Source organism: Tateyamaria pelophila (genome assembly GCF_019966495.1).
In the GTDB taxonomy this organism is placed as follows: Bacteria; Pseudomonadota; Alphaproteobacteria; order Rhodobacterales; family Rhodobacteraceae; genus Tateyamaria; species Tateyamaria pelophila.
This window is the reverse complement of the sequence record NZ_JAIMIA010000039.1, coordinates 1-40,661: the sequence shown is the minus strand read 5'-3', so window position 1 is coordinate 40,661 and position 40,661 is coordinate 1. Positions and strand designations below refer to the sequence as shown.

30 protein-coding genes, 2 tRNA genes and 1 other annotated feature are annotated in these 40,661 nt (G+C 58.2%); of the genes, 18 read left to right on the top strand and 14 right to left on the bottom strand.

Annotated features, from left to right (window positions below):
* Positions 1-672: 672 nt before the first annotated feature.
* The gene (locus tag LC354_RS13570) at positions 673-1,785 is read left to right on the top strand and encodes a tyrosine-type recombinase/integrase (RefSeq protein WP_223424674.1); all 1,113 of its coding nucleotides are present in this window, start codon (positions 673-675) and stop codon (positions 1,783-1,785) included.
* A gap of 62 nt (positions 1,786-1,847) precedes the next feature.
* Here LC354_RS13570 and LC354_RS13565 read toward each other — a convergent pair.
* Positions 1,848-1,921 (bottom strand) — tRNA-Cys (locus tag LC354_RS13565).
* Between the two features lie 154 nt (positions 1,922-2,075).
* Between LC354_RS13565 and LC354_RS13560 the strand changes: the two genes are divergently transcribed.
* The 3 genes from LC354_RS13560 (at position 2,076) to LC354_RS13550 (ending at position 5,168) form a co-directional block, all read left to right on the top strand.
* On the top strand, positions 2,076-2,729 hold the full coding sequence (locus tag LC354_RS13560) for a protein-L-isoaspartate O-methyltransferase family protein (RefSeq protein ID WP_223424672.1): 654 nt from the start codon (positions 2,076-2,078) through the stop codon (positions 2,727-2,729).
* 45 nt (positions 2,730-2,774) lie between these two features.
* Complete coding sequence (locus tag LC354_RS13555; protein WP_223424670.1) at positions 2,775-4,205, top strand: TolC family outer membrane protein; 1,431 nt, start codon at positions 2,775-2,777, stop codon at positions 4,203-4,205.
* A 75-nt stretch (positions 4,206-4,280) separates the two neighbouring features.
* Complete coding sequence (locus LC354_RS13550) at positions 4,281-5,168, top strand: hypothetical protein (RefSeq protein ID WP_223424669.1); 888 nt, start codon at positions 4,281-4,283, stop codon at positions 5,166-5,168.
* A 99-nt stretch (positions 5,169-5,267) separates the two neighbouring features.
* Here the strand turns inward: LC354_RS13550 and LC354_RS13545 are convergent, their stop codons facing one another.
* Complete coding sequence (locus LC354_RS13545; RefSeq protein ID WP_058261650.1) at positions 5,268-5,588, bottom strand: DUF6280 family protein; 321 nt, start codon at positions 5,586-5,588, stop codon at positions 5,268-5,270.
* Between the two features lie 219 nt (positions 5,589-5,807).
* Here LC354_RS13545 and efp point away from each other — a divergent pair, with 219 nt between their 5' ends.
* The 3 genes from efp (at position 5,808) to LC354_RS13530 (ending at position 9,304) form a co-directional block, all read left to right on the top strand.
* On the top strand, positions 5,808-6,371 hold the full coding sequence (gene efp / locus LC354_RS13540) for an elongation factor P (protein ID WP_223424667.1): 564 nt from the start codon (positions 5,808-5,810) through the stop codon (positions 6,369-6,371).
* A gap of 462 nt (positions 6,372-6,833) precedes the next feature.
* Entirely contained in the window at positions 6,834-8,456 is a 1,623-nt protein-coding gene (locus LC354_RS13535; protein WP_223424665.1) for an amidohydrolase, read from the top strand.
* On the top strand, positions 8,453-9,304 hold the full coding sequence (locus tag LC354_RS13530) for a CobW family GTP-binding protein (RefSeq protein ID WP_223424663.1): 852 nt from the start codon (positions 8,453-8,455) through the stop codon (positions 9,302-9,304). The genes LC354_RS13535 and LC354_RS13530 overlap by 4 nt, the downstream gene beginning before the upstream one ends.
* Before the next feature lie 94 nt (positions 9,305-9,398).
* Here LC354_RS13530 and ygfZ read toward each other — a convergent pair whose 3' ends face one another.
* Complete coding sequence (gene ygfZ, locus LC354_RS13525; RefSeq protein ID WP_223424662.1) at positions 9,399-10,145, bottom strand: CAF17-like 4Fe-4S cluster assembly/insertion protein YgfZ; 747 nt, start codon at positions 10,143-10,145, stop codon at positions 9,399-9,401.
* Positions 10,146-10,212: 67 nt separating this feature from the next.
* On the opposite strand from ygfZ, the gene LC354_RS13520 reads away from it, so the two are divergent.
* Positions 10,213-10,881 (top strand): TIGR04283 family arsenosugar biosynthesis glycosyltransferase, encoded by a 669-nt coding sequence (locus LC354_RS13520; RefSeq protein ID WP_223424660.1) that lies wholly within the window; start codon positions 10,213-10,215, stop codon positions 10,879-10,881.
* 68 nt (positions 10,882-10,949) lie between these two features.
* Here the strand turns inward: LC354_RS13520 and LC354_RS13515 are convergent, their stop codons facing one another.
* Complete coding sequence (locus LC354_RS13515; protein ID WP_223424658.1) at positions 10,950-12,746, bottom strand: ABC transporter ATP-binding protein; 1,797 nt, start codon at positions 12,744-12,746, stop codon at positions 10,950-10,952.
* A gap of 156 nt (positions 12,747-12,902) precedes the next feature.
* Here LC354_RS13515 and LC354_RS13510 point away from each other — a divergent pair, with 156 nt between their 5' ends.
* A complete protein-coding gene (locus LC354_RS13510; protein WP_223424656.1) occupies positions 12,903-14,111 on the top strand; it encodes a pyridoxal-phosphate-dependent aminotransferase family protein in 1,209 nt (402 codons plus the stop codon).
* 75 nt (positions 14,112-14,186) lie between these two features.
* Here the strand turns inward: LC354_RS13510 and LC354_RS13505 are convergent, their stop codons facing one another.
* Both LC354_RS13505 and LC354_RS13500 read right to left on the bottom strand, forming a co-directional pair.
* A complete protein-coding gene (locus tag LC354_RS13505; protein ID WP_223424655.1) occupies positions 14,187-14,405 on the bottom strand; it encodes a hypothetical protein in 219 nt (72 codons plus the stop codon).
* Positions 14,406-14,460: 55 nt separating this feature from the next.
* Positions 14,461-15,564: a pyridoxal phosphate-dependent aminotransferase gene (locus tag LC354_RS13500; protein WP_223424653.1), complete on the bottom strand. Its 1,104-nt coding sequence runs from the start codon at positions 15,562-15,564 to the stop codon at positions 14,461-14,463.
* Between the two features lie 148 nt (positions 15,565-15,712).
* On the opposite strand from LC354_RS13500, the gene LC354_RS13495 reads away from it, so the two are divergent.
* Positions 15,713-16,510 carry a crotonase/enoyl-CoA hydratase family protein gene (locus tag LC354_RS13495; RefSeq protein WP_223424651.1) on the top strand — a complete coding sequence of 266 codons (798 nt, stop codon included), beginning with the start codon at positions 15,713-15,715 and terminating at the stop codon, positions 16,508-16,510.
* Between the two features lie 563 nt (positions 16,511-17,073).
* On the opposite strand, the gene LC354_RS13490 is transcribed toward LC354_RS13495, so the two are convergent.
* Positions 17,074-20,193 (bottom strand): valine--tRNA ligase, encoded by a 3,120-nt coding sequence (locus tag LC354_RS13490; protein ID WP_223424649.1) that lies wholly within the window; start codon positions 20,191-20,193, stop codon positions 17,074-17,076.
* 366 nt (positions 20,194-20,559) lie between these two features.
* Here LC354_RS13490 and LC354_RS13485 point away from each other — a divergent pair, with 366 nt between their 5' ends.
* Complete coding sequence (locus LC354_RS13485; RefSeq protein WP_223424647.1) at positions 20,560-22,857, top strand: xanthine dehydrogenase family protein molybdopterin-binding subunit; 2,298 nt, start codon at positions 20,560-20,562, stop codon at positions 22,855-22,857.
* Entirely contained in the window at positions 22,835-23,920 is a 1,086-nt protein-coding gene (locus LC354_RS13480; RefSeq protein WP_223424646.1) for a DUF2235 domain-containing protein, read from the top strand. The genes LC354_RS13485 and LC354_RS13480 overlap by 23 nt, the downstream gene beginning before the upstream one ends.
* A gap of 29 nt (positions 23,921-23,949) precedes the next feature.
* Here LC354_RS13480 and LC354_RS13475 read toward each other — a convergent pair whose 3' ends face one another.
* On the bottom strand, positions 23,950-24,432 hold the full coding sequence (locus tag LC354_RS13475; protein ID WP_223424644.1) for a PaaI family thioesterase: 483 nt from the start codon (positions 24,430-24,432) through the stop codon (positions 23,950-23,952).
* Positions 24,433-24,500: 68 nt separating this feature from the next.
* A complete protein-coding gene (locus LC354_RS13470; protein WP_223424642.1) occupies positions 24,501-25,358 on the bottom strand; it encodes a methylenetetrahydrofolate reductase in 858 nt (285 codons plus the stop codon).
* Positions 25,359-25,444: 86 nt separating this feature from the next.
* Here LC354_RS13470 and LC354_RS13465 point away from each other — a divergent pair, with 86 nt between their 5' ends.
* Positions 25,445-26,350, top strand: a complete 906-nt coding sequence (locus LC354_RS13465; RefSeq protein WP_223424640.1) for a LysR family transcriptional regulator — start codon at positions 25,445-25,447, stop codon at positions 26,348-26,350.
* An 87-nt stretch (positions 26,351-26,437) separates the two neighbouring features.
* On the opposite strand, the gene LC354_RS13460 is transcribed toward LC354_RS13465, so the two are convergent.
* Positions 26,438-27,475 carry an NADP-dependent oxidoreductase gene (locus tag LC354_RS13460; protein ID WP_223424638.1) on the bottom strand — a complete coding sequence of 346 codons (1,038 nt, stop codon included), beginning with the start codon at positions 27,473-27,475 and terminating at the stop codon, positions 26,438-26,440.
* 296 nt (positions 27,476-27,771) lie between these two features.
* Between LC354_RS13460 and LC354_RS13455 the strand changes: the two genes are divergently transcribed.
* Entirely contained in the window at positions 27,772-28,557 is a 786-nt protein-coding gene (locus LC354_RS13455) for an inositol monophosphatase family protein (RefSeq protein ID WP_223424637.1), read from the top strand.
* A 68-nt stretch (positions 28,558-28,625) separates the two neighbouring features.
* Here the strand turns inward: LC354_RS13455 and LC354_RS13450 are convergent, their stop codons facing one another.
* The 3 genes from LC354_RS13450 to putA form a co-directional block, all read right to left on the bottom strand.
* On the bottom strand, positions 28,626-28,988 hold the full coding sequence (locus LC354_RS13450; RefSeq protein ID WP_223424635.1) for a GFA family protein: 363 nt from the start codon (positions 28,986-28,988) through the stop codon (positions 28,626-28,628).
* Positions 28,985-29,719: a rhomboid family intramembrane serine protease gene (locus LC354_RS13445; RefSeq protein WP_223424633.1), complete on the bottom strand. Its 735-nt coding sequence runs from the start codon at positions 29,717-29,719 to the stop codon at positions 28,985-28,987. Before LC354_RS13445 ends, LC354_RS13450 begins: the two co-directional genes overlap by 4 nt.
* A gap of 247 nt (positions 29,720-29,966) precedes the next feature.
* A complete protein-coding gene (gene putA / locus LC354_RS13440; protein WP_223424632.1) occupies positions 29,967-33,377 on the bottom strand; it encodes a bifunctional proline dehydrogenase/L-glutamate gamma-semialdehyde dehydrogenase PutA in 3,411 nt (1,136 codons plus the stop codon).
* 94 nt (positions 33,378-33,471) lie between these two features.
* On the opposite strand from putA, the gene LC354_RS13435 reads away from it, so the two are divergent.
* The 3 genes from LC354_RS13435 to LC354_RS13425 all read left to right on the top strand — a co-directional run bounded on the left by LC354_RS13435 (position 33,472) and on the right by LC354_RS13425 (position 34,843).
* Complete coding sequence (locus tag LC354_RS13435; RefSeq protein WP_223424630.1) at positions 33,472-33,960, top strand: Lrp/AsnC family transcriptional regulator; 489 nt, start codon at positions 33,472-33,474, stop codon at positions 33,958-33,960.
* A gap of 52 nt (positions 33,961-34,012) precedes the next feature.
* Complete coding sequence (locus LC354_RS13430; protein WP_223424629.1) at positions 34,013-34,567, top strand: tetratricopeptide repeat protein; 555 nt, start codon at positions 34,013-34,015, stop codon at positions 34,565-34,567.
* A gap of 190 nt (positions 34,568-34,757) precedes the next feature.
* Positions 34,758-34,843: transfer RNA gene (locus LC354_RS13425), tRNA-Leu, on the top strand.
* A 444-nt stretch (positions 34,844-35,287) separates the two neighbouring features.
* Here LC354_RS13425 and LC354_RS13420 read toward each other — a convergent pair.
* Positions 35,288-38,341, bottom strand: coding sequence for a family 16 glycosylhydrolase (locus tag LC354_RS13420; protein WP_317849320.1), 3,054 nt, complete (start codon positions 38,339-38,341; stop codon positions 35,288-35,290).
* 625 nt (positions 38,342-38,966) lie between these two features.
* Positions 38,967-39,083 (bottom strand) — a sequence feature (AL1L pseudoknot).
* 480 nt (positions 39,084-39,563) lie between these two features.
* On the opposite strand from LC354_RS13420, the gene radC reads away from it, so the two are divergent.
* Positions 39,564-40,502, top strand: a complete 939-nt coding sequence (radC, locus tag LC354_RS13415) for a RadC family protein (RefSeq protein ID WP_223424627.1) — start codon at positions 39,564-39,566, stop codon at positions 40,500-40,502.
* The last annotated feature ends 159 nt before the right edge of the window (positions 40,503-40,661 follow it).

Here is a 40,661-nt window from a genome sequence, read left to right as displayed (position 1 = left end):
GAGGTAAAAGATACTTGATCCGCAGGCCTGATCAGGCGATCTTCGCGTCAGATGGCAGGCCACTTGGGGAATGTCGGCTGATTGACGCTGGATTCTCATCTTGTTTGTCGCGCTGCAGACGTCCGAGCAAAAGATAGCGACGTACGATATTCTAAGAATTTCAAGCGGAATAGGTTTGGAATGAGTATGTGCCAAACCAGTAAGAGGTGTTCCACACAGTTTTCTTCGTCAGATTTCATTCGAGTTATTACCTGGTGCGGAGCCTCCGGAAACCGAAAATTCAAGACTTTGACAACACTCTTTCTAAGAGAATGGAGGCTCTGGCCGTTCGATTGGGTGGTTTCTCAAGCACCCCCATTTCAGCACAGTATTCAAGAAGTTGAAAAAGTGCGGAAGTCTGGGGAATGGGCGGAGCATCAAGAGCCGTGATGACTGTGTCCTTTTTGGAATCTCAGATGATTCAGCTCATTCACAAAACGGAATTGGCCAAGATGCTTGGTTACTCGGGGCCAAATTCTTCGTTTCACAAATGGTGCGCAGAAATGAGAGTTCAACCGGTTCCTGGAAGGCCTTGTTACTATGATCCGTATCTAGTCCGACACCGCTTGAACCAAATACAAGGCCTCGGCTTAGAGGTAGATAATGAAAGAAAAAAAAATACAGGGCTGAGCCTTGTCGAACAAAGAAGGGCGAGGAAAGCTAGTGCATAAACTACCAAAAGGTGTCCACAGAGTGCGCCGTAAAACTAAATCAGGAACCAAGTTTCATTTTTATGCTTGGCGCGGAGGCCCCAAATTTTGGGAGGCTCCCGAGCACAGCCCGTCGTGCCACGAGTTTCTTATCGCATTTGCTGGCGCCTGTGAGCAGCCGAAAAAAAAGCCCATGGAATACTTGACGCCGAAGCTGGTGGACGACTTTCTTTCAAGCTTAGCTGTGTCAACCAAGTCTCCTAGAACTCAGGCGGATTACAGAAAATGGTGCCTTAGGTTTTCTGAGGGGTTCAAGAGTGATCCTGTTGCAATGTTCGAAGAGGCTGACGCCAGAGGCGAGGTTATCGAGTGGTGTGATAAATGGGAGCACTCACCCAAGCAGCACTACGACGCTTCAAATACGGCTACACGACTTTTGAATTGGGCTGTCACTAAGAGTAAGTTAAAGATTCACTACTGTCACAAACTGCCAAAGTACTATGCGCCGAATAGGGCAGAAATTGTTTGGACACTTGAAGATATTGACCTCTTTTGTTCAAATTCACCAGAATATGCGCAACGCATCTTAGTAGCAGCTTGTGAAACAGGGTTGAGACCTGGGGACTTGTCGAAACTCACTTGGGCGCATGTCAAGCAAACCCCGCAAGGAAGGCGTATTCAAGTTAGAACAAGTAAGCGAAAAAGGCTTGCGACCATTCCCGTGTCGCGGAAACTTGAGGAGTTGTTGGAAAAGACGCCTCGTGACCGAATGCTGATTTTGGTCGGTGACAACGGACAGGCCCTAAGTTCTGAAAGTGCGTCGAAAGCGGTTAGCCGTTGGCGCAGCAGAATTTTGCCATTGACCCCTGAAGTCAAAGGTTACGATTTGCGCCTATATGATGCTCGAGGCACGGCCGCGACAAGGCTTCTGGAGGCCGGGCTGGGACTCAACGACATCGCTTCTCATATGGCTTGGAGTATTCGATATGCGGCGCAGGTTATTGAGCATTACGCAGTCGTCTCGCCAGATGAAACTGATCGCGTTCGAAATGCCCTCGAAGCGGCTCTAAAGACCAAAATGGCAACAAAATTGTAAACGGGGCTGTAAACGGTCCATATTGATGGAGGCAAGAAATGGCGCAAGTCACTGAAAACACTTGGAGGCGAGTAGGGGAATCGAACCCCTGTTCACGGATTTGCAATCCGCTGCGTCACCACTCCGCCAACTCGCCGCCTTGGTGCATTGAAGGCGATAGACCATTCGGTTAACCCGTGCAAGGGTCTCGCTTTGAAACGGTCGTTATTTCGCGATTATCCCACGTTGCCCAAGCGCGCGCGATATGGCACACCTGCAATCAGGATAATGAACGAATGAGTTTAGCTGCAATGACAGATTTTCCCGCACGCCGCACTATGATGGTCGATACTCAGGTCCGTCCGTCGGATGTCACAAAGTTTCCGATCATCGAAGCGATGTTATCGGTGCGTCGCGAAGAGTTTGTGCCCGCCGCGCAGCGAGAGGCGGCCTATATGGGCGAAAATCTTGCTTTGGGCGGGGGGCGGGTCATGCTGGAACCCCGTACATTTGCCAAGATGCTAGATGCCATCGACATCGCGCCGAACGATCTGGTTCTCGATATCGGATCGGGACTGGGCTATTCCTCTGCCGTTATTGCCCACATGGCCGAAGCTGTTGTCGCACTTGAGGAAGACGAGGACATGGCGCGCGAGGCGCCGGAAGTGTTGATGACGGCGGGCGCCGACAACGTGATCACTCACTGTGGCCCTCTTGCCACGGGCGCGAAAGAACATGGTCCGTATGACGTTATCATGATTCAGGGCGGCGTTGGTCGTGTACCGAAGGACATAATTGACCAAATCAAGGACGGTGGTCGCATTATTTGTCTGTTTATGGACGGTGCTTTAGGGGAAGTGCGTGTCGGATACAAAACAGGCGATCGGATCTCTTGGCGCCGCGCATTCAATGCAGGAGCGCCCGTTTTGAGAGGTTTCGAAAAACGCGATGCCTTCCTACTGTAGGATAACCGGCTGCCGTGCGACAAAAAAGATAGAGGGCAAAAGGAAATGAAACTTAAAACTGAATGGCGAGCCATCGGGCGGATTGCCATGGTTGCAAGTGTATTGACGGTAGGACTGCAATCGCCGCAGGCAAAAGCGGATACCTTGGCGGATGCATTGGTTGGCGCTTACACGCAAAGCGGACTCCTGGAGCAAAACCGTGCTTTGCTCCGCGCTGCGGACGAAGATGTAGCCATCGCGGGCTCGTTGTTGAGGCCGATTATTTCTTGGTCCGGTAACTTCACCCGTCAGTTTGGTAACGTCCGGTCCTCCGCCGAAGGGGCCCGTACACAAGATATCGGCGAAACAACATCTGGGCTCAGTTTAAGCGCCGCATGGCAGTTGTATGATTTCGGTGCGGATCAGTTCCGCGTTGATGCTTCCAAGGAATTGGTGCTTTCGACCCGTGCGTCGCTTTTGCAGGTTGAGCAAAGCGTTTTCCTGCGCGCGGTCTTCGCCTATTTCGAAGTGTTCCGGCAGCAAGAATTTGTTGAATTGCGGATCAACAACCTGCGTTTGCTACAAGAGGAACTGCAGGCTGCACGAGATCGGTTTGAAGTCGGCGAAGTGACGCGTACAGACGTGGCGCAAGCCGAAGCTGCTCTTGAAGACGCGCGCAGTTTCCTTGCCGTCGCGCGGCGCGACCTGACTCGGGCGCAGGCGGAGTACACGAATGTCGTAGGGCGTGCGCCGGGCGTGCTGACATCCGTTCCGACTTTGCCGGTTGTCGATACCGATATCGAGAGCGCACAGGCCATCGCGGTGCGCAATCACCCGGATGTAATTCAGGCGAGACATGACGTTGCGGCAACAGAGTTGGTTGCATTGGCGGCGGGGCGTGACATGTATCCGACAGTTTCACTGTCAGGAGTTCTGCGGACCGAGGAAACATGGAACAGTGACGGTAAAGCGGATACCGGTTCCGTTTCTCTGAACTTTGGCGGTCCGATTTATCGCGGTGGCGAGTTGAGCGCCCGGCAACGGCGCGCATATGCGTCCCGGGATGCGGCGCGCGGTAGCCAATATACTGTGCTTCAAGACGTGCAGCAGGATGTGGTTGACGCGATTTCGGGCGTAATTGCCGCGCGCGCCGTGCTTGTGTCTTCGCGTGAGGCGGTTCGGGCCGCTGAAGTGGCGTTCCTGGGCGTGCGCGAAGAGGCCAACCTTGGTGCTCGGACAACGCTGGATGTTCTGGACGCGGAACAGACCTTGCTGGATGCGCGGACAACATTGATCTCGGCACAGGCAGGTCAGTTTACGGCGACCTATGAGGTCCTCGAATCCTTGGGGTACTTGACAGCGCAGAGGTTGCGCTTACCGGTGCAAATTTATGATCCGGCTGCATACTATAATCTGGTCAAGAACGGCCCGACGATACTATCTCCCCAAGGCAGACAGCTTGACCGTGTGTTGAGGTCAATTCAGGTTCCAGATTAATTAGGCTTTTTCGCATCCTGTTGTGCGACTCTCTTTCAGCATGTAATCTGAACGCTGAGGCGAGAGTGAAATGAAATGTCTGATCCAATGACCAACTCCGAGGTGGAGGACATACTTTCGTCCATCCGCCGTCTGGTTTCCGATGAAAAACGATCCGATCCAACTGTGCCGACGCAAGAACAATCGGCACCGGATCGGCTTGTTTTGACACCTTCGCTAAGGGTTGCAGATGACAGAATACCCAAGCCTGATCCGTTGATCGAGAGCACGGGGCAGGGCGATAGTACGCAGACAATCGTAGCAGAGGAGAGTCGGGCAGACAGTGCCGATGTCGACGATGAGCCTTGTACCGATAAACACATCGCAGCCCCGTTCCTTTTGGATGGTCAGCTTGGCCGATCCGAGGACGCTTCGGGCGAGAGTATCGACGATACTGCGTCAACCTCCGACGCTGATCTTGAGGTAGATGCAGTTGATTTCAAGGATTTGGAGACGCGCGTTGATGCCGAACAAGTTGCTGACGACGCGGCGGATGCACCTGAAACTCTCGGTGCAAAGATCGCGGCACTTGAAACACTGATCGCGGGCCGCGCCGAGGAATGGGAGCCTGATCAGGCCGGAACAGATGCATATGCGGGCACTGAACCGCCTGCGATGGATTGGGACGAGGCAGACATCCAAAACGACGCTGATGCCGAAGATGTCGCCGCGCTCGCCCATGACAGGGATATAGCCGATGCGATGCCCAAGGAAACCGAGGAGTTGGACGCAAAGCCCGACGCTGAACTGTCCGCATTTTCGACGGACGGTCGTGTTCTGGACGAAGATGCGCTTAGAGAGCTGGTCAGCGAGATTGTCCGTCAAGAGCTGCAAGGTGTCTTGGGCGAACGCATTACCCGCAATGTGCGCAAATTGGTGCGACGCGAGTTGCACCGGGCTTTGGCTGCGGAAGACCTTGAGTAGACGCGGAACTTGCGCCGCGTCCCTTATCCATATCTATCTCGCAAAAATGAAACGCGCCCGGAACGGGGCGCGTTTCATTCAGTTTTGTCTCAATAATATTTAGGCTGCTTCGGCTTGCTGGGCTGCGTTGCGACGCTCAGATTCCTCGCGGCTAAGCGCAACAGATGTCCGAACACCTTTGCCCACGAATTCCATAAGGCCATTCACGACCCGTTCATTGGGGTCGATGCCTGCGCAGCTCAACACTTCACGGCCATCCCGCGACCGCGCCCAGCGGGCAATCTGCTCGGGACCATTGCCATATTTCTTGTCGTCCGCAATTGCGTCGTCAAGCGCAGCCAATACTACGGCTGCAAAAAGTTTACGTGCACGATTGCCTTGTTCGTTATTAAAGGCCGTGCCGTCAACGAAGTCTTTCATTCGTCGTCCTTCCTTTTATTCTTGCTCTTGTCTTTTCGGCGTGGCGTTCCTTATGACTGATCCACATCGATTCGTGTACCCTGTATTTGCATGCCTGCATTGCGCCTAGCGCATGTCTTACATCTCTTCGGCACAGCATATCGTTGTCTTGCGGGGCGCCTATGGAGAAGATATAGGATGCCTCAACTTTTCATCAACCTTTTGCCATGGTTTTGACAAATGCCCAAAATTAACGGAAACGAGATCCGCCCGGGAAATATACTCGAGCATAACGACGCGCTCTGGGCTGCTGTGAAGGTTGACCATGTCAAGCCGGGCAAGGGGGGCGCTTTTGCGCAGGTTGAGCTGCGCAATTTGCGCAACGGTTCCAAGTTGAACGAGCGCTTTCGCAGTGCTGATAAAGTCGAACGTGTCCGTCTTGAACAGAAGGACCAGCAATTCTTGTACGAGAATGACGGTATGCTGGTCTTTATGGACGCCGACACCTACGAACAGATTGAATTGCCAGCAGAAATTCTGGGCGACCGTCGCCCGTTCCTCCAGGATGGGATGACCATTCAAGTTGAGTTTTACGATGCCGAGGCCTTGAGTGCCGCGCTGCCGCAAAAGGTTGTTTGCAAGATTGTCGAGACCGAGCCTGTGGTCAAGGGACAGACCGCTGCCAACTCGTTCAAGCCGGCAGTTCTCGACAACGGCATCAAGGTTATGGTGCCACCCTTTGTCGGGCAGGACGAAGACATCGTGGTAAACACCGAAACCATGGAATATGCCGAACGCGCGTGATCTGTGCTGAAATGTCCGGGGTTCCCGTCAGCAAAGTACCGAGATGAATTGATTTGACCCAGGGTTTTGTGGTTCCGTTTCCGTCCGATCTGATGGATACGCCTCGAAAAATGCTGGCCAAGGTGACGTAACGTTCTTTCGGGGTTCTGACGGCAAGTTTGGGTTTCGACGTGTTTATTAAATGGATTCGTCTGGTCGGGATCAGAAAAGACACCCTCCGTAAGGCCGTTTTTGTCGTCCGGTAGGATCTGAAGTCTCACAGGCGCTACGCGTCATCCAGACTCCCTGGCCTCCAAGCCAATGTATGGCGGGCAACGCGTCTGCCGTGCGGGCTTGCCCATCGTGTGCCGCATGTCACTTTGGACTCCCCGTTTGCAGCTTTTGGTGCGAGCCTAGGTGAATTGCGGCATCAGACTGTGTCATGAAATTGCCGAACGTTCAAATTTGCTAGGGAGCGCCGCTATGTCGGACATTACCGTTTTTGCCGCTGACAAATTCATCACGATGGATCCGAATATGCCCGAAGCAACGCATGTTGCCGTGCGCGACGGGCGTGTGTTGGCGATTGGGGATGCGCAATGCGCTGATGCCTGGGGACCGGTGCAGCACGATGATCGGCTCAAGGGGGCCACGGTACTGCCCGGCCTGATCGAGGGGCATGCGCATATGATGGCGGGTGCGATCTGGCGGTATGCCTATGTCGGCTACCACGACCGCATTGATCCTGAGGGCAAGCTGTGGCCGGGTTTGCCGGATGCCGACGCTGTTGTTACGGGGTTGAAAGACTACGCGAAAGGGCTGGAGTCGGACGCGCCGATCGTGGGCTGGGGCTTCGATCCGATTTTCCTGACATCGGAGCGTTTGAGCCGCGACCATCTGGATCAGATCAGCCCTGACCGTCCCATCGCCATCATTTTTTCCAATTTTCATCTGATGTGCGTGAATTCTCGCGCTTTGGAGATGGCGGGCTACGACGCGGGCACAAATGTCGAAGGAGTGATCATGGGCCAGAATGGTCGGCCCACGGGTGAGTTGCAGGAGATGGCCGCGATGTTCCCGATCATGCGCCGCCTCGGCATCGATTTTAGGGGCCTCAGTCAGACACCGGAAGCCATTCGCGCCTATGCCAAGGTTGCCCAGAGGGCAGGCGTCACCACCATCACCGATCTTTTCTCGTCCATGGAGGATGAGGATGTCGATGTGATGCTTGAGGTGACAAGCGGGGATTTCCCACTGCGGATCGTGCCTGTGCTGGGTGCCATGGGGGACCCTGCAACCATCGCGGACAAAGCAGAGCGACTGGCAAAACGTTCGACCGACAAGTTGCGGATGGGAGCGGTGAAATTGATGACGGACGGGTCCATCCAGGGGTGGACCGCGCGTGTGCGTTGGCCCGGTTATATCGGTGGTCAGCCAAACGGGATGTGGAATACGGCCCCCGAGGCGATCTATGCGCTATGTGCCGAAATGCAGGCGCGTGGCATTCAAATGCATATTCACGTGAACGGCGACGAGGCGGCGGAAGTCTCGCTGGATGCAATCGAAGCTGCGCTATCTGCGCATCCGGGCCAGGGCCATCGTCATGTACTGCAACACTGCCAGATGATGGACCGTGATCTTTATGAACGGGCGGCGGAACTGGGATGCTGCACCAATATTTTTTCCAATCATATCTGGTATTTTGGTGATCAACATGTCGCTCTGACATTGGGGGAAGATCGCGCGCACCGCATGGATGCGGCCCGGTCCGCTTTGGATGCGGGCGTTCCTATTGCCTTGCACTCCGATGCTCCGGTCACGCCCCTGGGTCCGCTTTTCACTGCATGGTGCGCCGTGAACCGTCGCACCATGTCGGGTCGCGTTCTGGGGGCTGTGCAATGCCTGACCGTGCCTGAGGCCCTCTATGCCATCACCATGGGCGCGGCCTTTACGTTAAAATTGGACAGTGAAATCGGATCGATCTCCGTGGGCAAGCGCGCGGACTTCGCTGTTTTGGGGGATGACCCGACGGGGGTCGATCCGATGGCATTAAAAGACATTTCCGTCTTGGGCACCGTTTCAGGCGGAACGGTCCACCTGTTGTGAGCCTGCCTCTGACAGTCATCGGGGGCTATTTGGGCGCTGGCAAGACGACCCTTATCAATCGGTTGTTGGCAGAAGATCATGGTTTGCAACTGTTAATTATGGTCAATGATTTTGGGGCCATAAATGTGGATGCATCCCTGATCGAGGCGGCGGGTGATGATATGATCGCGCTGTCCAATGGCTGTGTGTGCTGCACAATGGGGGCAGATCTGTTTCTGGCGATCGGAGATGTGCTCGACCGCGATCTGCGTCCGGATCATCTGGTGATCGAAGCCTCGGGCATCGCAGATCCGGCCGCCATCGCCCGGGTTGCAATCGCTGAGCCGGATCTCGTTTATGGCGGTGTCGTGACCGTGGTGGATGCGTTGGAATATGATCGTTTGAGCAATGACCCGCAGATTGGCGCGCAAGTGCGCGGTCAGGTGGATGTCGCAGATGTTGTCGTGGTGTCAAAGACAGATGGCGGCGCTTGGCCGGAGGCATTAGGCGTTGCGGCTGTGCCGCTCGCTGAGATTGATGTCGTCGGCCCATTGGTGTGCGGGATGACCCCTGCACAGGTACCGGAAGGTCTCGCAACACATCCATCCTATGTCAGATGGCATGGGACCATGCGTGGTGCGGTGGAGCGCTCAGATCTGATTGCGCGACTTGAGGCTCGCCCTGTCGGCCTGTTTCGCATGAAGGGGTTTGTATCAGCGCCGCAGGGCCGCGTGTGGGAAGTGCATTGTGTGGGACGTCAGGTGACGGTCAAGGAGGGCAGTGGCCCGCTCGGACTGGTCGGCATCGGGCTATCGGGTCGGGTCAAGCGCTCTCAATTAGACAACTGGTGGCGAGGTTTCGATCTCTGACGCAGAGATCGGCTGGAAAATGCATCATTTTCCAATCCAACCTCACGGCGAAGTGCTGCCGAAATCCGGATCGGATTTCGGGCCGGAAACTGTGTCAGTTTCCGTTTCCGGACCAGATCACCGTCGCGTCGCCTGCCTGCATTGGCCGATCCGCGCGATCAAAGCGCAGATAGGCGATCGCATGATCCCCTGCGCGGCTCAGCAACCGACCTGCGGGTTTCCCATCCGATAGAATTTCAGTTCCAGGCGCGGCGTCTCCGGCAACTGACACCTGTGTCAGCCCTTTGCGCAATGTCGTTTTATGCTTCATCCGGGCCGTCACTTCCTGGCCGACATAACAGCCCTTGCGAAAGTCCACACCGTTGATCGCCTCAAAGCGCGTTTCAAGAATAAACGTGTCCGGGGTCAGTTCACTTCCCGTCTCTGGAATTAGGTGTTCCACGCGCAGCGCGGTCCAATCCACCGTATCATCGCCCTGTGGATGGTCCCGATACGCCCGCCATCCCAATGCCGTATGGCGGGGATCCGCAAAACCATCCTCCGGCGTGTCGCCAAGACCCCGGTGCATGTGCAGTCCCGTATCCGCAATCGTGACGTCGGCGCGCAGCTTGTACATGCCAAGGCGGGTGCGCAGCATGTCCGCTTGGCCCGGATCGGCATCCAGCAACACGGTATCTTCGTCTGCGGCCAGAAAGAAGTCTGCCAAATATTTGCCCTGGGGCGTAAGTAAGGCAGTATAGACGAGCCCTTGATCCAGCTTTTTCACGTCATTTGTGACCAAGCCTTGCAAAAACCCGATGGTATCTGCCCCAGAGAGGCGAAAGATGTGGCGATCTGACATGGGCCCGTTCCTTTTCTGGTGCTCCCTTGTCATATAGCAGCCCCAAGCCAATGCAAAAGGGCCCGTCATGGCTGCACCGATATCCGTCATCATTCCAACGCTGAACGCGCAGGCCGATATCTCGGCCTGTTTGGCAGCGCTCGTCGAAGGGTTGGATGCAGGTTTGATAACGGAATTGATCATCAGCGATGGTGGATCAACGGACGACACCATGGTTCTGGCTGAAGCGTGGGGCGGGGAGATTGTCACTGGCCCGCCATCGCGCGGCGGGCAACTGTCGCGCGGATGCGCGGCCGCACGCGGGACGTGGTTTCTCATCTTGCACGCAGATACCGTGCTCGCACCGGGTTGGTCAGGCGCAGTTGCGGCACATCTCTCACAGAACACCGCAGGCTACTTCAAGCTTCGTTTCGACCAGGGTGGCCGCTTTGTTGCGGGCTGGGCGAACTTGCGGGCCCGGCTCTTTGGTTTGCCTTACGGCGATCAGGGGCTGTTGATCCCGCGCGAACTCTATCACAGTGTCGGAGGTTACCCTGTTCAGCCTTTGATGGAGGACGTTGCGCTCGCGCGCGCGCTGAGTGGCCGGTTGGTGCCGCTGGACGTCGTCGCTGTGACCAGTGCAGCCAAATATCGCCAGCAAGGCTGGGTGCGACGCGGTGCCCGCAATCTCTGGACCTTGCTGCGCTATTTTATGGGCACAAGCCCGGAGGTTCTGGCGAAGGCATATCGACGATAGGGGACCATTCTGCTTTCAACTGACACCTGACCATCTAAGCCTGAATGGTTGTTCCGCGACTGCAAACCTCAACCGTCCTGCGCAGTTTGATCGGGACTCCCATGGGTCAACCCATCCATAAACTGCAACCGATAAAGATCTGCATAAATACCGCCCCTGTCCATCAATTCAGCATGCGTGCCGCGATCCTTGACCTCGCCGTGGTCCATGACCACAATCTGATCCGCGTTTCGGATGGTCGACAGCCGATGGGCAATGATCAGCGTCGTGCGTCCCGCCGATAAATGCGCAAGCGCATCCTGCACCATCTTTTCCGACTGTGCGTCCAGGGCCGATGTGGCCTCGTCCAGCAGCAGGATCGGGGTATCACGCAACAAGGCCCGAGCAATGACAACACGCTGCCGTTGACCCCCTGACAGGGCCGAGCCCCTTGGGCCAACAAGCGTATCGAGACCGGCGGGGAGACGTGGCAAAAAGTCGGACACATGGGCCGACTTCAACACCTCGGCGAGGCGCGCATCGCTCACGTCGGTGCGGCCCAATAAGATGTTTTCGCGCAACGTATCGTCAAAGAGCAGCGCGTCTTGCGTCACCACCGAATACAAGCTTCGCAAGGCGTCGAGCGCCATTTCCGTCGTGGCCACACCACCCAGTCGGACCGTGCCGCTTTGCGGATCGATCAACCGGGTCAAAACGTTATAGATCGAAGATTTTCCAGCCCCGGACGCGCCTACCAATGCCGTTGTCTCGCCAGCGCGCGCCACGAATGAAACGTCTTTCAACACCAGCGCATTGCCATAGCTGAAAGAGACGTCTTGCAACGTGATCTCCGGCGTTCCGGTTGGGGCGGCCACAGGTGCAACCGGTGATCTCAGCGCCAACGGGGCTTCCAGCAATGCCTTGATCCGTTCGATGGCGGCAGCGGCCTGCTGCCACTGGCCAGAGATGGCCCCAAGCCGCCGCAACGGGTCAAAGGCAAAGCCAATGGCGGTGAAAAATGTCATGAACTGGCCGATGGTCTTTTCACCGGCAATGATCTCGGCCCCGCCATAAAGGATAACAGCCATGAACCCGATGCCCGAAACGATGTCGATCATCGCAGGAATGGCCGCTCCGCCAAAAGCAGCTTTGACTTCCGTTTCAACGAACCGGTCCGTCAACGTGCGATAGCGGCGCGATTGATAGGCTTCGAGGGCGTTCAGTTTGATCTGGACGATCCCATGAAACACCTCATCCAATCGGGTCGACAGGGCGGCCCCCAGATCGCGGGCTTCGCTGGCATTTTGGCGTACAATACGCTGCGCCATGGCAGCAGGTAGCACCAGCAAAGGAATGCCGATGCAGGCCAGCAACGCCCAGACCCAATCGACGCTGATCGCGACGCCCAGCAGAATGATCAACCCGATGAAATCACGTCCGAGACCTGTGACAATGGCGCGCCACACGTCACCCACCACATTGACGTCCGATTGTACCCGTTGGATCAGGAACCCGGGCGGATGGGACATATGAAAGCTGCCGTCTTGCAGCATTGTCCGCTCCAGCAGGTCCATGCGCAGCGCTGCAGCGGTTTTCTGCGTGATCCGGGTCAACAGCACCTTTTGCACGACGGACGACACGGCGCGCACGACAAAGATGCCGACCAGCACGACACCGACCCAGATCAGCATGCCCGCATCGCCTGCGACGAACACGCTGTCGAACATGGGCTGCATCATATAGCTGAGCGCTCCCAGCATTGACCCTTCAATCGCCATGAACCCGATCGCCACCAGCACCGCTCCGAAGTGACGGCGCAGATAGGTCACCCAGAGCCAGTCAAGCAAAGGGCCAGAGGCAGCGATGGGCGTTTCATGTGCTGTCATGAGGTGGATCACGCGCAGCCGTGGCCGCACTCCGATGGTGAAGTCTGGCTCCGAGGTTATCGCCCGCCCGTTGTCGGAGCAAGCGCCCGGCATCCGATTGACGCGGCGCCGCAGCGCGTTAGGGTTCGCCCATCATTCGTCTTGCGGAGCTTCCCAATGTCCACATTTCCCGTCGCCGGTCATGGCCGTGCCTATCTGGCAATCCCGGGCCCCTCGGTGATCCCCGAAGCCGTGCTTCAGGCCATGCACCGCCCCGCGCCAAACATCTATGGGGGGCAATTGATCGACATGACGGCCAGCATCGTCCCCGACCTGCTGCGTGTGGCCCGGACCAACGGTAAGGTCGCAATGTATATCGGCAATGGCCATGCCGCATGGGAGGCTGCGCTGGCCAATGTCATCGCACCCGGAGACAGGGTTCTGGTGCCAGCCACGGGTCGGTTCGCCCACGGATGGGCCGACATGGCCGAGGGGCAGGGGGCAGAGGTCGACATCATCGATTTCGGCAAGCGGGCGCCCATGGATATGGAGCGGATCGCTGAGGCCCTGCGCGCCGATGCAAACCACCGGATCAAAGCGGTTCTGGCGGTCCATGTGGATACGTCGACATCGGTCCGAAGCGATATCAGCGCATTGCGTGCGGTCCTGGACGCCGAAGGGCACCCGGCGTTGCTGATGGCCGACTGCATCGCATCTTTGGGCTGCGATGTGTTTGAGATGGACGCATGGGGCGTCGATGTCATGGTGACCGGGTGCCAAAAGGGGCTGATGGTTCCCCCGGGCATGGCGTTCGTCTTTTTTAATGACAAGGCTGCGGAGGCACGGGCCGCGATGCCACGCGTCAGCCGCTATTGGGATTGGACGCCGCGCGCCAACCCCGAAGAGTTTTATATGTATTGGAATGGAACGGCCCCGACGCACCACCTCTACGGGCTGCGTACCGCGTTGGATATGCTGCACGCCGAAGGCATCGAAGCCGTCTGGAGGCGCCATGCGATGCTGGCCCAGGCAGTCTGGGCCGCCTGCGATGAGTGGGGCAGCGATGGCCCCCTCGAACTGAACGTGGCCGACCCCGCGCATCGCAGCGTCGCGGTGACGTCCCTGCGCCTGGGTGCTCCAAATGGAACCGCCTTGCGCGATTGGGTCGAGCAACACCTCGGGCTTACGCTTGGCGTCGGTCTTGGCATGGCCCCGCCCGGTGATCCATCCTGGCACGGGTTCTTCCGGCTGGGCCATATGGGCCACGTGAACGGCCACATGATCATGGGCCTTTTGGGCGGGATCGAGGCGGGGCTTTGCGCGCTTGATATCCCGCACGGGCGCGGTGCACTGGACGCGGCCGCGGCCGTGATTGCCAAAGGCTGATCCGGTTTCTTCTGTGTTCTGAAAAATCCCGGGGGACGGCGCGTCAGCGGCGGCGAGCTGGCCCCCATTTTCCTGCTATTGCGGTTTGCCGCGCCGGATCGAGGCCGCTTCGTGCCGGGCCTTCCAAACAGGTATGCGGTCCAAAAACACGTTGACGCCGAAGCCCAACAGGACGGCAGCAACAAGGCCCCAGATAGCCCAGATCAAAACAAGCACCCAGGCAATGTTCACACCGAACATGACGATGCAGGCATTGGTGTAGTTGGGCGCGGTGCCCAAGCGGTGATCGTCCATGGCGACCTCAGAACAAACCTCTGTCATGTAAAATATAGGACGGGCGGCGCAGCTGTCAGCCCCCTTTTGCAGCTTTCAAAGCAACGGGCAGGGCCGCCGCAAAAAGATCCAGATCAGCGTCGGTTCCACAACTGATCCGAATGCAGCGGTTTTGCGGCGCGGCAAACGGCATGCGTACAAAAATGCCCTCTTCAATGAGCGCTTCCAGTACCGCCTTGGCAAATGCGCCATCCGCCCCGCAGTCAATCGCGATAAAATTGGTGGCGGATGGTATCACCTGCAATCCGTTTTCATGGGCTATGGTGGCGATGCGGGCCTTGGCGGCTTCAATCCGGGCGGCCACATCAGACAGATAGGCCTGATCGGCCAGCGCGGCCAAGGCACCGGCCTGCGCGCTGCGGTTCATGCCGAAGTGATTGCGCACCTTGTTGAAGGCATCGATGATCGGCGCGGCCCCGATGGCATAGCCCACCCGCGCTCCCGCCAGCCCGTAGACCTTCGAGAATGTGCGCATCCGGATAACACGCGGATCCGTCGGATCGATCCGAGGCGCCGTGCCGTCAGGGGCGCATTCGATATAGGCCTCGTCCAAAACCAGAACACAGCCGTCGGGCAAGTGATCCAATGCGGCTTCCAGAGTTGCGGCATCGTGCCAGGTGCCCATCGGATTGTCCGGATTGGACAAATAGACCAGCTTGGCCCCAACTTCGGCTGCTGTGGCAAAGAGGCTCGCGGGGTCTTCGTGGTCCTTCACATAAGGAACAGTGTGCAAGGTCCCACCATACCCGGCCACATGGTAGTTGAACGTGGGATATGCCCCAAGCGATGTCACGACATGGTCCCCGGGGCCCACAAACAGACGCACCAGATAACCCAGCAGCGCATCGATGCCTTCGCCGATCATGATGTGAGACATGTCGAGGCCGTAATGGGCGGCAAGTGCAGTGCGTAATTCATAGCTTTCGGGGTCGCCATATTTCCATTGATCTGTCTCGGCCATGGCCGCTGTTGCTTTGGGGGACGGACCGAAGACACTTTCGTTTGCACCAAGACGGGCTGCAAACGCACGACCCTGAAGGCGCTCCTGCGCTTCGGGCCCCACAAAGGGCACGGTTGAGGGAAGGCTGGCGGCGAGCGGGGTAAGGCGCAAATCTGTCATGACAACAGGCCTAGCGCGCACTCAGGGTCGGAGCAAGAGTTTGCGCGGCGCGGATCATGGGCGTCAAGGACAAGACCTTGCCCCAACGTTTTTCTGGTACCCGTCGGCAAGATGCGCTTGTGTGGTGCAGCCAGAAGGAGCCTGCGCCATGTCCGATACCGCACGCGTGACTGTCACGTACGAAAACCACATTGCCCATGTCCGTCTGACCCGACCGGACAAGATGAATGCGGTTGATCAGGCCATGATTGATGCGGTGATTACGGCAGGGCTTGAGGTTGCGGCCTCTGACGCGCGGGTCTGCGTGATTTCCGGAGAAGGTGAGGGGTTTTGTGCCGGGATTGACGTCGGTGGTCTCGGGGCCATGATCGGCAAGGACCCCGTTGATCTGCTCATGCCGCGGACACTGGGCGACGGCACCACCAATCAATGGCAAGAAGTCGCGATGGTCTGGACCCGCGTTCCGGTGCCCGTCATCGCAGCCATTCACGGTGTATGCTATGGGGCGGGCCTGCAGCTGGCGCTGGGTGCGGATATCCGGATCGCGTCACCTGACGCAAAACTCGCGGTCATGGAGATGAAATGGGGCATCGTGCCTGACATGGGCGGTATGGTGCTGTTGCCACGGCTCGTGCGGTCAGACGTGCTGCGCAAACTGACATACACGGCCACTCCGATCCCCGCGGCACAGGCCGAAGCATGGGGTCTGGTTACCGAACTGGCCGAAGACCCACTTGCGGCGGCCATGGAATTGGCAACGACACTGACCACAAAATCGCCTTCTGCCTTGCGCGCGGCCAAAGCCCTGATAGCCTATGCGGAAACCTCTGCCCATAAGGAGGTGCTGCTGGAAGAAAGCCGCGTGCAGGCGGAGTTGCTGGGCAAATCAGATCAAATGGAAGTTGTTGCAGCAACGTTCCAAAAAAGAGACCCGGTTTTCAAATAGACGCTCGCCGGGCCTTCTCTGTTCTGAAAAATCCCGGGGGTGAGCGCGACAGCGCGAGGGGGCTGGCCCCCTCTTAACGCTTCTCATGGGCGCGCGGCAAAAACTGCTCGCTGACTATCCTGGAAATCGTCTGCGAGCTTTACGCGCAATAATAGAGCGCAGCTTACATCTTTCATCTGGATCAATGAGGTTGGCATAGGCCGGGCGGGCATTGACCAACACTTGCTTTGGCGGGGAGTCCTCGGGCACCACGCCCGCTTGTGCCATCATGCGTAAACGTGCGGACTGGCCCGTATCCTTTTGGGCGGACCTTTGCGGCAAAGGATTGCTGTCGCCTTGGAGCCGTTGCGGTCCTCTGAAGTCTCGGATCTCGGCAATCTGGCGTTCGATCAAGTGTCTCAAGGCGCGCAGCATGGCGGAAGGATACCGCAAGCGGCGCGAGGGCCCAAGGCTTCGCGTCCATTTGAGCCGACGTTGCGCAGGAGAGGGTGCATTCAAAAAGGGGCTCTGCCCCCGGGCCTGCGGCCCTCCCCCGGAGTTTTTCTGGCAAGATGAAGATCGGATCAGCCGAGTTCCTGCAGGCGTGCAAGGGCCGCTTTCAGCTTGCTGTCTTCTTCTTCGCGCAGAGCCAGATTTGCCTTGGTCTCCTCGACGACTTCGGCGGGAGCACTTTCTGCGAATTTCGGGTTCTTGAGCCGACCGCGCAAGCCGCCGAGTTCCTTGGCAAGTTTGCCCAGCGTTTTTTCCAATCGCTCGATTTCGGCGCTGACGTCAATGACCTCCGCCAATGGTAGTCCGAATGTGCCGCCCGACACAGCGAGGGCGACCGTGCCTTTGGGAAAGTCCTCCACCTCGGACAGGCTTTCGAGCCGGGCAAAGCGTTTGATCAACGCCTCGTTCCGACCATAGGCGGCTTTGGCCTTGTCTTCGAACCCTTTGACCACCAGCGGAACATAGGCACCGGCGGGCACATGCATCTGTGCGCGCGCAGAGCGGATGGATTCGATCAGTCGGATCACCCAGTTGAGTTCTGTATCGGCGCCTGCGTCGACCAGATCGGTGGTGAAGGTGGGCCAATCTGCGTGGATCAGTTTTTTGGGGCGCGTCTTCTGCTGCCAGAGTTCTTCGGTGATGAAGGGCATGATTGGGTGCAACAGGATCAGGCATTGATCCAGTGCCCAGGCATATGTTGCCTTGGTTTCGGCTTTCTCGGCCTCCGTCCCTTCATCAAAGATGGGTTTGGTGAATTCCAGATACCAGTCGCAAAATGTGTTCCAGGTGAACGCGTAAAGTGTATTGGCCGCGTCGTTGAAGCGGTATTCGGTCAGCGCCTGATCCACCGTTTCGCGGGTTTTTGCGATCTCGCCCTTGATCCAGCGGTTGAGCGGATGGCGCGTCTCAGGCACAACATCACTGTGTGGCACGTCGAACGTGCCGCGCATCTCGCCATAGCTGGCGGCGTTCCAGAGCTTGGTTCCAAAGTTGCGGTACCCTGCGATCCTTTGCGTGTCGAGTTTGAGCGTGCCCCCAAGCGAGGCCATCGCCGCGGAGGCAAAGCGCAGCGCATCGGCGCCGTATTCGTCGATCAGGTCGAGCGGGTCGACCACGTTGCCCGTGGATTTCGACATCTTCTTGCCCTTGGCGTCGCGGACGAGGCCGTGCAGGTAGACGTTTTTGAAGGGGATGTCGTCCACCACCGCCAATTGCATCATCATCATCCGGGCAACCCAGAAGAACAGGATGTCCTGCCCGGTGATGAGGTCGGAGGTCGGGAAGTATCTTGCCAGTTCCGGGGTGTTTTCCGGCCAGCCGAGGGTCCCGATGGGCCAGAGGCCGGAGGAGAACCATGTGTCGAGCACGTCTGCTTCGCGCCAAACCGGGTAGATCAGATGTGTGGGGTCCTGGGACAGCGCATATTCCGCAAGACTGGCCGCAAGCGCATGTTCGCCTGCGTGTTTGTCTTCGACTTCGACTACCTGAGCATGGTTCAGAGGCGTTGGAAGCCCTGCAAGGACATCCATGAACTGCGCTTTGACTTCGTCAAAGCTTGGCGCGCAATGGTCGTGATGGTCGCCGTCTCGCAGTGTTTGATCCGACAACAATCGACCCAGCTCGACCATATCCAAGGCACCATCGCCTTCATCGTCGTAAACCCCATGCGAGGCGAGATCGAACCCATACCAGACCGGGATCTGGTGGCCCCACCACAACTGCCGGGAAATGCACCAGGGTTCGATGTTTTCGAGCCAGTGGAAATAGACCTTTTCGCCGCTTTCGGGCATGATTTTGACGTCACCATTGCGCACAGCATCCAGTGCCGGGCCGACAATCTTGTCGGTGTCCACGAACCATTGATCCGTCAGCAGCGGCTCGATCACAACCTTGGACCGGTCGCCAAAGGGCTGCATGATCGGCTTGGCCTCGACAAAGGGCCGGATCTCGGTGACGTCATTTCCGTCCGCATCCGTGGTCGTGACCGTTTCCATCACGGCGAGGCCTTCGGCGGTGATGTCGGCCACAACGCGTTTACGGGCTTCGAAGCGGTCCAGACCGCGATATTCCTCGGGGACCATATTCATGGCCGCGATCATGGCTTCACCAAAGGTTTGCGCGCCGTTGGCGATGGCTTGGGCCGTTGCCGCCTCTTCGGCATAGGCTTTGCCGTCGGCGCGCATCCGGGCCTGGCTGTCCATCAGGTTGTACATCGGAATGCCGCCGCGCTTGGCGACCTGATAGTCGTTGAAATCATGCGCGCCGGTGATCTTGACCGCACCGGAACCGAAATCCTTGTCCGGATATTCGTCGGTGATGATCGGGATCAGGCGGCGGTGCTCTCTTGGGCCGACCGGGATTTCACAGAGTTTCCCGACAATTGGCGCATAACGTTCATCGGATGGGTGAACCGCAACTGCACCGTCGCCAAGCATGGTTTCGGGCCGGGTCGTCGCGATCGAGATATAGTCGCGCTCTTCTTCCAGCGTGATATTCCCGTCTTCGTCCTTTTCCACATAGGTATAGGTCTCGCCCCCCGCGAGCGGATATTTGAAGTGCCACATGTGGCCGGGTGTCTCAACATTCTCGACCTCAAGATCAGAGATCGCTGTTTCGAAATGGGGGTCCCAGTTCACCAACCGCTTGCCGCGATAGATCAGGCCCTTTTTGTACATCTCGACAAAGACCTTGATCACGGCGTCGTGGAAATTGCCCTCTTCGCCCGCAGGCGCACCGGGGGCACCGGACATGGTGAAGGCTTCGCGCGACCAGTCGCAGGACGCACCGAGGCGCTTGAGTTGATCCACGATCGTGCCGCCACTTTCGGCCTTCCATTCCCAGACTTTGGCGGTGAATGCTTCGCGTCCCAGTTCCGTCCGGCTGGGTTGGTTTTGCTCGGCCAGACGGCGTTCAACCACCATCTGTGTCGCGATGCCCGCGTGATCGGTACCGGGTTGCCACAGGGTGTCGAAGCCGCGCATGCGGTGCCAGCGGATCATGATATCCTGCAAGGTATTGTTGAACGCATGGCCCATGTGCAGAACGCCCGTGACGTTGGGCGGCGGGATCATGATCGCATAGCTGGACGCGCCATCACGTGCATTCGCTCCGGCCTTGAAACAGGCATTTGCTTCCCAGTCGGCGTAGATGCGTGCCTCGACTTCGGCGGCGTTGAATTTTCCCAGTGCCATGGCGCTGTCCCCTTTGTCAGTTACGCCGTGAGATACCGGGGGGGAAGGATGAAGGAAAGGGGGGTTTTGGGCTTCGTCCCTGCGTCTTCCAGTGAACGCGCGGAGGCGACACCCAACCCTGTGACCTTGCTGCTGTGCCGTGATGACGTGCAAGTCCATCACACCGCGTGGCGTGCAAAGCTTCGTCATTTGCCTGTCATTCCCGACATGGCATCAGGGTATCAGGTGATGGAAACAGATCCCCCTATCACGCAACCTATCGTGACGCATGTTCATAGACTTATGCAGTGTCTTTGACTGGACACGCGGCCACCAACCGCTACGTTCGGCCCAACAGATGCCCTATGCCCGCCAAGGAGCCCAGTCATGGAAAAGTTCGGAAAAAGCCAACCTGTCAAACGTACAGAAGACGTTCGGTTTTTGACCGGAGAAGGCCGGTATGTCGATGACATCGCGCCGGCGAATGCGTTGCAGGCATTCGTTTTTCGTTCGCCCGTGGCCCATGCGGTCATCACCGGGCTGGATGTCACGGATGCCAGAGAGGCGGAGGGTGTGCATGCCGTCTATGTCGCCGCTGATCTTGAAGCGGCGGGCCTCAAGCTTGGGATGCGCGGTGCGACGATGAAGAATCGCGACGGGACAGATGGCGCAGCACCCGAACGTCCCATTCTGGCCAAGGGCAAACTGCGTTTTGTGGGTGAACCCGTTGCGATGATCCTTGCAAACACCCTGAGCCAGGCGCGGGACGCCGCCGAATTGATCCTGCTCGAGTATGACGATTTGCCCGCCAAGATGGATATCGAAGCAGGTGGAGAGACGATCCACGACGTCGCGCCGGACAACGTGGCCTATGACTGGCACATGGGCGATGAGGCCGCGACTGATGCGGCTTTTGCCGCAGCGGCGCGTGTGGTGAGCCTCGATGTGGGCGACAACCGGATCATCGTGAACTCGATGGAGCCGCGTGGCTGTTATGCCGAGATGGAAGGCGACCGCTTGCATATTGCGATCAACGGTCAGGGCGTTTGGGGCCCCAAGGACCAGTTGGCCGAGGTCCTGAAAATTCCGGCGGATGATATTCGCGTCACCAACCCCGACACCGGGGGCGGTTTTGGCATGAAGGGGATGATGTACCCCGAATACTTCGTGCTGGCCCATGCCACCCGCGATCTGGGCCGCCCGGTACGCTGGATGTCAGAACGCACCGAGGCGATGCTGTCGGATAATGCGGGCCGCGATCTGACCTCGCTCACCGAACTGGCCTTTGACGAAAACCACAAGATCACCGCCTACCGCGTGCTGAACAAGGCAAACATGGGCGCGTATAATTCGCAATTCGCCCAAGCCATCCAGACACAGCTGTTTTCGCGTGTTCTGATGGGGGTTTATGACGTGCAGACGACCTATCTGCGCTCCATCGGCTATTACACCAACACCACGCAGGTTGACGCCTATCGCGGGGCGGGCCGACCCGAGGCGATCTATATCCTTGAGCGGGCAATGGACCGCGCCGCGCGCGAATTGGGGGTCGATCCGCTGGAGTTGCGCCGCATCAACTTCATCAAGCCCGACCAATTCCCCTACAAAGCGGCGACGGGCGAAACCTATGACGTCGGTGACTTTGACAAAGTGCTCAGCCGGGCCGAGCGTGAGGCGGATATCGCTGGTTACGTCGCGCGTAAGGCGGCAGATGCCGACCGTGGTATGCTGCGCGGGATCGGTCTGTGTTATTACATCGAAAGCATTCTGGGCGATCCCTCCGAAACCACCAAGGTTGAGTACACCGAGGCGGGCCGCGTGAACATCTATGTCGGGACGCAATCGAACGGGCAGGGGCACGAGACGGTGTATGCCCAGTTCCTCAGCGACCAGACGGGTATTCCAGCCGATATGATTGACGTGGTGCAGGGCGACAGTGACAAGATCAAAACCGGTGGCGGCACCGGAGGGTCGCGGTCCGTGACGGTTCAGAACAACGCCACGATCTATACGGTCGAGGCCATGAGAGAGGCGTTCACCGCCTTTCTGTCAGAGGAGATGGGCGTACCTGCGGCCGACATCAGCTTTGATGACGAACGGTTCCGCGCCGATGGATCCAACATGACGCCGACCATGCTCGAGGTCGCCGAACTGGCCCGGGAAAAGGGCCGAGACGACCTGCTGGTGCACGAGCAGCGCGTCACACTTGCGGCCCGCAGCTTTCCCAACGGGTGCCACGTCTGTGAAGTCGTGATCGATCCGGAGACCGGCGTGACCCGCGTGGACCGCTATGTGGTCGTTGACGATTTTGGTAATCTTATCAATCCGATGCTCGCCGAAGGTCAAGTACATGGCGGTGTCGTGCAGGGTATTGGTCAGGCCTTGACCGAGCATGTAATCTTTGACGAGGATGGCCAACTGCTCACGGCATCGTTCATGGACTATGCCTTGCCTCGCGCCGATGACGTGCCCATGATTGGATTCACATCCGAGCCTGTGCCCTCTACCGCCAACGTGATGGGCATGAAAGGGTGCGGAGAAGCCGGAACGGTTGGCGCATTGGCGGCCGTGTCGAACGCGGTGCAGGATGCGCTGTGGGAACACGGCGTGCGGCAGGCAGATATGCCATTTACGCCGTCCAAGGTCTGGGAACTGATCGGAGATGTTAAGATCGCGGCTGAATAAAACCATTGCCCACTGGCTGCAAGGCTGGTTCGGAAAGGCTTTGCCGGAGGTTGCCCCTCCGGCCCGCGGTCAAACAATCCATGTCATTATTCTCGACGGCACCATGTCGTCGCTCAAGTCGGGCTGTGAAACAAACGCCGGTCTGACCTACAAACTGCTGGGCGAAATGGGCCGCCTTGTGTCCGTTTATTATGAACCGGGCCTGCAATGGTCCCATTGGCGCCGCGCCGGAGATGTCCTTTTTGGTCGGGGTATCAACCGCCAGATCCGCCGCGCCTATGGCTACCTTGCCTCGCGATACCACCCCGGTGATCGCATATTCCTGCTGGGCTATTCGCGCGGCGCCTATGCGGTCCGCTCGCTGGCCGGTGTGATCGACATGGTCGGTTTGTTAAAGACCGAACATGCAACGGTGCGTAATATCCGCGAAATCTATCGGCACTACGAATGTACACCTGGTTCCCCCGCTGCCGAAATCTTTGCGCGGGCCCATTGCCACCAAAGCGTCGAGATAGAAATGATCGGTGTTTGGGACACCGTCAAATCGCTGGGCCTGAACATGCCGGTGCTTTGGCGATACAGCGCGCCGCGCCATGCCTTTCACAACCATCACCTGGGCAAGTCGGTCAAACACGGGTTTCACGCCTTGGCGCGCAACGAGACCCGTGTCGCCTATGCGCCTGTGATGTGGGAAACCCCGCCAAACTGGAATGGCCATCTGGTGCAGATGTGGTTTCGCGGCACCCACGGAGATGTGGGCGGGCAATTGTCTGGCGCGCACGCGTCGCGCCCCTTGTCCAATATTCCATTGGTCTGGATGTTGGAGCAGGCCGAAGCCTGCGGGTTGCCGTTGCCGGAGGGCTGGCAGGCGCGTTATCCGCAAGATGCAAGCGCGCCTTCGATCGGGCTTTTCAAAGGATTTGGCCGCTGGTTCATCACACGCCGGGCCCGCAAGATCGGATTTGACCCGTCGGAGCGGGTGCATCCGTCCGTGGCGCAAGCCGAAAACGTGCCGTCCTGGAGCGAACGCCTGTGGCACAAGGCGGGGTTTGACGCGCCCTGAGGCAATCCTTTTGAGCGTCAGGCTGCGCGCTACCTCAGGTTCATGATAATGCAGGTGGTCGAGCCTGTGGCATAAAGCTTGCCATCGTCGGTGCCCCTGATTTCTCCGGTTGCAACGCCGGTTGAACGCCCCGCGTGATTGACGATGCCTATACAATCGATGCTTGTCCCCAGAGGGATCGAGCGCAAGATATTGATCTTGTATTCCAGCGTTGTGTACACGGAGCCACGGGGCACTTTGGTCATCACGGCGCACGCCATCGCGCTGTCCAGCAATGTGCCGTACCACCCGCCATGCACCGTCCCCATCGGGTTCGTGACGTTGAATTGGGGTGCGCCCCGAAACGTGACGGTGCCATCAGCGACATGATGCAGGGTATAGCCCATCGTGGCCGCGATGGGCGGCGCGGGCAGGTTACCTGAAAGAATACCCTGCATGAACTCCAAGCCGGAAAGGTCGAGAACCTGATCCTGGCTCAGCAGATCAGACGGCGATTGGGCGACACTGGGCATATATGGCTCCGCTGAAGATTTCAGCGAAGCCTAGGCTGGTCAAACCGATCGGTCCAACGCTTTTGAACTTACGCCACGTTGCGGATTGCCGCGGCAGGGACCAAACCCAATGCGCGGCAGACCTTCAGCGTCAGATCGGGGCGGTTGAGCGTATAGAAGTGCAACGCATCGACCCCTTCGCTGACCAGTGTATCGCAAAGGTCGGCACAATGGGTCAGGGCGAAAAGCTCTGCCCGGTCCTCGCGCTCTGCCCGGTCGAAGGCGGTTGCGGTGACCACGTCGACGGGCGTGCCACAACGATCCGCGAAGGCCTTTGCCCGCTTCCAGTTTGCCACCGGCAAGATCCCGGGCGTGATCGGTGCAGTGATCCCGGCATCGGCACAGGCATCGCGGAACCGCAGGAAACTGTCCGCTTCAAAGAAGAATTGTGTGATCGCTTCGGACGCACCTGCATCGATCTTGGCTTTGAGCCAGTCGATATTCTGCGCCATGGAAGCCGCGTCCGGGTGGCTGTCAGGATATGCACCGACGCGGATGTTGAATTTGCCCATCTTAGCCAGCGCTTCGATCAGTTCAACGCTGTTGGCATAGCCTTCAGGATGGGGCGTGAAGGCTCCGCCATTTTCCGCGTCGCCGCGCAGCGCGACGATGTCGCTGATGCCCGACGCCGCAAAGCGGGAGGCGGTACGCAGCACGTCCGACTTGCTTTGTCCGGTGCATGTCAGATGCGCCGCAACGGGCAGACCGGATGTCTTGCGCAGCGTTTGGGCGGCTTCCTGCGTCAGGGCCTGCGTCGAGCCGCCTGCACCGTAGGTGACCGAGATAAATCGCGGCTCCAGCGGGCTGAGGGCTTGCACCGTGTCCCACAAGTGAAACGAAGCATCGAGCGATTTTGGCGGGAAGGTTTCAAAAGACAGGGCGGTCATGGCGACTCCTTTGGGGTTGTTTCGAGTATGACCGGTTTAGTATGATGAGGCAAATTCATAACTTTCATCATAAACATGAGTCTCGCATGCATATTGAGTTTCGCCACCTGCGCACGATCAAGGCCATTCACGATGAGGGCGGGCTGGCACGTGCGGCGGAGCGCCTGCATATCACCCAATCCGCGCTGAGCCATCAGGTGAAAGGATTGGAAGCGCAGGCCGGTGTCGAGTTGTTCGTGCGGCGATCCAAACCCTTGAAGCTGTCTGCCGCGGGCTTACGCCTTTTGCGTCTGGCCGAGCAGATATTGCCGCAAGTCGAGGCGATGCAGGACGAGTTTTCGTCACTGCGCGACGGATCGACCGGCAGGATGCATATCGCGATCGAGTGCCATGCCTGTTTCGAATGGCTGTTTCCGGTGTTGGAAGCGTTTCGCCGCGCCTGGCCGGATGTGGATGTCGATATCCGTCCGGGGCTGGCCTTTGACGCATTGCCTGCGTTGTTGAAGGAAGAAGTGGATTTGGTGGTGTCGTCCGATCCGGAAGATCTGCCGGGGATCGAGTTCATCGAACTGTTTGATTACGCACCTGTTTTCGTGGCCGCCAGTGTGCACCCCCTGGCGCAGAAGCCCTTTATCGAGGCGGAGGATTTTCGGGATCAGACCCTGATCACCTATCCGGTGGAGCGGTCTCGTCTGGATGTATTCAGTCAGTTGTTGATACCGGCCAAGGTGGAACCGGCAGCCGTGCGCCAGGCGGAGCTGACAGCGGTGATCTTGCTGTTGGTCGCGTCAAATCGTGGGGTGTCCGTGCTGCCGGATTGGGTGGTACGTGAGGTAAAATATTCCAGCGATTACGTGACCCGCCCTCTGACAAAGAAGGGCCTGACCCGTAGCCTCTATGCTGCGGTGCGCAGTGAGGACCGGGACAAGCCTTACATGGAAAAGCTGATTGCCTTGGCACGTGACGAGGCGCGAAAACTGCAGGCTGTCTGAACGGTTTGCCAAATCACCGGGGCGCGCGTCGACGTGCGGCTCTGTTTCGCTGTCGCGAAAGGCGCCCGCCCGCCGACCCGGATCGCGTCAGATCACTTTGACGATCTGTTTGCCGACGTTGCGGCCTTGCAGCAGGCCAATGAAAGCCTCCGGCGCGTTTTCCAGCCCTTCGGCGATGTCTTCGACCAGCTTGATATCGCCACGGATCACCTTGGGCGTCACTTCGGTCAGAAATGTCGGATACTGGTTCCAGTGGTTTGAGATGATGAAACCTTGTACGTTGAGGAAATTGACCAGAATGGGTCGCCACAGCGCAGGTGCTGACATGGGCGCGTCGGCTCCTGCCCCCAGACCGCCCGCATTGTACCACGAGATCATGCCGCAGACGGGAATTCGTCCGAAGGGGTTCATCAGGGGCATAACGGCTTCGAGCACCTTACCGCCCACGTTTTCGAAATAAATGTCGATCCCATCGGGGGCGGCCTGCTTGACCGCGGCGCGCAGGCTGCGGGCATCGTCGTGGGCCCGGTGGTCGAGACAGGCGTCGAAGCCGAATGTATCAGTGGCGAGCGCGCATTTGTCAGCGCCACCGGCGATTCCGACCGTGCGCAGGCCGAGAGACTTTGCCAGTTGCCCGACCATGGATCCCACAGGGCCGGTCGCTGCCGCCACTACAAGCGTTTCACCTGCCTTTGGGCGACCATATTCCATCAATCCGTGCCAGCCGGTAAAGCCGGGCATGCCCAAGACGCCGAGTGCCGTGGTGATGGGGACGATGTCGGGGTCAATCTTGCGCAGCATTTTGGCGGGTTGGATGGCATGGGTGGCCCAGCCCAGCATGCCGAATACATAATCGCCGGGTTCGAAACCGTCGGCCTTGGATTGGATAACCTTGCCGACACCGCCGCCTTCCATCGTGCCGCCGATGGGCACCGGTGCTGCGTAGGACTTTGCGTCATCCATGCGCCCACGCATGTAGGGATCAAGCGACATGTAGTGAACACGCACCAGCACCTCGCCGTCCTTTGGCGTGGGAACCGCGCAGGTTTCGAGCGCAAAGTTGTCCGGCACCGGTGCCCCGTTCGGGCGGCTGGCCAGGGTGATGTGTTGCATTTGATCGGTCATGAGGGGTCCTCTGCAGTTGCTGGGTGCGTCATTTGGACTGTGTATCTTGTTCAGCGGTTGGGCACATACTTTTATCGCAAGTGCCGTGTTTTGAAATTTGCAAAGCGGGTGGAGTGGGGGCAGTGCAGTTTGTCGGTCGCATACGCGAACTTGACCGGCATTGTTCCAAGGCACTGCGGCATTCTGTTTTTCCAAATTACGGGTCTGCGGGTGCTGCGGGCCCGGCCGCCTCTTGGCAAGGGCACCCATGCGGCGTATAGCGCGCGTCTGATCCCATATCCTTTCGGAGCGACCCCATGCAAGGCAGCGCAAATCTTAACATCATGATGAAGGCCGCGCGCAAAGCCGGCCGGTCGCTGGTCAAGGACTTCCGTGAGGTCGAAAACCTCCAGGTGTCCTCCAAGGGGCCGGGTGACTTTGTTTCCAAAGCGGACATTGCCGCCGAGGCCATCATCCGTGAAGAGTTGCGCACCGCGCGTCCCACCTATGGCTGGCTGGCCGAAGAGGGCGGCGAAGAGGACGGCGAAGACCCGACACGGCGCTGGATTGTGGATCCGCTCGATGGCACCACCAATTTTTTGCATGGATTGCCGCATTGGGCTGTTTCCATTGCGTTGGAGCATAAGGGCAATGTCGTCGCGGGGGTCGTCTATGATCCAGCCAAGGACGAGATGTTTTTTGCCGAGAAAGGGCAGGGCGCATTCATGAATGATACGCGTCTGCGTGTGTCGGGCCGCACGAAGATGATCGAAGGTCTCTTTTCGACGGGTCTACCCTTTGGCGGGCGCTCCGATCTGCCGGAGACCCTGAAGGAATTGGCGCGTCTGATGCCGGTCTGTTCCGGTGTGCGCCGTTTCGGTGCTGCGGCGCTGGATCTGGCTTATGTGGCGGCGGGCCGCTATGATGGCTATTGGGAGCGCCGGTTGAACGCCTGGGACATCGCGGCGGGTCTGCTGATCGTGAAAGAGGCAGGCGGGCTTGTCGAGCCTTTGACGCTTGGCAACAATATGCTGGAGGATGGCGAAATCATCTGTGCCAATGAGCCGATGTTCGCGCACCTCGCCAAGATCATCCGGGTCTGATCCAACGGACTGGCCGCGATGCGGCCAGACGCCATGTTTTGTTTGCCGCTTGTGTCAGCCGGTGCGTTTCAGTCCTTGCGGTCTGATGGGTGGTTGACCCCGTCGTTACAGCGGATCGGTTCGTGGTCTGCGGGGTTGACGCCTTCGAGCGTTCCCATGTTGACCCCGGCCTTGGTCGGATCGGCCCGCTGATTATGGAACATGTAGATGCCGCAGATTTTGCAGAAATGGTGACGCGCTGTTTTCGTGCCCCACTGGTACAGAGTCAGACTGTCCGCCCCTTGCACAATTTGCACGCTGTCTTTTGACACGGTCACTGCAGGGGCCGCGCGCCTGCGGCAAAACGAGCAATCGCATCGGGCGGCAGAGGCCAAGCCCTCCGTCAGGGTGACGTCGAGCACGACGGCTCCGCAATGGCAGCTGGCTTTCATCGCCGCACCTTGGGGATGCTCGAGCGCGCATACCGCGCTTCGGGGTGTGGGGGTCGTCCGTGCGTGCGTCGCCAGAATGCAGGACCACCGCGCTTGAGCCAGAGCGGAATCGTCAGGATCAGCCCGGCGATAAACCCTCCGGTATGGGCCCAATAGGCGACGCCGCCTTCGTCCGGGTTGGACGCAGCCCCACCGATGAACTGCATGCCGAACCAGACCATCAACATGATCCAGGCCGGGATCGGGAACACCCGGATGAACACGATCAGGATCAGCAGAATATCGACGCGCGCTCTTGGAAACAGCAACAGGTATCCGCCCATCACGCCTGCAATCGCACCGGACGCACCGACCGTCGGGACGGCGGAATAGGGGGCGGAGATCACATGTATGAGCCCGGCCAGAATCCCTGTGCAGATGTAGAAACCGAGGAATGGTCCATGGCCCATTTCGCCTTCGACGTTGTCGCCAAAAATATACAAAAACAGCATGTTGCCCGCCAGATGCATCCAACCGCCATGGAGGAACATGGATGTCAGCAGAGTTTCGTAACCTCCGCCCAATGTCAGCCGTCCGGGGATTGTTCCGTACTGCGAAAAAAACAAGTCCAGGCCGCGTGGATTCTCAAACAGTCCAATATAGCTGAGAAAGACGGCGACGTTTATGGCCATCAAAAGGTAGGTCATGTAAGGCGTGCGCCCGGATGGATTATGATCGCGGATCGGAAACATTGTTGCACGCTGGTTCATTGGTGGAACGGCGTCAAGCGGTTGTCCGGTCAGGTGGCTCCGCAGAGCGTGTCCCGCCACTGAGGACGTCGATTTTGCTGCTCAATCGAGCTGAGTTCGGGGCGGCGCACGACTTGAAAATCAACGTAAGTTTCGACGCCTGATTTGAAGACGTCAGAGTTTTGAAAAACAGAAGCCGAGGCGCTCCGGCCTCGGCTTCTGGTGGGTTACAGGCGCGCGGTTATCACCATCAACTGGCCGCGCCCAGCAGCGCCGCGTTCCCGCCGGACGCTGTTGTATCGACGCAGATGTGCCGCTCGTTCAAGGCATGCGCCCGGTCGGGCTGGCCGGTGATCAGCGCGATGATAGGGCCTTTGCGGGCGGCGAGCGCCTGTTCCATGGCCTTGGCCGTGTCCATGTCTCCCCACCAGATCACGCCACCATAGGCCGGGCCTGTGGTCAGGTCGTGCGGCGCGATATTCCCGGTTGCCATGACGGCGTGACCGCCCAGAGCCCGAATTGCGTCTGCTTGCGCTTTCGCTGCTTCTGCGCCCGGTCCAATGCACAGCAACGCGGGTTTGGCGTGATGGCTCAGCACATTCGATTCGCCTGTCGGTCCGGGCAACGCGACGTCGCGTTGCGTCGTGATTTTGGACGCCGGAAGTGCAGGCAGCGCAGCTTTCGATGTCCAATTTGACGCCGCGCCCGATGGAGCGGCAGCGCGGTAGCGCATCAGGTAATCGGGTCCGCCGGCCTTGGGTCCGGTGCCGGACAGACCGAGACCGCCAAAGGGTTGGCTGCCGACGATGGCGCCGATCTGGTTGCGGTTGACATAGATATTGCCTGCCTTGATCCGGTCAGCCACATGTTGGACGCGGTCGTCAATGCGGGTGTGCAGGCCAAAGGTCAGTCCGTAGCCGGTGGCGTTGATATCGTCGATGACCCGGTCGAGATCTTTCGACTTGAAGGTCGCCAGATGCAGGACCGGGCCGAAGATTTCGCGCTGCATATCGCCGATCCCGTTAACCTTGATCAGGGTCGGGGCCACATAGGTGCCGTCGCTTGGTGATTTCAACTGGTGCAAAACCCGCCCGTCAGCGCTGGCGGTTTCGATATGTGCGTCGATCCCGGCCTTTGCCGTTGCATCGATGACGGGGCCGACGTCTGTGGACAGCGACCAGGGCGCGCCAACCACCAACGCGTCCATCGCTCCGGTCAGCATTTCGATGAAGGGCTTTGCGATGTCTTCCTGCACATAGAGGCAGCGCAGGGCAGAGCAGCGCTGGCCTGCGGATTGGAACGCGCTTTCAACGATGCTGCGCACGGCCTGTTCGGGCAAGGCGGTGCTGTCGACGATCATCGCGTTCAACCCGCCCGTTTCCGCGATCAGCGGCGTGCCGGGGGCTGCGTGCTCGGCCAGGCTGGACCGAATGCGCAAGGCGGTTGCGGTTGATCCGGTGAAGGCGACGCCATTGGTGCGGCCATCCGATGTCAACGCGGCACCGATGCTGCCATCACCGGGCAGAAGTTGCAGCGCACTTACTGGGACCCCGGCTTTTTGCAACAGCGTTACGGCAAAATGCGAGATCAGCGGCGTCTGTTCCGCCGGCTTGGACAAAACGGCGTTGCCCGCGGCCAATGCAGCGGCAATCTGACCCGTGAAAATGGCCAGAGGGAAGTTCCATGGAGAGATACAGACGAACGTCCCGGCAGGGGCTGTGCCATCCGCTTGAGTGGCGTAATAGCGCAGGAAATCCACCGCTTCGCGCAATTCGGCCACGGCATCGGGCAGGGTCTTGCCCGCTTCGCGGCACAAGAGCGCGAAGAGTTCGCCAAAGTTGGCTTCGTAGAGATCGGCAGCCGCCATCAAAATGGCCTTGCGCTGGTCGGCAGACGCATCCCAAGGCGCCGCATCGGCATAGGCCTGCGTGACATCCTCAGGCGTCGCATCCGCGACCGTACCAACCTGATCGGTTGGGTTGGACGGGTTTATCACGTCACGTGTGGATCCATCTGTTGGTGAAACGGTCAACGGCGTGGCATGCCATTGTTTGGTGGCGAATGGCGCGCGCGCGATTTCGATCTGTGCCAATGTCGGTGCATGGCTCAGATCGAAGCCCGCCGAATTGCGCCGCTCTGGCGCAAACAGGTCCGGGCCTGTTGGAATGACCACGGCGTTGTCGTTCAGCATCTCGAACGGATCGGCCGCAACCACTTCGGCTGGCACGGTCTCGTCCACGATCTGGTTCACAAAGCTCGAGTTGGCCCCGTTTTCCAGCAGCCTGCGCACCAAATAGGCCAACAGGTCGCGGTGCGCACCGACGGGCGCATAGATCCGGCAGCGCGTGCTGTTTTCGCGCAGCACGATATTGTGCATCGCTTCGCCCATACCGTGCAGGCGCTGGAACTCATAGGGTTGGTTGCCCGCCATGTGCAGGATCGCCGACACCGTGTGCGCGTTATGGGTCGCGAACTGCGGATAGATCCGGTCGGTCATGCCCAGTAATTTGCGGGCATTTGCGATATAGGAGACGTCTGTGGCCGCTTTGCGGGTAAAGACAGGGAAGCCATTAATGCCTTCGACCTGCGCACGCTTGATCTCGGTGTCCCAATAGGCCCCCTTGACGAGGCGCACCATGATGCGCCGGTCATAGCGCGCGGCCATATCGTAGAGCGTGTCGATGACGGTGCCCGCACGTGGACCAAAGGCCTGCACCACGACGCCAAAGCCGTCCCATCCTGCGAGGGCATCCTCCGACATCACGGCTTCGATGACCTGAAGCGAGATGGACAGCCTGTCCGCTTCTTCGGCATCGACGTTCAGACCCATGCCCGCAGATTTTGCCAGCAGGGCCAGCGACCGCAACCGTGGCACCAGGTCGCGCAACACGCGATCCTCTTGCGCCCGTTCATAGCGGGGATGCAAGGCCGACAGCTTGACGGAAATCCCGGGATTGGCGCGGATGTCGTCATGGGTGCACGCATTCGCAATCGCCGAGATCGCGCGGCTGTAGCTGAGGTGATAGCGCCGTGCATCGGCTTCGGTGATCGCGGCCTCGCCCAGCATGTCGTAGGAATAAGTGTACCCTTTGGCCTCCATCCCCGCAGCGCGGTCCATGGCAGAGACGATGTTTTCGCCCAGAACGAATTGGCGGCCCATTTCCTTCATGGCGCGGCTCACGGCGCTGCGGATCACCGGTTCACCCAGCCGTTTGATGGCGCCACGCAGGTGCTTGATCGGACCTGGTTGTTCGTCGTCGAGCACCCGGCCGGTCAGCATCAGCGCCCATGTTGACGCATTCACAAGGCTCGAAGTCGAGTGTCCAAGGTGTTTGCCCCAGTCCGACGGGGCGATCTTGTCTTCGATCAGGGCGTCGATCGTGTCGGCGTCGGGGACCCGCAGCAAAGCTTCGGCCAGACACATCAGCGAAACGCCTTCGTCCGTCGACAGGCCGTATTCGGCCAGAAACACCTCCATCAATCCAGGCGCTGCCGTGGTGCGGATGGCCGTCACCAATTTGGCCGCTTTGGCGCAGATTTGGGCGCGGTCGTCGGGGCTGAGGGCGGCCACATCGACCAGGTCGGCAAGCGTCGCCTCGGCGTCAGCATACATGCCCGCATCAAGATCCAGGGCGAGGTCGGAAACAGCAGTGCGGTCCATGATTAGTTCCTTTTCCATTTTTCCCAGTATATCAACGATACAACGGGCGGTATCGTTGAATACATAGGATCGTGCAGGTCAAATGAGCAAAAATATGCCAAAAAACAATTCAATCGATCTGTCACAGCTGGATAAGCTTGATCAGGCGATTCTTTCCGCCTTGGCCGAAGACGGCAGGATGAGCATCACGGATCTGGCAGTGCGGATCGGCCTGTCAAAATCTCCGACACAGGCGCGGTTGCGTCGGTTGGAAAGCAGCGGCGTCATTATGGGATATCGGGCATTGCTTGACCCCATTTCGCTTGGTCTGGATCACGTGGCTTTTGTTGAAGTCCGCTTGAGCGATACCAGAGATGCGGCCTTGCGGGCGTTCAACGCCGCTGTGCGGAAAGTACCGCAGATCGAGCAAGCCCATATGATTGCAGGGAACTTCGATTATTTGCTCAAGATCAGAACCCGGGACATGGCCCAATATCGCGCATTTCTCGGCGATGTGATTTCGACGTTGCCGCATGTGGCTGCGACATCCACTTTCGTCGCAATGGAAGCGGTCAAGGAAGTGATGTTGCCCGGGATTGACTGACCGGCGGCGGACGAGGCTTGACCTATGGTCTCGACGCTACATTCTCTAAGGTATGAAACTTGCACTTATCCTTGCGGTCTTCGCGGCCCCCGTTTTCGCCGACACATGCCCGCCTGCGGGCGATTTTTCGGAAGAGTTGGCGACGCTTCGGTCCGCCGCAAACGCAGCTCCTGATGAACGCGCGGGCCGGGCCGTGTCGGACAAGATGTGGGAGGTGTGGCTGCGCGCCCCGGATGAAAGGGCGCAGACGGCCCTCGATCGCGGAATGCGCCAGCGTGGCAACTATGATTTTGCCGGAGCCTATGACAGCTTTGACCGGCTTGTCGCCTATTGCCCCGCTTACGCCGAAGGATACAACCAGCGCGCCTTTATCAGCTATTTGCGCGCGGATTATGACGCGGCTTTGGTTGATCTTGATGCCGCACTTGACCTGTCGCCGGACCACGTTGGCGCCCAATCCGGCCGCGCCCTGACACTCATGCAACTGGGTCAGATCGCCGAAGCGCGGACACAGCTTCAGGCCGCACTAAAGAACAACCCGTGGCTCTCTGAACGCGCGCTTCTGGCCAAAGGGGGACCCCTCGCCCCGAAAGGCGAAGATATCTAATCTCGGGCTTGAGGTGCCTGCATAGATTGCCTAACACGGTGGTGTGTCGGCGTGATGGAGCGGTCGACATGCGAGACCTGAAATCCTTGCGTCCGTTCTGAAATAGGCATACGAAACAAGGTGTTGTGACGAATAAGCTGTTTCTAGCCGGATATATGCCGGGAACTGAGATTGAAGAACAACGCCAGATGCGGGCGTGATGGAATGGTAGACATACCAGACTTAAAATCTGTTGGGCGTATGCCCGTGTGGGTTCGACTCCCACCGCCCGCACCAAAATATCAATTGATTATAAGTGGTTACTACCAGCCTCTGGCGTATGTCGGTGGCTTTGTGCCTCGAGATCAAATGTGAGACAACCTATTCGGTCGCTACATGAGCGTGACCTGGCGAATGTTCTGCGAGGGTAAGGTCGAGCTCCCGGCGACTGCCAAGCGGGTTAGCCTTTTCTTTGCGCTGCCTGTCTCTTCAACTCCAGGCTGACCACATCATCGATGCGTTCTTGCATTTTTTCTGGCTCCCAAGAAAGCCAGTCTGGCACATTGCGAAGCCGCATCTACCTTATCAACTTTCAAGAGGTGCGCGCTCGACGTGCACGACTTCGAGCAGATTGGCGGAAATGAATTCAGTGGACGACGAAACGAGGAGGTCCTGATGACGAAAGTTGCAATGCTTCCTGGTCAAAATATCGCATGATCCTCCCCAGAACGGGTTGCGTCGCTACAGTATCAGCAAGGAGATGTCTTCTGCGTCGACACCCTCTGCAATTATTTGTCTGACATCACCTGTGAGGGTATCTGTGACGGTGATCCGATCGCTGGCCACATCGAGTGTCAACACGGAGGGGTCAATTGCATAGATCAGGATGTCCTCTCCTGTCTCGAAATCAAAGATCACATCGCGATCGATTTCGTCAAATTTGAACGAGAACGTGTCTCTACCTGTGCCACCCCGTAACCTGTCTCCGCCTGCACCGCCATCGAGTGTGTCTTCGCCTTCATTTCCCCATAGCCAATCGGTATCAAGACCGCCGTTCAAGATGTCCGCACCTTCGCCCCCGCGCAGGGTATCTTTGCCTTCTCCGCCCCAAAGATGGTCCGATCCACCGCGACCGATCAAACGATCGTTACCCTCTCCGCCCTCGAGTGTGTCGGTGTCTTCATGTCCCTTCAACGTGTCGTTTCCGGTTCCACCCTCCATCAGGCCCCCACCAGAGTCGGCACTGAGGCTGTCGTTGCCCGCGCCGCCCAACACGTGATCGTGACCATCGCCACCTGTGATCGTGTCGTTGCCGGCACCTCCCTCCAGCAGATCGTCTCCTGCACCGCCCCATAGAAGGTCATCGCCATCGCCGCCGCGCAGGGTGTCGCCGGCGTCGTTTCCTCCCAGAGTGTCATCGCCATTGCCGCCATCAAGAATATCACCATCCGAGCTTGCCCTCAGGCTGTCATCCCCATCGCCACCCCAAGCCTCGTCAAGGCCTGCACCGGCCCAGATGGTGTCGTTTCCGGCTTCGCCCGAAAGGAAATCTCCGCCTTCTGTGCCGCTGTCTTTCAGCACGTCGTTGCCGTTCCAACCGTAAAGGTCATCCTGACCCGCGCCCCCATCCAAAACGTCGTCGCCGTCCATGCCGGCGATTGTGTCATCCCCCTCGCCACCGGTCAGAGTGTCGTCACCCGCCGTGCCTGCACTTTGATCCGCCTCGGCGGTACCTTCGAAGGTTTGACCCTTGGTCAGATCCCAGACTGTGCCGTCCTTGAACATGACACGTTCAATATATTGGCCAAGGTCGGTTCCACCTGCGCCTTGGGTTACCTTCACGGCGACATACGTGATTTCGCCACTGTCTGCCTCAATCACCAGGCGCCATCGGGCCCAGTCGATGTGACCACTTACCTGATCCGCGTTCAGATCGGCGAAGTAAATCGTATCAAAGCCTTGCCCAGGCTGTTCCCAGATCAGTTCTGTGAGCGGCTCCGGTCCGCCATCTCCTTGACGGATGATATAGGTATCGTCGCCAAATCCCCCAACCAAGGTGTCAGCACCGGTGCCGCCGTCCAAGGTGTCATTACCGTCTCCGCCGATCAGATAGTCTGCCCCGCCGCGGCCCAGAATTAAATCGTCTCCGTCCTTGCCGTTGAAGACGGTTCCCAGATCATTGCCAGTCAGGGTATTCGCTTCGGTATCGCCCAGAAGCGTTGCCGCGGTCGTGTCTGTCGGGTTGTCGCCTTCCGATACGGGTTGCAGGATAAGATCTGCAAGTCCCGCTTCGCTGTCTGCTTTGATGACAATATCACCATACAGTTCAAGAGCCTTGTGTGCTCCAGTGAACAGGACACCGTTTTCCAAATCGCCATAATCGGATGTATCCGTTGAGGCCGGAATGGTTTCGATCCCGGGAACATCATAGGCACGAATGTAATCGATGAGAAACGACGGGTCTTCGGGGGTCGTCCCGTCAGACGGGCCATTCCATCCACCGACGGCCAGATTGAGAACCAGGACCATCGGACCGTGCATGTCATCGGGTGTTGCAGTGCGGTGGATTTCGACACCTTCAAATGTGAAAATTACTTCACTGGGAGTCCACAACATACCAAAGGTGTGAAAGTCGCTGGCCATATCGGGTACCAGCCATTGATCGATGCTGGTGACCGGCTTGCCCCAGACTTCGCTGATAACCCCCGACCGCAAGATGTGCGTCTCATCCCCCATGACATCAAAAACGTCGGCTTCGGATGGCCAGGAGCCATCATTGGGAACAAGCCAAAATGCAGGCCATAGACTCTGACCTTCAGGAAGTTTCGCCCGGATTTCCACATACCCGTAGGTCATTTCGAACGTTCCGAACGTGTTCAACTCTCCTGCGAGCCATTTTTCCGGATAGATATCCTCCAGGGCCTCAGGCGTGAGCCTTGCCCCAATCGACAGAGCGCCGTCACCAACAGAAAAGGGGGACCATGTCTCGGTTCCGCCATCGGGTGTCGGGATGTCGACGTGATCCACATAACTGTGCTCCCTTGTACCCCCGGAGGTGAGCAGAAAAGCAGGATGCCCGTTGGGTCGAATGGTGTTCCACTGATCGCTGAGCGTCGTGTCGTTGAACTCGTCGAAAAAATTCAGAATCGCGCCCTCGGGTAGTCCGCCCTGATCCGCAGAGGCAACTGTCAAATCTTCGGGCGTGAGCTCATCAACTGTGACCCCCAAAAGGGTGACAGTTTGGTCTTCTGCGAGGTGAAGGATTGACCCCGATCCATCTGCCGTCGCTTCGGCTGCCGCAAGCAGGGAGGCTGCATCCAAATGGTCGGTATGCCAGATATCGATACGATCGAGGCCGACCTCGAAATCTACAATGACGTCATGGCCATCGCCGTCCATAAAGGCAAAACTGTCAGCGCCGCCGCCACCCGTGAGCGTGTCGTTGCCCTCATACCCCGCGATGGCTTGGGTGCCATCCCCACTGGTGATCCGGTTGTCGAGATCATTGCCTTCCAATGTGTGCCATCGGTCGCTGCGACTGAATTCCAGATCTTCGACATTATCCGGCAAGGCAATTGATGTTCTCGACAAGATTGTGTCGTGACCGCCGTCCGCTTCTTCGATGATCGTGGTATCCAGTTTGTTTACACGGTACTGGTCGTCGCCGTCGCCTCCCACCAGAGTGGTATCAGCATGTTTGTTTGTCAGTCTGTCGTCGCCACCAAAGCCCAGAACCAAGTCTCCGGCGGTTTCTGTCAAGAGAATATCGTCGTTGTTGGTTCCTTCAACTCGCATAGCAGGTTGTCCTTGAAATAGAGGGATTGCACTCGGAAAGCCTGTGCCAAAAAACAGATTCCAGTTAATTTCAGACTACCTGCCGTATTTCCGCATAGGTTGTAAAGTTGTCGTATAGATTGTATTGAGAAATCAATAAAGCGGTTGTCAATCACGTCGCTACCGCCTGGTTGCGCAGACAGACTGCAACTGAGAATACGCCTTGGCTGAGACAGAATTCAGGCGGTTCATTCAAAACTTGGGCAGTTAAGCCCAGTCATCCGCTTGCGCACGCAGGTGTCAAACTTGGCTTCTGTTTTTCAATGTTCAAAGGCGCGCGCCAGCGGCCTTGGTCCCGTGACAGCCTTCCGACGGCCGTTTCAGTGCCTGTCAATGCATGCGTAGTATACATGAGAGCTGGAACGATCTGGAGGGTGTTGGGTTGGCGCTATCGGCCTAGGCTGCGCCGATGCAGGCTCGGAACATCAACTGTAAGCCCATCGTTTCCCCCCCATTTCATCGCTCATGTTGTTTGGCTCTACGTCTTGTTCAATCCGAGCCTTCGTGAAGTTCAGGAGTTGATGCTGGTACGTGACGTAGATGTTTCCCGAATACCTGTTTCATCCCGGATGATCAGATAGCGCCTTGGCGATCCCTGGAACCTCGGCGGATCGGCTTGACACCATGTGCACAGCGGCGATCATCGATGAACGCGATCATTTGCGGAATGGGGCGGTCGTGCTCCGCCGAAGCAAAATATGCGTCGGCCTTCGTCAGGATCCCGTTGGTTTGCCTGAATGCACCCTAAGCACGCGCCAGGGCCTTGATCGGTGCCTTCTGCGCGCTCTTGGGTCCCGATCATTCGCCTGCATCACGCGCTGCGCGCCGACACCAGCCCGGCAGGCTGAAAAAACGAATAGCCCAACATCCGGGCATTTGACTGGCAGGCGGCGATGTCGTTCCTGCAATCAGAACGCTGTTCGCGGAAAAGCCAAACGCCGCATGCACCGAACGCGGCCGTGTCGCTCGAGGTGTTTTTTTGCCTGTCATGAGGCTCACCTTTCGAGAGTTTCACGTTTCGCTAAAACCGGGGCGGTTTAATAACGCGCTGTTGGCCTGTTCCTGACAGATGGGCAGGTGATGCTTATTTGCCAGATCCAAACAATCGACCGACGATTAAGCCACGATTAACCAACTTCTGGTGAGTTGATCTTCGAATGTTTTTTCGGCTTGGGGCAACGTCATGCAATTTGGACTTTGGACGGATATAAAGCAGGTGCTTTCGAGCGGGTCCAAACGACGGTCTCCGCTGCGCGCGGCACGTCCGGCGAAAAAACCGTCTGGCTTTTCTGATGGGGCGTGGGAGAGTTTCAAGGACCTCGAAGCCCGGATGCCGCCGCCGGATGCAAAAACGAAACCTGCCTACCAGCCCAAATTTCAGAAAGCGGCACGCCTGTCCGACAAGGTAACGGCGGGCGGTGGTCTGATCACCGACAAGGACGGGGCAAAACGACCGCATTACTGGGGGCATCGCGAGCGATTGCGCACGCGGTTTCTCAATGGTGGCCATGAGGCCATGCCTGAATATGAGCTGCTGGAATTGCTTTTGTTCAATGCGATTCCGCGCATCGACGTCAAACCCCTGGCCAAGCGTCTTTTGTTGGAATTTGGCGACCTGAACGGTGTCATCGCCGCGTCCAAGCACCGTATTCTGCAAATCGACGGGGCCAACGATTGGGTGTTTTATCATCTTCGCATTGCAGAAGCCTTTGCGCATCGCATGGGGCAAGGCAAGTTGCGCGAGAGAGATATTCTGTCGTCGTGGGACGCGCTGATCAGCTATTGCCGAACGGTCATGGCGCACCGTGAAAACGAACAGTTCCGGGTCCTGTTTCTGGATCGCAAGAATGTGCTCATCGCGGATGAGGCGCAAGCACAAGGTACGGTGGACCATGTGCCCGTATATCCCAGAGAGGTTGCCAAGCGTGCGCTGGAATTGAACGCCAGCGCGATCATCATCGTCCACAACCACCCTTCGGGTGATCCTACGCCCAGCCATCAAGACGACGACATGACTCAACAGCTTTTGGCCGCCTGTCAGGCCATCGGCGTGACGATCCATGACCATGTGGTCATCGGGAAAGAGGAGGAGTTCTCATTCAAGCGCAATGGATGGATGTGAGCCCTCAAGTCCTCGTAATGTCGTAGACACTTTTCCATTATGTGAAATACGCGCCTCCAAACCGGCGGGTCATGTTCATCGAGGTACTGTAACCTGACGTCTGGAAATTTAGTTGGAGATTGCGCTGAGAGCCCCTGCCGAGGCGTGCCCCGGCAGAGG

What these genes read in the sequence shown, in the direction of transcription:
- LC354_RS13560 (WP_223424672.1), top strand. Translation starts at nt 2,076, where the DNA reads ATGACAGATTTTCCCGCACGCCGCACTATGATGGTCGATACTCAGGTC.
- LC354_RS13555 (WP_223424670.1), top strand. Translation starts at nt 2,775, where the DNA reads ATGAAACTTAAAACTGAATGGCGAGCCATCGGGCGGATTGCCATGGTT.
- LC354_RS13550 (WP_223424669.1), top strand. Translation starts at nt 4,281, where the DNA reads ATGTCTGATCCAATGACCAACTCCGAGGTGGAGGACATACTTTCGTCC.
- LC354_RS13545 (WP_058261650.1), bottom strand. Translation starts at nt 5,588, where the DNA reads ATGAAAGACTTCGTTGACGGCACGGCCTTTAATAACGAACAAGGCAAT.
- efp (WP_223424667.1), top strand. Translation starts at nt 5,808, where the DNA reads ATGCCCAAAATTAACGGAAACGAGATCCGCCCGGGAAATATACTCGAG.
- LC354_RS13535 (WP_223424665.1), top strand. Translation starts at nt 6,834, where the DNA reads ATGTCGGACATTACCGTTTTTGCCGCTGACAAATTCATCACGATGGAT.
- ygfZ (WP_223424662.1), bottom strand. Translation starts at nt 10,145, where the DNA reads ATGTCAGATCGCCACATCTTTCGCCTCTCTGGGGCAGATACCATCGGG.
- LC354_RS13520 (WP_223424660.1), top strand. Translation starts at nt 10,213, where the DNA reads ATGGCTGCACCGATATCCGTCATCATTCCAACGCTGAACGCGCAGGCC.
- LC354_RS13515 (WP_223424658.1), bottom strand. Translation starts at nt 12,746, where the DNA reads ATGACAGCACATGAAACGCCCATCGCTGCCTCTGGCCCTTTGCTTGAC.
- LC354_RS13510 (WP_223424656.1), top strand. Translation starts at nt 12,903, where the DNA reads ATGTCCACATTTCCCGTCGCCGGTCATGGCCGTGCCTATCTGGCAATC.
- LC354_RS13505 (WP_223424655.1), bottom strand. Translation starts at nt 14,405, where the DNA reads ATGGACGATCACCGCTTGGGCACCGCGCCCAACTACACCAATGCCTGC.
- LC354_RS13500 (WP_223424653.1), bottom strand. Translation starts at nt 15,564, where the DNA reads ATGACAGATTTGCGCCTTACCCCGCTCGCCGCCAGCCTTCCCTCAACC.
- LC354_RS13495 (WP_223424651.1), top strand. Translation starts at nt 15,713, where the DNA reads ATGTCCGATACCGCACGCGTGACTGTCACGTACGAAAACCACATTGCC.
- LC354_RS13490 (WP_223424649.1), bottom strand. Translation starts at nt 20,193, where the DNA reads ATGGCACTGGGAAAATTCAACGCCGCCGAAGTCGAGGCACGCATCTAC.
- LC354_RS13485 (WP_223424647.1), top strand. Translation starts at nt 20,560, where the DNA reads ATGGAAAAGTTCGGAAAAAGCCAACCTGTCAAACGTACAGAAGACGTT.
- LC354_RS13480 (WP_223424646.1), top strand. Translation starts at nt 22,835, where the DNA reads ATGTTAAGATCGCGGCTGAATAAAACCATTGCCCACTGGCTGCAAGGC.
- LC354_RS13475 (WP_223424644.1), bottom strand. Translation starts at nt 24,432, where the DNA reads ATGCCCAGTGTCGCCCAATCGCCGTCTGATCTGCTGAGCCAGGATCAG.
- LC354_RS13470 (WP_223424642.1), bottom strand. Translation starts at nt 25,358, where the DNA reads ATGACCGCCCTGTCTTTTGAAACCTTCCCGCCAAAATCGCTCGATGCT.
- LC354_RS13465 (WP_223424640.1), top strand. Translation starts at nt 25,445, where the DNA reads ATGCATATTGAGTTTCGCCACCTGCGCACGATCAAGGCCATTCACGAT.
- LC354_RS13460 (WP_223424638.1), bottom strand. Translation starts at nt 27,475, where the DNA reads ATGACCGATCAAATGCAACACATCACCCTGGCCAGCCGCCCGAACGGG.
- LC354_RS13455 (WP_223424637.1), top strand. Translation starts at nt 27,772, where the DNA reads ATGCAAGGCAGCGCAAATCTTAACATCATGATGAAGGCCGCGCGCAAA.
- LC354_RS13450 (WP_223424635.1), bottom strand. Translation starts at nt 28,988, where the DNA reads ATGAAAGCCAGCTGCCATTGCGGAGCCGTCGTGCTCGACGTCACCCTG.
- LC354_RS13445 (WP_223424633.1), bottom strand. Translation starts at nt 29,719, where the DNA reads ATGTTTCCGATCCGCGATCATAATCCATCCGGGCGCACGCCTTACATG.
- putA (WP_223424632.1), bottom strand. Translation starts at nt 33,377, where the DNA reads ATGGACCGCACTGCTGTTTCCGACCTCGCCCTGGATCTTGATGCGGGC.
- LC354_RS13435 (WP_223424630.1), top strand. Translation starts at nt 33,472, where the DNA reads ATGCCAAAAAACAATTCAATCGATCTGTCACAGCTGGATAAGCTTGAT.
- LC354_RS13430 (WP_223424629.1), top strand. Translation starts at nt 34,013, where the DNA reads ATGAAACTTGCACTTATCCTTGCGGTCTTCGCGGCCCCCGTTTTCGCC.
- LC354_RS13420 (WP_317849320.1), bottom strand. Translation starts at nt 38,341, where the DNA reads ATGCGAGTTGAAGGAACCAACAACGACGATATTCTCTTGACAGAAACC.
- radC (WP_223424627.1), top strand. Translation starts at nt 39,564, where the DNA reads ATGCAATTTGGACTTTGGACGGATATAAAGCAGGTGCTTTCGAGCGGG.